At 73.3% G+C, this 54639-nt stretch carries 55 protein-coding genes (2 of these 55 running past the window's edge); 23 read left to right on the top strand and 32 right to left on the bottom strand.

What is annotated here, in order from left to right; translation table 11 throughout:
- On the bottom strand, nt 1-631 hold the 5' portion of the coding sequence (locus ACQKQD_RS08470; protein WP_427508074.1) for a gamma-glutamyl-gamma-aminobutyrate hydrolase family protein. Its footprint begins 155 nt before the window's first position; 631 of the gene's 786 nt are visible here — the first part of the coding sequence; its start codon is at nt 629-631; the stop codon falls past the left edge of the window.
- 83 nt (nt 632-714) lie between these two features.
- Nucleotides 715-1623, bottom strand: coding sequence for an alpha/beta fold hydrolase BchO (bchO, locus tag ACQKQD_RS08465; protein ID WP_427508073.1), 909 nt, complete (start codon nt 1621-1623; stop codon nt 715-717).
- 210 nt (nt 1624-1833) lie between these two features.
- On the opposite strand from bchO, the gene ACQKQD_RS08460 reads away from it, so the two are divergent.
- The gene (locus ACQKQD_RS08460; RefSeq protein WP_020095264.1) at nt 1834-1980 is read left to right on the top strand and encodes a hypothetical protein; all 147 of its coding nucleotides are present in this window, start codon (nt 1834-1836) and stop codon (nt 1978-1980) included.
- A gap of 31 nt (nt 1981-2011) precedes the next feature.
- Here ACQKQD_RS08460 and ACQKQD_RS08455 read toward each other — a convergent pair whose 3' ends face one another.
- From ACQKQD_RS08455 to bchF, 16 genes are all read right to left on the bottom strand, one after another.
- Complete coding sequence (locus ACQKQD_RS08455) at nt 2012-3700, bottom strand: magnesium chelatase subunit D (RefSeq protein ID WP_427508072.1); 1689 nt, start codon at nt 3698-3700, stop codon at nt 2012-2014.
- A gap of 318 nt (nt 3701-4018) precedes the next feature.
- Complete coding sequence (gene bchI, locus ACQKQD_RS08450) at nt 4019-5035, bottom strand: magnesium chelatase ATPase subunit I (RefSeq protein ID WP_427508071.1); 1017 nt, start codon at nt 5033-5035, stop codon at nt 4019-4021.
- A 184-nt stretch (nt 5036-5219) separates the two neighbouring features.
- Nucleotides 5220-6437 carry a 5-aminolevulinate synthase gene (gene hemA / locus ACQKQD_RS08445; protein WP_427508070.1) on the bottom strand — a complete coding sequence of 406 codons (1218 nt, stop codon included), beginning with the start codon at nt 6435-6437 and terminating at the stop codon, nt 5220-5222.
- 112 nt (nt 6438-6549) lie between these two features.
- Nucleotides 6550-7344, bottom strand: a complete 795-nt coding sequence (puhE, locus tag ACQKQD_RS08440) for a putative photosynthetic complex assembly protein PuhE (protein WP_056524002.1) — start codon at nt 7342-7344, stop codon at nt 6550-6552.
- A 1-nt stretch (nt 7345) separates the two neighbouring features.
- Nucleotides 7346-8434, bottom strand: a complete 1089-nt coding sequence (gene acsF, locus ACQKQD_RS08435) for a magnesium-protoporphyrin IX monomethyl ester (oxidative) cyclase (protein WP_091682489.1) — start codon at nt 8432-8434, stop codon at nt 7346-7348.
- The gene (locus ACQKQD_RS08430) at nt 8431-8727 is read right to left on the bottom strand and encodes a hypothetical protein (RefSeq protein ID WP_427508069.1); all 297 of its coding nucleotides are present in this window, start codon (nt 8725-8727) and stop codon (nt 8431-8433) included. Before ACQKQD_RS08430 ends, acsF begins: the two co-directional genes overlap by 4 nt.
- Complete coding sequence (gene puhC, locus ACQKQD_RS08425; RefSeq protein WP_091682490.1) at nt 8727-9221, bottom strand: photosynthetic complex assembly protein PuhC; 495 nt, start codon at nt 9219-9221, stop codon at nt 8727-8729. Before puhC ends, ACQKQD_RS08430 begins: the two co-directional genes overlap by 1 nt.
- 11 nt (nt 9222-9232) lie before the next feature.
- The gene (puhB, locus tag ACQKQD_RS08420; protein ID WP_100252033.1) at nt 9233-9883 is read right to left on the bottom strand and encodes a photosynthetic complex putative assembly protein PuhB; all 651 of its coding nucleotides are present in this window, start codon (nt 9881-9883) and stop codon (nt 9233-9235) included.
- Nucleotides 9880-10659, bottom strand: a complete 780-nt coding sequence (gene puhA, locus ACQKQD_RS08415) for a photosynthetic reaction center subunit H (protein ID WP_020095255.1) — start codon at nt 10657-10659, stop codon at nt 9880-9882. The genes puhB and puhA overlap by 4 nt, the downstream gene beginning before the upstream one ends.
- Nucleotides 10660-10677: 18 nt before the next feature.
- Nucleotides 10678-12105: a BCD family MFS transporter gene (locus tag ACQKQD_RS08410; protein WP_020095254.1), complete on the bottom strand. Its 1428-nt coding sequence runs from the start codon at nt 12103-12105 to the stop codon at nt 10678-10680.
- The gene (bchM, locus tag ACQKQD_RS08405; protein ID WP_427508068.1) at nt 12102-12851 is read right to left on the bottom strand and encodes a magnesium protoporphyrin IX methyltransferase; all 750 of its coding nucleotides are present in this window, start codon (nt 12849-12851) and stop codon (nt 12102-12104) included. Before bchM ends, ACQKQD_RS08410 begins: the two co-directional genes overlap by 4 nt.
- 16 nt (nt 12852-12867) lie before the next feature.
- A complete protein-coding gene (gene bchL, locus ACQKQD_RS08400; RefSeq protein WP_020095252.1) occupies nt 12868-13761 on the bottom strand; it encodes a ferredoxin:protochlorophyllide reductase (ATP-dependent) iron-sulfur ATP-binding protein in 894 nt (297 codons plus the stop codon).
- Nucleotides 13758-17462: a magnesium chelatase subunit H gene (locus tag ACQKQD_RS08395; RefSeq protein ID WP_427508067.1), complete on the bottom strand. Its 3705-nt coding sequence runs from the start codon at nt 17460-17462 to the stop codon at nt 13758-13760. The genes bchL and ACQKQD_RS08395 overlap by 4 nt, the downstream gene beginning before the upstream one ends.
- Nucleotides 17437-19029 carry a ferredoxin:protochlorophyllide reductase (ATP-dependent) subunit B gene (gene bchB / locus ACQKQD_RS08390; protein ID WP_100252030.1) on the bottom strand — a complete coding sequence of 531 codons (1593 nt, stop codon included), beginning with the start codon at nt 19027-19029 and terminating at the stop codon, nt 17437-17439. Before bchB ends, ACQKQD_RS08395 begins: the two co-directional genes overlap by 26 nt.
- Nucleotides 19030-19033: 4 nt before the next feature.
- Entirely contained in the window at nt 19034-20308 is a 1275-nt protein-coding gene (locus ACQKQD_RS08385) for a ferredoxin:protochlorophyllide reductase (ATP-dependent) subunit N (RefSeq protein ID WP_427508066.1), read from the bottom strand.
- Nucleotides 20305-20811 carry a 2-vinyl bacteriochlorophyllide hydratase gene (bchF, locus tag ACQKQD_RS08380; protein ID WP_020095248.1) on the bottom strand — a complete coding sequence of 169 codons (507 nt, stop codon included), beginning with the start codon at nt 20809-20811 and terminating at the stop codon, nt 20305-20307. Before bchF ends, ACQKQD_RS08385 begins: the two co-directional genes overlap by 4 nt.
- A gap of 317 nt (nt 20812-21128) precedes the next feature.
- On the opposite strand from bchF, the gene ACQKQD_RS08375 reads away from it, so the two are divergent.
- The 9 genes from ACQKQD_RS08375 (at nt 21129) to ACQKQD_RS08335 (ending at nt 30115) form a co-directional block, all read left to right on the top strand.
- A complete protein-coding gene (locus ACQKQD_RS08375) occupies nt 21129-22019 on the top strand; it encodes a cobalamin B12-binding domain-containing protein (protein WP_427508065.1) in 891 nt (296 codons plus the stop codon).
- Between the two features lie 29 nt (nt 22020-22048).
- A complete protein-coding gene (gene ppsR / locus ACQKQD_RS08370; RefSeq protein ID WP_020095246.1) occupies nt 22049-23494 on the top strand; it encodes a transcriptional regulator PpsR in 1446 nt (481 codons plus the stop codon).
- 361 nt (nt 23495-23855) lie between these two features.
- Nucleotides 23856-24740: a chlorophyll synthase ChlG gene (chlG, locus tag ACQKQD_RS08365; RefSeq protein ID WP_091682495.1), complete on the top strand. Its 885-nt coding sequence runs from the start codon at nt 23856-23858 to the stop codon at nt 24738-24740.
- Entirely contained in the window at nt 24740-26071 is a 1332-nt protein-coding gene (locus tag ACQKQD_RS08360) for a BCD family MFS transporter (protein ID WP_091682497.1), read from the top strand. The genes chlG and ACQKQD_RS08360 overlap by 1 nt, the downstream gene beginning before the upstream one ends.
- Nucleotides 26072-26075: 4 nt before the next feature.
- Nucleotides 26076-27302, top strand: coding sequence for a geranylgeranyl diphosphate reductase (locus ACQKQD_RS08355; protein ID WP_427508064.1), 1227 nt, complete (start codon nt 26076-26078; stop codon nt 27300-27302).
- Nucleotides 27299-27796, top strand: a complete 498-nt coding sequence (locus tag ACQKQD_RS08350; RefSeq protein WP_427508063.1) for a TspO/MBR family protein — start codon at nt 27299-27301, stop codon at nt 27794-27796. The genes ACQKQD_RS08355 and ACQKQD_RS08350 overlap by 4 nt, the downstream gene beginning before the upstream one ends.
- On the top strand, nt 27796-28179 hold the full coding sequence (locus ACQKQD_RS08345; protein ID WP_091980233.1) for a hypothetical protein: 384 nt from the start codon (nt 27796-27798) through the stop codon (nt 28177-28179). The genes ACQKQD_RS08350 and ACQKQD_RS08345 overlap by 1 nt, the downstream gene beginning before the upstream one ends.
- A 21-nt stretch (nt 28180-28200) precedes the next feature.
- The gene (locus tag ACQKQD_RS08340) at nt 28201-29817 is read left to right on the top strand and encodes a cytochrome c (protein WP_427508062.1); all 1617 of its coding nucleotides are present in this window, start codon (nt 28201-28203) and stop codon (nt 29815-29817) included.
- 124 nt (nt 29818-29941) lie between these two features.
- Nucleotides 29942-30115 (top strand): YqaE/Pmp3 family membrane protein, encoded by a 174-nt coding sequence (locus ACQKQD_RS08335; RefSeq protein ID WP_012318839.1) that lies wholly within the window; start codon nt 29942-29944, stop codon nt 30113-30115.
- Nucleotides 30116-30119: 4 nt separating this feature from the next.
- On the opposite strand, the gene ACQKQD_RS08330 is transcribed toward ACQKQD_RS08335, so the two are convergent.
- Nucleotides 30120-31637 carry a L,D-transpeptidase family protein gene (locus ACQKQD_RS08330; protein WP_427508061.1) on the bottom strand — a complete coding sequence of 506 codons (1518 nt, stop codon included), beginning with the start codon at nt 31635-31637 and terminating at the stop codon, nt 30120-30122.
- Nucleotides 31638-32078: 441 nt separating this feature from the next.
- Here ACQKQD_RS08330 and ACQKQD_RS08325 point away from each other — a divergent pair, with 441 nt between their 5' ends.
- Complete coding sequence (locus ACQKQD_RS08325; protein ID WP_020095238.1) at nt 32079-32330, top strand: DUF1640 domain-containing protein; 252 nt, start codon at nt 32079-32081, stop codon at nt 32328-32330.
- A 57-nt stretch (nt 32331-32387) separates the two neighbouring features.
- Here the strand turns inward: ACQKQD_RS08325 and ACQKQD_RS08320 are convergent, their stop codons facing one another.
- The 5 genes from ACQKQD_RS08320 to ACQKQD_RS08300 form a co-directional block, all read right to left on the bottom strand.
- On the bottom strand, nt 32388-33119 hold the full coding sequence (locus ACQKQD_RS08320) for a papain-like cysteine peptidase (protein WP_427508060.1): 732 nt from the start codon (nt 33117-33119) through the stop codon (nt 32388-32390).
- A complete protein-coding gene (locus ACQKQD_RS08315) occupies nt 33116-34078 on the bottom strand; it encodes an acetyl-CoA carboxylase carboxyltransferase subunit alpha (RefSeq protein ID WP_020095236.1) in 963 nt (320 codons plus the stop codon). Before ACQKQD_RS08315 ends, ACQKQD_RS08320 begins: the two co-directional genes overlap by 4 nt.
- A 137-nt stretch (nt 34079-34215) precedes the next feature.
- The gene (locus ACQKQD_RS08310) at nt 34216-35424 is read right to left on the bottom strand and encodes a DUF2252 family protein (RefSeq protein WP_091925984.1); all 1209 of its coding nucleotides are present in this window, start codon (nt 35422-35424) and stop codon (nt 34216-34218) included.
- A gap of 118 nt (nt 35425-35542) precedes the next feature.
- Nucleotides 35543-36916, bottom strand: coding sequence for a PleD family two-component system response regulator (locus ACQKQD_RS08305; protein ID WP_427508059.1), 1374 nt, complete (start codon nt 36914-36916; stop codon nt 35543-35545).
- A 170-nt stretch (nt 36917-37086) separates the two neighbouring features.
- Entirely contained in the window at nt 37087-37458 is a 372-nt protein-coding gene (locus ACQKQD_RS08300) for a response regulator (protein ID WP_007560977.1), read from the bottom strand.
- Between the two features lie 74 nt (nt 37459-37532).
- Between ACQKQD_RS08300 and ACQKQD_RS08295 the strand changes: the two genes are divergently transcribed.
- Nucleotides 37533-37835: a DUF3572 domain-containing protein gene (locus ACQKQD_RS08295; RefSeq protein WP_307188484.1), complete on the top strand. Its 303-nt coding sequence runs from the start codon at nt 37533-37535 to the stop codon at nt 37833-37835.
- 9 nt (nt 37836-37844) lie between these two features.
- Here ACQKQD_RS08295 and ACQKQD_RS08290 read toward each other — a convergent pair whose 3' ends face one another.
- Both ACQKQD_RS08290 and ACQKQD_RS08285 read right to left on the bottom strand, forming a co-directional pair.
- Complete coding sequence (locus tag ACQKQD_RS08290) at nt 37845-38744, bottom strand: cell envelope integrity EipB family protein (protein ID WP_020095232.1); 900 nt, start codon at nt 38742-38744, stop codon at nt 37845-37847.
- Between the two features lie 85 nt (nt 38745-38829).
- Nucleotides 38830-40734 (bottom strand): ABC transporter ATP-binding protein, encoded by a 1905-nt coding sequence (locus ACQKQD_RS08285; RefSeq protein ID WP_427508058.1) that lies wholly within the window; start codon nt 40732-40734, stop codon nt 38830-38832.
- 401 nt (nt 40735-41135) lie between these two features.
- Here ACQKQD_RS08285 and ACQKQD_RS08280 point away from each other — a divergent pair, with 401 nt between their 5' ends.
- From ACQKQD_RS08280 to ACQKQD_RS08270, 3 genes are all read left to right on the top strand, one after another.
- Complete coding sequence (locus ACQKQD_RS08280; protein WP_427508057.1) at nt 41136-41447, top strand: helix-hairpin-helix domain-containing protein; 312 nt, start codon at nt 41136-41138, stop codon at nt 41445-41447.
- Between the two features lie 95 nt (nt 41448-41542).
- Complete coding sequence (locus tag ACQKQD_RS08275; protein ID WP_056523954.1) at nt 41543-41785, top strand: type II toxin-antitoxin system VapB family antitoxin; 243 nt, start codon at nt 41543-41545, stop codon at nt 41783-41785.
- 11 nt (nt 41786-41796) lie between these two features.
- Nucleotides 41797-42192 (top strand): type II toxin-antitoxin system VapC family toxin, encoded by a 396-nt coding sequence (locus ACQKQD_RS08270; protein WP_020095228.1) that lies wholly within the window; start codon nt 41797-41799, stop codon nt 42190-42192.
- A gap of 63 nt (nt 42193-42255) precedes the next feature.
- Here ACQKQD_RS08270 and trpB read toward each other — a convergent pair whose 3' ends face one another.
- Complete coding sequence (gene trpB / locus ACQKQD_RS08265; RefSeq protein WP_020095227.1) at nt 42256-43497, bottom strand: tryptophan synthase subunit beta; 1242 nt, start codon at nt 43495-43497, stop codon at nt 42256-42258.
- A 142-nt stretch (nt 43498-43639) separates the two neighbouring features.
- Here trpB and msrA point away from each other — a divergent pair, with 142 nt between their 5' ends.
- Nucleotides 43640-44368 (top strand): peptide-methionine (S)-S-oxide reductase MsrA, encoded by a 729-nt coding sequence (msrA, locus tag ACQKQD_RS08260; RefSeq protein WP_427508056.1) that lies wholly within the window; start codon nt 43640-43642, stop codon nt 44366-44368.
- 146 nt (nt 44369-44514) lie between these two features.
- Here the strand turns inward: msrA and ACQKQD_RS08255 are convergent, their stop codons facing one another.
- Together ACQKQD_RS08255 and ACQKQD_RS08250 are read right to left on the bottom strand one after the other, a co-directional pair.
- Nucleotides 44515-45459 carry a prephenate/arogenate dehydrogenase family protein gene (locus ACQKQD_RS08255; protein ID WP_091682518.1) on the bottom strand — a complete coding sequence of 315 codons (945 nt, stop codon included), beginning with the start codon at nt 45457-45459 and terminating at the stop codon, nt 44515-44517.
- Complete coding sequence (locus tag ACQKQD_RS08250) at nt 45452-46567, bottom strand: pyridoxal phosphate-dependent aminotransferase (RefSeq protein ID WP_427508055.1); 1116 nt, start codon at nt 46565-46567, stop codon at nt 45452-45454. The genes ACQKQD_RS08255 and ACQKQD_RS08250 overlap by 8 nt, the downstream gene beginning before the upstream one ends.
- A 201-nt stretch (nt 46568-46768) precedes the next feature.
- On the opposite strand from ACQKQD_RS08250, the gene ACQKQD_RS08245 reads away from it, so the two are divergent.
- From ACQKQD_RS08245 to cysC, 7 genes are all read left to right on the top strand, one after another.
- Nucleotides 46769-47062: a hypothetical protein gene (locus tag ACQKQD_RS08245; protein WP_026605255.1), complete on the top strand. Its 294-nt coding sequence runs from the start codon at nt 46769-46771 to the stop codon at nt 47060-47062.
- A gap of 156 nt (nt 47063-47218) precedes the next feature.
- The gene (locus ACQKQD_RS08240; RefSeq protein WP_020095222.1) at nt 47219-47386 is read left to right on the top strand and encodes a hypothetical protein; all 168 of its coding nucleotides are present in this window, start codon (nt 47219-47221) and stop codon (nt 47384-47386) included.
- A 121-nt stretch (nt 47387-47507) separates the two neighbouring features.
- Nucleotides 47508-47687, top strand: a complete 180-nt coding sequence (locus ACQKQD_RS08235) for a hypothetical protein (protein WP_091682522.1) — start codon at nt 47508-47510, stop codon at nt 47685-47687.
- 162 nt (nt 47688-47849) lie between these two features.
- Nucleotides 47850-49055: a homoserine O-acetyltransferase MetX gene (metX, locus tag ACQKQD_RS08230; protein WP_132367561.1), complete on the top strand. Its 1206-nt coding sequence runs from the start codon at nt 47850-47852 to the stop codon at nt 49053-49055.
- A gap of 29 nt (nt 49056-49084) precedes the next feature.
- Complete coding sequence (gene metW / locus ACQKQD_RS08225) at nt 49085-49804, top strand: methionine biosynthesis protein MetW (protein ID WP_051123778.1); 720 nt, start codon at nt 49085-49087, stop codon at nt 49802-49804.
- Nucleotides 49805-50319: 515 nt separating this feature from the next.
- Nucleotides 50320-51414, top strand: a complete 1095-nt coding sequence (locus tag ACQKQD_RS08220) for a hypothetical protein (RefSeq protein ID WP_427508054.1) — start codon at nt 50320-50322, stop codon at nt 51412-51414.
- Between the two features lie 70 nt (nt 51415-51484).
- A complete protein-coding gene (gene cysC / locus ACQKQD_RS08215; RefSeq protein ID WP_427508100.1) occupies nt 51485-52144 on the top strand; it encodes an adenylyl-sulfate kinase in 660 nt (219 codons plus the stop codon).
- A 196-nt stretch (nt 52145-52340) separates the two neighbouring features.
- Here cysC and ACQKQD_RS08210 read toward each other — a convergent pair whose 3' ends face one another.
- The 3 genes in view from ACQKQD_RS08210 to ACQKQD_RS08200 are tightly spaced (at most 12 nt apart) and all read right to left on the bottom strand, a layout consistent with a single transcriptional unit that may run on beyond the window.
- Nucleotides 52341-53696, bottom strand: coding sequence for an ATP-binding protein (locus ACQKQD_RS08210; protein WP_427508053.1), 1356 nt, complete (start codon nt 53694-53696; stop codon nt 52341-52343).
- Nucleotides 53693-54361: a response regulator transcription factor gene (locus ACQKQD_RS08205; protein WP_427508052.1), complete on the bottom strand. Its 669-nt coding sequence runs from the start codon at nt 54359-54361 to the stop codon at nt 53693-53695. Before ACQKQD_RS08205 ends, ACQKQD_RS08210 begins: the two co-directional genes overlap by 4 nt.
- A 12-nt stretch (nt 54362-54373) precedes the next feature.
- On the bottom strand, nt 54374-54639 hold the 3' portion of the coding sequence (locus ACQKQD_RS08200) for a PepSY domain-containing protein (protein WP_427508051.1). The gene runs 52 nt beyond the window's last position; 266 of the gene's 318 nt are visible here — the last part of the coding sequence; the start codon falls outside the window, past its right edge; the stop codon is at nt 54374-54376.

Raw genomic sequence — 54639 nt, 5'->3', positions numbered from 1 at the left:
CCTCGACCGTGTCATCCTCGGCGAGGCCCTCGATCACGATCCGGCCGCCCGGCTCCAGGATGCCCTGGCCGTGCAGGGAGTTCACCCGGATCGTCTCGCGCTCCAGGAGGCGGGCGAAGGCGCCCCCGGGCGTCAGCCGGACCTCGTGACGGTCGGCGAAGATCAATTCCAGGTCCGGGTGGATCTCGCCGTTCGCGAGGCGCGGCATGCGGTGGTTGAGCCGGCCCGGCAGATCGCGGATCTCCGGGTGCAGGCTGCCCCCGAAGGCGACGTTCATCTCCTGGAAGCCGCGGCAGAGGCCGAACAGCGGCACGCCCCCCGCCACGCAGGCCTCGATCAGGGGCAGCGCCACGGCGTCGCGATCCTCGTCGTAGGGCTCGTGCGCCGCGCAGGGCTCGGTGTTGAAGCGCGCCGGATGGACGTTGGCGCGGCCCCCCGTGAGCAGGACGCCGTCCACGGTGTCGAGGAGGTCCCCGAGGTCGGTGACCGCCGGGACGGCGGCGAACATCAGCGGCAGGGCGCCGGCCACCGCGGCGACCGCCCGCATGTTGTTCTCGCCGACGATCTGCGCCGGGAAGCGGCTGTCGATCAGGCGCGCGTTGCCGATGACGCCGATCACGGGTCTCGCCATCGTTCCGGCCGCTCCTCGATCCTGCCCTGCCCGCCGCGGCAGGCTCTACGACCCACGCAAGGCCGGCGCCAGTCCCGTCCGGCTCACGGCGGCGACAGAACGCCCGCGTCCGAAGCCTCGGCGCGGAGCACCTCGGCCACGCGCTCCGGCGCCTCCTCGTGGGCGAGGTGGCCCAGCCCCCGGATCAGGCGGACGCGGGCGTCGGGCATGCGGTCGCGCAGGGCGAAGGCGGTGTCCGGCAGGATGGCCTTGTCGTCGCCGCCGACGATCAGCAGGGTCCGGGTGGCGAGGCCGGGCAGCGCCCGGTGCAGCCCGGCGAGATCCCAGTTCGCCATCATGCCCAGCGCCCCGCGGACATGGCCGGCCCGGGCGAAGAGCCGCCGGTAGAGGTCGACCCCCTCCGGGTCGAGGCGCGAGCCGGTCCCCTCGATCAGGCGCTTGGCCGCGGACCGGTCCGCCGTCCAGGCGAAGATCCGGGGGGTGAAGGGGTTGAGGAACAGGAGGCGCGCCATGCTGGGGAACAGCAGGTTCGCCGCCCCCGGCAGCGGCGCGAGAGCGCCGTTGAAGGCCGCCAGCAGCCGGGGCGCGATGGTGCCGTCGAGGCACATCCGCGCGAGGACGGCGGCGCCGGCCGAGTGGCCCGCCGCCAGGACCGGCGGCCGGCCGAGCGCCGCAACGAGGCCCGCCACGGCCCGGGCCATGCCGGGCAGCGACAGGTCGGCGTCGGGCAGCGGGTCCGTGAAGCCGTGGCCCGGCAGGTCCGGGGCGATCACGGAGAAGTCGCGCGCGAGGAGCGGCGCCAGCCCGCGCCACGAATGCGTGGCCGCCCCGGTCCCGTGCAGCAGCAGCAGCGTCGGGGCGTCCGGAGACCCGTATTCCTGGACGTGCCAGCGGAGGCCGGCCGCCTCCACGAAGCGGCTGGCCTCCCGATTGGGCCAGTCCCGGCCCTCCACGGCCCAGTCGGGCCGGTCCGCGTCGAAGCCGGTCAGCATGCGCGCGTATCCTGCACTGCGGCATGGCCGGACGATCCAGGGACGACGGCGGCGCTATCGTTCATGGCCGGAAGTATTTCGTAACACTGAACAATCCTATGCGGCGGCCGCATGCCACCGGTGAGCGGAGACCGATTGCTGCGCTGCAACAGCAACGGCATATCTCGGGCGAGCAAGAACAAGACGCGTCCACCAACTCCGGAGAAGGTCATGATCCTCTTCACCTCCTCGACCCAGAACATCGCCGCTCCGGTCTCCGGCGGCTGGAGCCTCAAGGCCATCGTCCGCGAGATGCTGAGCTCCTGGCTCGCCCACCACCAGCGCCTCGCCGACAGCGGCATCGGCGGCGACCTCTGACACCCTGTCGCGGGGGTGACGGGTGCGGCGCTCAGAGCGCCGCCCGCACCGCCGCGCTGAGCTGACCGGCCTCGGCCCGGGGTAGCTTCAGGTAGCGGGCGCCCATCGCGTCCGCCACAGAACGGGCCTCGTCGCCCCGCGTGCCGGTATCGACCACGAGGGCCGGCAGCCCGGCCGCACGCAGGGCTCGGGCCGCCTGCAGCGCCTCCGCGCCCGCCCGGGCCCGTCCCCCCTCCCCCGACCGCGCGACGTTGGCGCGCCCGTCGGTCAGCAGCACGATCGCCGGCCGGCTGCCGCCGCGGCGCACGCCCAGCGCCACCGCGACCGCGGCGTCGATCCCCGCCGCGAGCGGCGTCCCGCCTCCGCCCGGCAGTCCCGAGAGCCCGCGCTTGGCCCGGGTGAGCGACCGGGTCGGCGGCAGAACGAGATCCGCGCCGGTGCCGCGGAACGCCACCAGCGCCACCCGGTCCCGCCGGATATAGGCCTCCGCCAGCAGCAGCTCGACCGCGCCCTTGGCCTCCGCCAGCCGCTCCAGGGCGGCCGAGCCCGAGGCGTCCACGCAGAACACCGTGGTGGTCTCGGTCCGCTGCTTGAGGATCCGGATCCGCAGATCGTCCCGCCGCACCACGATGCGGCGCGCCTCCCCCTCTACTCTGCGGACGGCCTGCCAGGGCGCCGCCGCCCGCAGGGTGGCGAGCAGGTCGAGCCGTCCCCGCCGCGGGTCGCCCCGCCGGCTGCCCACGGGGCGGCCGGTGCGGGCCGAGGCCGCCTGCCCGACCCGGCCGGCCTTCGCGGCCGGGAGACGCTGCGCGCCCGCCAGAAGCTGGTCGAGGAGGTTCGGCGGGATCGCGGCGCGCACCGCCTCCAGCACGACGTCGTCGGGTGCCTCTGCGGCCGGACCCGACGCCTCCTCCGCGTCGTTCGGCTCGGGCGGCTCCGCCGGCGCCTCCGCGGTCTCGGGGGCGGGCTGCTCCGGTGCGGGCAGGCGCGTCGCCCGCGGCGCCAGGACGAGGCGCCCGGCCGCCACGATCGCCCCCGGGCCGATCGGCCCGTCTCCCGCGAGGGCGCGCGCCACGCGCGCCGCCAGGATCGGGCCGCGCAGCGACGCGATCCCGAAGGCCTCGGCCAGGGCGCAGAGGCTCCCGACCAGGTCGGGCTCCGGCGCGCCCGGGGCGGGTTCCGGCTCGGCCGCCGCGGTGTCCGCGAGGCCGAGCCCGCTCAGGTCCAGCCGGAAGGCGAGGCGATCGGCAAGCGCCTCGGCGACCGTCTCGTCCGCCACGCCCTCGTCGAGGAGGATCAGGCCGAACCGGGCGCCGCGGTCCGAGACCGTACCGGTGTCGAGGGCGGCGGCGAGCCGCGACGCGGTGCCCGGCGGCAGACGCTCGGCCATGGGGACGACGACGATCCCGCCATCGGCCTCCGCCAGCAGGCCGGCCCGCGCGACGGGGCGGCCCGCAGCCAGGGTCGCGGCGAGATCCAGGCCGCCGAGCAGGCCGTCGTCGCCGATGCCGGGCGGCAGGCGCCGCCAGGGCGTTCCCGGGAGCAGCGCCGCCCGCACGCTGTCGAGCCAGCGCTCGCGCACGGGCCCGGCGGGGGCCCGCAGCACCGCGCCGCCGAGCCCGTGCGGGTCCGCGGCGAGAAGCCGGGCGGCCAGGCGGGCATCGGCCCAGGCGCAGGTCGGTGTCCCTCCCTGCTCTGCGGGACGGCGATGTTCAGGCATCGGCTCGAGCGGGGCGCGACAGGGCCCCGCTTCCGAGCGGGTGCCGAGGGTCAGACACGTCCATCGGGCCGCGACGCGGGCGACAGAGCGCGACCGGCCCCCTCTCCCGGGCGGGAGAGGGTCGGGGTGCGGGATGCGGAGTTCCAGGACTGAGCAGACGCGCGCGACGCGTTCGGGCCGAGCCTCGTCCGGCCGGTCCCCGTCCTCCACCCTGTCCCGCGCCCGCACGGGAGAGGAGCCCCGCGCTCCGCTCCGCGCCGACTCGGCCGGAGCCGCGCGATGAACGCCCTCGCGGTCGGGGCGCGCGCAGCGGCGCCGTCACGCGAAGACCTCCGCCAGCGCCCGCTCCACCCGGGCGGTGGATCCGGATTCGTCGAGCGGGTTGCGCCGCAGCCGGTGGCGCAGGGCGGCCGGGGCGATGCGCCGGAGGTGATCGTCGGTGACCATCGCGGCGCCGTCGAGCGCCGCGAGCGCCCGGGCCGTGCGCATCAGGGTCAGTTCCCCGCGCAAGCCATCCGTCCCGAGGGCGAGGCAGAGCCGCGCGGCGCGCTCCAGGGCGGCATCCGGCACGGTGACCGATGGCAGGCGCTCCCGTGCCAGCAGGATTCTTTTTTGAATCTTTCGCTCTTCGCCTTCACGGGCAGCACAGAACCCCTCCGGGTCGCGCTCGTAGGCGTCGCGGGCGCGCACCACCGCGATGCGGATGGGGATGTCCCTCGGCGTCGCGACCTCGCAGGCCAGCCCGAACCGGTCGAGGAGCTGCGGCCGCAGCTCCCCCTCCTCCGGGTTGCCGGAGCCGACGAGGACGAACCGCGCCGGGTGGCGGAGCGACAGGCCCTCGCGCTCGACCGTGTTGACGCCGGAGGCCGCCACGTCGAGCAGGAGGTCCACGAGGTGGTCCTCGAGGAGGTTGACCTCGTCGATGTAGAGGAAGCCGCGGTTGGCCCGGGCCAGCAGCCCCGGCTCGAAGGCCTTCACGCCGGCGCCGAGCGCCCGCTCCAGGTCGAGGGTGCCGACCACCCGGTCCTCGGTGGCGCCCAGCGGCAGGTCCACCACCGGCACCGGTTTTTTCTCGGACTTTCTCCGCGCGCCCGGCAGGCTCGCGCAGTGCGGACAGGATTCTGCGGGACTTTCGGGATCGCAATTGTACGGGCAGCCGACCACCGCCCGCATCGGCGGCAGCAGGGCGGCCAGCGCCCGGATCGCCGTGGACTTGCCGGTGCCGCGGTCGCCGAAGACCAGCACGCCGCCGACCGCCGGGTCCACCGCCGCGATCAGCAGCGCCTGGCGCATCTCGTCCTGGCCGACGATGGCCGAGAAGGGGAAGGTGGGCACACGATGACTCGATGCTGCGGGGGCATCCAACCCAACCCCCTCATCCTGAGGTGCCGCAGCGCAGCGGAGGCCTCGAAGGAGGTCTCCAGAAGACGTGCGATGGCTGGAGGCCTCCTTCGAGGCCCGCTGACGCGGGCACCTCAGGATGAGGGCGAAGGTGGGAGAAGGGAACCCCCGCCCGCGCTTACTCCGCCGCCTTCTGCCGGAGCCCGATCCGGCCCCAGATCGTGGTGAGCGCCTCGACCAGATGGGCGATGTCGGCGTCGGTGTGCAGCGGCGACGGGGTGATCCGCAGGCGCTCGGTGCCGCGGGCGACCGTCGGGTAGTTGATCGGCTGCACGTAGATGCCGAACTCGTCGAGCAGGGTGTCGGAGATCCCCTTGCAGAGCACCGGATCGCAGACCATCACCGGCACGATGTGGCTGTCGTTCGGCATGGTCGGGATGTCGGCGGCCTCCAGCGCCTGCCGGACCTTCGCCACCCGCTCCTGATGCCGGGCCCGCTCGACGCCGCTCTCCTTGAGGTGGCGGATCGACGCCGCCGCGCCCGCCGCGACGGCCGGCGGCAGCGAGGTGGTGAAGATGAAGCCCGAGGCGAAGCTGCGCACGAAGTCGCAGAGCTTCTCGGAGGCCGTGATGTAGCCGCCGTGCACCGCGAAGGCCTTGCCGAGCGTGCCCTCGATCACGTCGAGCCGGTGGGCGACGCCGTCCCGCTCCGAGATGCCGCCGCCGCGGGCGCCGTAGAGGCCGACCGCGTGGACCTCGTCCAGGTAGGTGAGTGCCCCGTGGGCCTCGGCCACGTCGCAGATCTCGGCGATCGGCGCGATGTCGCCGTCCATCGAGTAGACCGACTCGAAGGCCACCAGCTTCGGCCGGGCGGGATCGACCAGCACGAGCTTGCGGTTCAGGTCCTCCGGGTCGTTGTGGCGGAAGATGTGGCGCTCGGCCCGCGAGAACCGGATCCCCTCGATCATCGAGGCGTGGTTCTCGGAATCGGAGAAGACCGCGCAGTTCGGCAGGCGCGACGCGAGGGTCCCCAGCGCCGCCCAGTTCGACACGTAGCCGGAGGTGAACAGCAGGGCCGCCTCCTTGCCGTGGAGGTCGGCGAGCTCGCGCTCCAGCAGCACGTGGTAGTGGTTGGTGCCCGAGATGTTCCGGGTGCCGCCGGCGCCCGCGCCGCAGCGGTCGATCGCCTCGTGCATCGCCCCGGTGACGGTCGGGTGCTGGCCCATGCCGAGATAGTCGTTGGAGCACCAGACCGTCACGGGCCGGGTGCCGGCCGCGTGGTGGTGGGTGGCGTGCGGGAAGTTGCCCGCGTGGCGCTCGAGGTCGGTGAAGACCCGGTAGCGGCCCTCGCGGTGGAGCCCGGCGATCTCAGCCCCGAAGAAGGTCTCGTAATCCATGTCGCCTCTCCCCGAACAAATCCTGCGGGTTGATCCCGCCTGTGACACCGGACTTCGCACAAGACCAGTTCCAGATTGGTGGACGTGCGTCGCCCGCTCGTGATCCCTCGGCCTACACGTGGTCCGGCGGCCCGGCCGCTTCCCCGGGCGCCCGGGCCGGCAGGCTCCAGCGCCACAGCTCCGCCGAGGGCAGCGGCAGCATCAGGAACCAGTGCTCCAGGGTGGCGAGCGCGGTCAGCGTCGCCAGGACCGTGAAGCCGATCAGCTCGTGCTCCAGCAGGTCGGCGCCGAGCGCCGCCCGCCCGAGCAGGGCCGCCGCGATGGTCCCGAGGCTCACCGAGACCGGGAACAGCAGGTTCATCGGCTTCCGGGACAGGTAGCAGGCGAGGTAGCCGAGATGGTCCGGCAGGAACTCGGCGTGGAGGTTGCGCACCCCCAGGAACAGGTTGAGCCGCGCCGACAGGTTCATCACCACCAGCGTGCCGTAGGTCCACAGGGCGAAGCGGTTGGGGCTGCCCCAGACCAGCGCCAGGATCGCGAGGCCGCCGACCACGATGGCGAATTCGTGCCACAGGCTGGTGGCGAGCGCGGCGAAGAACCGGTCGAGCCCGCGCACGCTCGGCGCGCAGGCGACGGGCCGCGGGCCCGACAGGAAGCCCATGTAGTAGCTCATCTCCTGCCATCCCCAGACGACGAGCGCCGCCGTGAAGGCCGTGTAGGCCCCCGTGGCGCTCGTGTCGGCGGCGCTGGACCGGATCGCCACCAGGGCGCCGGCGAGCAGCAGAGTCGCCCCGGCCATGCTCCACGGATGCGTCCGCCGCGGGGCGTGGTCGAGCAGCAGGATCAGCCCGGTGGAGAACCACCAGAGCAGGACCGCGTACAGGACCGGGGCGGCGTAGGTCCCCATGCTACCAGACCGGCTGGAGGCGGATGTCGGCCGGCAGGGCGTTGGCCTTGACGGGCAGGAGATAGAGCCGCGCGAAGGTCACGGCCGCGCGCGCGGCGTGGAATCCCTGCAGGGCCTTGCCGACGAGGCCGCCCCGCGCCTTGGCGTCGGCGATCGCCCGGGAGCAGGCGAGCAGCCGGTCGAGGCCCGCCTTGAACTTCGGGTTGTCGATATCGAGTTCCAGCGGGAAGGTCTGGCGGGAGATCTCCGAGGTGATCCGGAAGACCTTGAAGTCGTAGTCGCTGGGATCGACGCCGAGCGCCGCGTGGAAGGCCGGGCGGTGATGGTCGCGCACGTACATCGTGGCGAAGACGGCGAGCAGGAAGAACCGGATCCAGTAGCGGTTCACGCCGCTCGTCAGCTTCGGGTTGGCGCGCATCAGCAGCGCGAAGGCCTCGCCGTGGCGGAACTCGTCGTTGCACCACAGCTCGAACCACTTGAAGATCGGGTGGATGCGCCGCTCCGGGTGCCGCTCCAGCTCGCGGAAGATCGTGATGTAGCGGGCGTAGCCGATCTTCTCGGACAGGTAGGTGGCGTAGAAGATGAACTTCGGCCGGAAGAACGTGTACTTCTTGGACTTGGTGAGGAAGCCCAGGTCCACGCCGATACCGAAATCCTTGAGCGTGTCGTTGATGAAGCCGGCGTGGCGGGCTTCATCCCGGCTCATGAAGCCGAACAGCTCCTTGATGTCCTTGTTCTTCGCCCGTTTGCGCATCTCGGCGTAGAGGACGCAGCCGGAGAACTCCGCCGTGATGGACGACACGAGGAAGTCCAAAAACTCCTTCCGCAGCTCCGGCTCCATCTTCGACAGGTCGCAGTCGAATTCCTCGTTGCGGGTGAAGTGGCGCTTGTTCGGGTCGGAGCGCAGCTCGGCGATCAGGATGTCCCAGTCGCGCCGCACCGGCTCGACGTTCGTGCGGTCGAGCTCGTCGAAATCGGTCGTGTAGAAGCGCGGGCTGAGGAAGGTCGTCTCCTGTGCCGAGCGGGTCGATTCATTGATCGGCGTCTTCGGGACGGGCTGGCCGGAGGGCGGCGGGACGGGTGCGTTCACAGCTTCCTCCTCTCGGAAAAGCTGACCTCGTAGAGTTCGGTCAGCTCGAAATGCGCGATGAGCTTGGTCCAGGCCCGCTCCAGCGCGCCGGCCCGCGTCACGGTGGCGGTGCGCCGCACGGTGAGGCGCTCGCCGTAGGGCACCGAGGTCGGCGCGTCGTGGACCTGGACCTCGTCGCCGGGCTCGATCTCGAAGCCGGCATCGAGGGTGACGTGCGCGTGCAGACTCTCGGGCGTCTGCTCGATCTCCACCGTGCAGGGCACGGTGACGGTGCGGCTGCCGAACAGGCCCATCACCGCGTCTCCGCGGCGGGGGCGCCCGGCGCGGGCATCAGCCGCGCGAAGGCCCCGGCATTGGTCGGCCCGAAGGCCTCCAGGGGCACCCGGCGGCCGGTGGCCTCGTCGGCCAGCGCGAGGCGGCCGTCGTCGTAGCGGGTCAGGCTGAAGGGCTTCTCGGGGCCGAGGCCCTCCCGCTGGCGGGCCTGGGCGAGGCCCCGCAGGGTCCCGCGCAGGAACCCGTCCTCGCCGGGACGGATCCAGGCGACGATGTGCCGGTCGGCGACGTCCCGCAGGGCGATCGAGCCGTCGACCTGATCCTCGGCGCGGAACTCGAGGCGCTCCACCACCTTGGCGGGCGGCAGGGCGACGAGGCCGACCTTCTCGCTCCGGCCGATCAGGACCGCCAGCATGGTGAAGCCCATCAGCGCGCCGGCGCCGATCATCAGCAGCGCCGGTGCCGGTCCCGCGACCGCCATGGCCCGGCCGGCGCCCTCCGCCCGCTCGCCCATCGTGCCCCTCCCTATTCGGCCGCGACGAGGCAGCCGGGATTCTCGTCCGCTCGGCCGAGACGCGCCACCCGAACCGGCGGCGCGGTGCCGTCGGCATGGGCCTCGAGGGCGCGTGCCAGCAGCGCCGCCGCGGCGTCCGCGTCCGGCACCGAGCGCAGCATGGGCTCGGTCCGGGCGAGATGCCAGGGCCGGACATGCGGCCAGATGTGAAGGTAGGCGATCCGGAGGCCCGGCCGCAACCGCAGCGGCAGGTCGCCGCTGCCATCCGTGAAGGCCCGCAGGGCCGCCGTCTCGATCTGCGCGAAGGGCAGGTTGTGGGTCACCGGCAGGGCGATGCCGGCCTGCAGCACGACGCGGCGGTTGGTCACCGTGTAGAGCGTCGTCCGGTGGGTGAGCCAGGCGAGCAGCCAGAGCAGCGCGACGGCGCCGGCGCCGATCACCAGGGTCGGCGCCACCACCTTGATCGCCGCCGCGGGCGAGCCCGCCGTGAGGCCGAAGGCCACGGCGCAGACCGAGAACCACGCGATCACCAAGCGGGCGTGGAACACCCGGACCAGCAGGCCCGCGGTCGTCGGCGCACCCTGCCAGAGGATGCGCTCGCCCGCCGGCAGCGGGCCGGGCAGACCCCGCAGGGTGCCCTCGGGGAGGAAGTCGCCGCTCATATCAGGGGCTCCGCCCGGGCCGGCGTCGCGTAGAGCGTGCCGGCGCCGAAATACGAGATGATCCGCTCCTCCTCCAGGAAGGTCACGCTGTCGGGGTCGCGGGTGCTGGGAATGTCGGCGAACTGGCTCGCGAGCAGAGCCTCGGTCGTCACCGTCTTGGTGAAGCCGCCGGCCCGGCAGAATGTGGTCGGCATCAGCCGGCGCCCGCCCGTCGGGAGCTCGACCTCGTAGTAGCGGATCAGCGACTCGCCGCGGTCGACCCAGACGTCGCTGATCACGCCCGCGACCGCGTTGTCGGTGCCGAACACCGTCATGCCGATCGGGTTCGGGCCGTCCTCGTGGATGACGAAGTTCTTCGCCACCCGCAGGGGCACGATGCGGATCTCGTCGTCCCAGGTCCGGTCGTGCACGTCGTGCCGCAGCACCCAGGAGCCCGGGCCGACGCCGGCCTGGAGCGACGTCTCCGTGCGCTCGTAGGGGGCGCCCGGCCAGGGTTCGACCTTGCGAGCCGGGATCCCGGTCTCGATGTCGTCCCGGCCATGAACCGCCTGCGGCGCGTAGGTCGTCTCGCCGCCCGGCAGATGGAACGCCTTGGACCGGGGGATCAGGATCGGGTCGTCCGCCTTGCGGCGGCCGACCGTCTCGTTCTCCAGCGGGTAGCCCTCGCGCCGGTCCTCCCGGCGCAGCCAGAAGACCAGCCCCGCGAAGAAGAGGAAGAACGCGTAGAGTACGACCTGGGCGACGTCGACGTAACCCGTAAGTGCGCCGGTTGGCATGGCTGTCCTCCCCAAGTCTCAGGCTGTGCGGCCGGCGAGGCCGTCGGTGATGCTGTCTCGAACTCGTATCCGGGCGTCCTCACGCACCAGCGGTCCGAGCGCGAGCAGCGCCGCGAACAGCAGGGCGATCTCGATGTGGTAGACGATGAGGTAGCCGATGGCGGGCTCGTTCATGCCCTCGCCGAGCACCCCCGACTGGGCGATGGCGCCGCCGACGTCGCGCACGAGGCCGCTCGCCGCGATCGAGAGGCCGGCCGCGGTCGCCTGCACGGCGCCCCAGGCACCGAGGGCGAGCCCGGTATCCTCGGGGCCGGCGCGGTTCATCGAGGCGGTGAGCGTGCCGTGGGCGAACAGGCCGCCGCCGAGGCCGATCAGGCTCACGCCCGCGGCGAACAGGTCGGCCGAGGCGAGCGGGGCGGCGAAGACCACCGCCGAGAAGGCCAGGATCCCGATCCCGACGCCCACCGCGGAGACGCGGAACGGGTCGCCCCCGCGCCCGAGCCAGCGCGCCGCGACCAGCAGGCCGAGCCCGCCTCCGGCAGCCAGCAGCGCGGTCAGCGCCGTGGTGGCCGCCACCGAGAGGTGCAGGATCTGACCGCCGTAGGGTTCGAGCAGGATGTCCTGCATCGAGAAGCCCGCCGTGCCGAGGCCGATCGCCACGAGGCGTCGCCTGGCGGTGCCCTGCCCTGCATAGGCCTGCCAGGAGGACCGGAAGTCGCGCTGCGGTGCCGTCCGCGTCCGGTTCGGATCGCGGGGCTCCTGCTTCCAGAGGGCGAACCCGTTGAGGATGATCGTGACCAGCGCCGCGCCCTGGATCACCTGGATCAGCCGGACGGGTGAGAAATGGGCGAGGAACAGGCCGAACAGCACCGCGCTCGCCATCATGCCGAACAGGAGCGCCGCGCAGAGCAGCGCCACCACCTTCGGGCGCGCGTGCGCCGGGGCGAGGTCGGTGGCGAGCGCCAGCCCGACGGTCTGGGTCGTGTGCAGGCCCGCGCCGACCAGCAGGAAGGCGAGCGCCGCCGCGAGGTTGCCGACCCAGAGCGGCCCGGTCGTGTCGCCCGACAGGATCAGCAGGGCGAACGGCATGATCGCGAGGCCGCCGAACTGGAGCAGCGTGCCGAACCAGATGTAGGGGACGCGCCGCCAGCCCAGCACCGAGCGGTGGGTGTCCGAGCGGAAGCCGACCAGCGCCCGCAGGGGCGCGAAGACCAGCGGCAGCGCCAGCATCATCGCGACGATCCAGGCCGGAACGCCGAGCTCGACGATCATCACCCGGTTGAGGGTGCCGATCAGCAGCACCGCGGCCATGCCGACGGTGACCTGGAACAGGGCGAGGCGGAGCAGCCGCCCCAGCGGCAGCTCGGCAGTGGCGGCGTCCGCGAAGGGAAGCAGCGCCGGGCCGAGGCGCATCAGGGCCTCGGTGAGCTTGCGGGCGGGGGTCATGGTCGCGCCCCGGGTGTCATTGGCCGACCATCCGCGCGGCGAGGCAGGGTGCGCGTCAGCGCCACCGCGTTCGACAGGTAGAATCCGCTGTTGATCCGGTGCGACCGCGCCCAGGCGAAGCCGTCGAGGGCCCTCTCCGAGGCGATCCGCCGCCGCAGCCCGCCCTCGGTCACCGGCACGATGGCGGGCGAGCGATCGCCGCGCGGGAAGAACTTCCCGGCCGCGTGCATCACCGTCAGGAGCGCCGTGCGCGGCGCTACGGTGAACAGCACCGAGCCGTCCGTGCGCGCGCCCAGCACCGCCAGCGCCCGGGCGATGTCGGCGGCGCGGTAGTGGATCAGCGAATCCATCGCCACGACGTGGTCGAACCGGCCGAGCGCCGGATCGAGCATGTCGCCCACCCGGAAGTCGATGCGCCCCGCGCCCGCGATCGCCGGCAGCCGCTCCTGCGCCAGCCCGATCAGCGTCGGCGAGACGTCGATCGCCACCACCTCGGCGCCCCGCCGCGCAGCCTCGACGCTGAGCGCGCCGGTGCCGCAGCCGGCATCGAGCAGGCGTGAGCCCGTCATGTCGGCCGGGAGCCAGGAGAGCAGCGTCGCCCGCATGGCGTCGCGCCCGGCCCGCACGGTGGCGCGGATCCGGCTCACCGGGGCGTCCGAGGTCAGGCGGGACCACGCCTCGACCGCGGTGCGGTCGAAGTAGGTGGTCAGCTCGCCCCGGCGGGCGTCGTAGCTGGCGCTGGCCATCGGTCGAACTCCAGACTCAATCGAAACCGAGGAACTCGAACAGGTCGCGGTCCTTCATGGGGATCGCCTCGCAGGGCTCGCCCCCGGCCCAGAGCGTCTCGGCGAGCCGCATGTACTCGGCGGTCACGGCGTCGAGCTCGGGCGAGGAATCCATCTCGAACAGGGTCGACTTCTTGAGCCGCGAGCGCCGGACCACGTCGAGGTCGGGGAAGTGGGCGAGGCGCTTCAGGCCGACCGCGTCGTTGAACCGGTCGATCTCGTCGGTCTTGGCCGAGCGGTTGGCGATGACGCCGCCGAGCCGCACGCCGTAGTTCTTGGACTTGGCGTGGATCGCCGCGACGATCCGGTTCATCGCGAAGATCGAGTCGAAGTCGTTGGCGGTGACGATCAGTGCCCGGTCGGCGTGCTGGAGCGGCGAGGCGAAGCCGCCGCAGACCACGTCGCCGAGCACGTCGAACACGACGACGTCGGTGTCCTCCAGGAGGTGGTGCTCCTTGAGGAGCTTCACGGTCTGGCCGACCACGTAGCCGCCGCAGCCGGTGCCGGCGGGCGGGCCGCCGGCCTCGACGCACATCACGCCGTTGTAGCCCTCGACCACGAAATCCTCGACGCGCAGCTCCTCCGAGTGGAAGTTCACCGCCTCCAGGGCGTCGATCACCGTGGGGGCGAGGCGCTTGGTCAGCGTGAAGGTCGAGTCGTGCTTCGGGTCGCAGCCGATCTGCAGCACCCGCTTGCCGAGCTTCGAGAACGCCACCGACAGGTTCGACGAGGTGGTCGACTTGCCGATCCCGCCCTTGCCGTAGACCGCGAAGACCTTGGCGGTCTCGATCTTCAGGTCGGGGTCGAGGGCGACCTGAAGGCTCCCCTCCTCCTTCCGGGCGACGACGGGATTGCGGATCGCGATGTTCATGCGGCCACTCCTGCGGTGACGCCTTCCAGGCGGTCCTCCAGCTCCTCCTCGGCCCGGTCGAGGGCGTCGCGCATCTCTGCGTCGGGGGTCCAGAAGCCGCGGCGGTGCGCCTCGATCAGCCTTTGGGCGACCTTGGCGGAGGCGGTGGGGTTCAAGGCGGCCATGCGCTCGCGCATGTCCTTGTCGAGGACGTAGGTCTCGGTGATCCGCTCGTAGATCCAGGGCTGGACCGCGTTGGCGGTGGCCGACCAGCCGACCGTGTTGGTGAGATGCGTCTCGATCTGGCGGACGCCCTCGTAGCCGTGGCCGAGCAGGCCCTCGTACCATTTCGGGTTGAGCATCCGGGTGCGCGTCTCCAGCGCCACCTGCTCCTCCAGGGAGCGGACGCGCCCCTCCCCGCGGGTCTGGTCGCTGATGTAGATCGGCACCGACTCGCCCTTGGCCCGGGCCACCGCCCGGCCCATGCCGCCGAGCCCGTCGAAGTAGTGATCGACGGAGGTGACGCCGACCTCGACCGAGTCGAGATTCTGGTAGGCCATGTCGACGGAGGCCAGCACCGCCTGCATCAGGGCGCGCTGCGGCGCCGGGCGGCCGGTGCGGCCATACGCAAAACTCTTGCGGCGCGAGAAGGTCTCGCAGAGTTCCGCGTCGTCGTCCCAGTTCCCCGAATCGACGAGGTGGTTGACGTTGGCCCCGTAGGCGCCCTCGGCGTTGGAGAAGACCCGGAGCGCCGCCGTCTCCAGGTCGCAGCCCTGCTCGGCCTGGATGGCGAGGGCGTGCTTGCGGACGTAGTTCTGCTCCAGGGGCTCGTCGGCGGTGGCGGCGAGATAGGAGGCTTCCGCCAGGAGCTTCGTCTGCAGGGGCAGGAGATCGCGGAAGATGCCGGAGAGGGTGACCACCGCGTCGATGCGCGGGCGGCCGAGGGTCTCCAGCGGGATCAACTCGGCGCCGCTCAGGCGGCCGTAGCCGTCGAAGCAGGGTGCCGCGCCGATCAGCGCGAGCGCCTGGGCGATCGGGCCGCCCTCGCTCTTGAGGTTGTCGGTGCCCCACAGGACCAGCGCGACGCTCTCCGGGCAGGGCTTTCCGTCGGCGGCGAAGCGCTCGAGGATCCGGGCGACCTGCCGGGCGCCGTCCGCCACCGCGAAGGCCGAGGGCAGGCGGTAGGGGTCGAAGCCGTGGAGGTTGCGGCCGGTCGGCAGCACGGCCGGGTTGCGCAGGATGTCGCCGCCCGCCACCGGCGGCACGAAGCGGCCGTCGAGCGCCCGCAGCAGCGCCGGAACTTCATGGTCGCGGGACAGCAGCCGGTCGGTCTCGGCGAGGTTCTTGAGTGTCTCGCGGTTGGTCTCGTCGGCGGAGAGGCCGGAGGCCTTGAGCGCCGCCTCGATGCCCCGGCCGGCGACGAGCGCTTCGATGCCGGCCCGCTCCGGCTTCACGCCATGCGCCGACTCGGCGAGCGCCAGGAGCAGATCGACCCGCTCCTCTTCCGGCGTCCCTTGCCCGACCACGTGCAACCCGTGCGGGATCAGGGTCTGCTCCAGCTCCTGCAGCGCGGTCCAGAGGCCGGAGACCCGCGCCTCCAGATCGCCGCTCCAGGCCGGATCGGCCGCCACGAGGTCGACCGCCGCGCCCTGATCCTGGATCAGGCGGGCCAGGGTCTCGCGCTCGCCCGCCGCCTCGGGGCCGAGGCCGCGCCAGCGCTCGATCGAGCTCTTCAGGTCGATCAGCCCACGGTAGAGCCCGGCAGCCGCGAGGCTCGGGGTGAGGTAGCTCACCAGCGTCGCGGCCGACCGGCGCTTGGCGAGCGTCCCTTCCGAGGGGTTGTTGGCCGCGTAGAGGTAGACGTTGGGCAGCGCCCCGATCAGCCGCTCCGGCCAGCAGGCCTCGGACAGGCCGGTCTGCTTGCCGGGCATGAATTCGAGCGCCCCGTGGGTGCCGAAATGCAGCACGGCGTCGGCGGAAAAATCCTCGCGCAGGTAGCGGTAGAAGGCCGAGAACGCGTGGGTCGGCGCGAAGCCGCGCTCGAACAGCAGCCGCATCGGATCGCCCTCGTAGCCGAAGGCCGGCTGGACCCCGACGAAGACGTTGCCGAACTGCGCGCCGAGGACAAAGATCTCGGCGCCGTTGGTCTGGTGGCGGCCGGGCGCCGGGCCCCACTGGGCCTCGATCTCGGCGAGGTAGGGCTCGCGGCGCAGATGATCCTCGGCCGGGATGCGGGCGTGGACGTTGGCCTGGGTGCCGTAGCGTTTGGTATTGCCCTCCAAGATCGCCGCGCGCAGGGCATCGACGTCTTCCGGGATCTCGACCGTGTAGCCGTCCGCCGCTAAGCCCTTCAGGGTGTTGAGCAGCGAGGCGTAGACCGACAGGAACGCGGCCGTGCCGGTGGCGCCGGCATTGGGCGGGAAGTTGAACAGCACCACGGCGAGCTTCCGCTCGGCCCTCGCGGTCCGGCGGAGGGAGACCAGACGTGCGACCCGCTCGGCGAGGCGGGCCGCCCGCTCGGGATGGACCCGCATGTCCCGGGCGTTGTCGCTGCCGGAAGCGGAGGACCGTCCGCCGAACACCATCGGGGCGGTGGCGCCGTCGAGTTCGGGGATAGCGACCATCATGGTCGCCTCGACCGGCGACAGGCCGCGGTCGCCCGCCTCCCACTGCTCCAGGGTCTGGAATTCCAGCGCCTGGGCGGCGAGGTAGGGCACGTCGAGCCGGGCCAGCATCAGTTCGGCCGCGGCGGCGTCGTTGTAGGCGGGGCCGCCGACCAGGGAGAAGCCGGTGAGCGAGACCAGCGCGTCGATGCAGGCGCGACCGTCCTTCATAAAGAAGGAATTCACCGCTGGGCGGTTGTCGAGGCCGCTGGCGAAGGCCGGCACGACGTCGAGGCCCTGCGCCTCCAGGGCGGCGATCACCCCGTCGTAATGGGCGGTGTTGCCGGCGAGCACGTAGCTGCGCATCACCAAGAGGCCGACGCGGCCCTTCGCGCCCGCGAGGCGGGGCAGCTGTGACGGGTCGGCGCCGATCCGGCCGGGCAGGCGCGGGTGGTAGAGGCCGGTCTCGGGGTAGTCGAGGGGTGCGGGCGCCGCCGGGCCGTCACGCCAGGCGGCCCGCTCGCCAGCCGCGTAGCGGTGCACGAGGAAGCGCACCAGCGCGGCGACGTTCTCGTCCGAGCCCGCGAGCCAGTATTGCAGGGTGAGGAAATAGGCGCGCACGTCCTGGGCCGAGCCCGGGATGAAGCGCAGGATCTTCGGCAGCTTGCGCACCAGGGCCATCTGCCGTCCGGCATTGCCCTGCTGGCCCGGCTTGCCGCGCAGCTTCTTGAGGAAGTCGAGGGCGCTGCGCTTGGTGCCGCTCATGTCGAAGCGGCCGAGCTTCGTGGTCTTCACCACCTCGCCGGCCGAGAGGCAGCCGACCATCGCGTCGCAGGCGTCGCGCCGCGCCGCCAGCGCCGGCAGGATCGCCCGCACGTGCTCGTCCATGAACAGCATGGCCGAGAGCACGATGTCGGCCTGCGCGATGTCGGCCCGGCAGGCCTCCAGGGTCGCGGGGTCGTTGTCCCATTCGGCCGCCGCGTGGAAGCCCAGAACCAGCTCGGGCATCTCGGTCCGGAGGCGCAGGCGCGCCCGTTCCACCGCGCTCGCCAAGTGATTGTCGAGCGTGACGATGACGATGCGGATCGGCGGCCTATCGGCCGAAATGCGCTTTGGCATCGTAGAGGGTCTCGACGGTGATGAGCGGCAGATGCCGCTCCCGGGCGAAGGTCTCGGTGTTGGTGCGCGCCTTGCCCCGCACGAAGAACGGGATCTTCTTGAGTTCCTTCTCGGCCTCGGGCGACCACGCTGCGGCCCGGTCCAGAAGAATCGGAACGGGCGCCGGCGTCGGAGGGGTGTCGGCCGGCGCCCGTTCCGCGGCCTCGAACGCCCCGTCCGCCGGAGTCCCGTAGGACTTGCCGCCGAGATGCGAGGGGCCGACGCCGTCGTGGAATTCGGGATCCTCCCGGAACATGCCGAGGAGGTGCTCTTCGAGGCCCATCATCAGCGGATGGACCAGGGTGTCGAACAGGACGTTGGCGCCCTCGAACCCCATCTGCGGGGCGTAGCGGGCCGGGAAGTCCTGGACGTGCACCGGCGCGGAGATCACCGCGCAGGGGATGCCGAGCCGCTTCGCGACGTGGCGCTCCATCTGGGTGCCGAGCACCAGTTCTGGCGCGGCCGCGCGGATCGCCGCCTCGACGTCGAGGTAATCGTCGGTGATCAGCGCCTCGATACCGTGCTCGGCGGCCTCGGCGCGGACCTCGCGGGCGAATTCGCGGCCGTAGGTGCCCAGTCCCACGACGGTGAAGCCGAGTTCCTTGGCGGCGACCCGGGCGATGCCGATGGCGTGGGTCGCGTCGCCGAACACGAAGACGCGCTTGGCCGTGAGATACGTCGAATCGACCGAGCGGGAGTACCAGGGCAGCCGCGAGCCGGGGCCGTCGAGCACCGGTGCCGGGTCGATCCCGGCGAGGCTCGCAACCTCCTCGACGAACCGGCGGGTGCCGCCGACGCCGATCGGGACGGTCTGCGTGAACGGCTGCCCGAAACTCTTCTTCAGGTAGTCCGCGGCCGACCGGGCGGTCTCGGGGTAGAGCACGACGTTGAAATCGGCCTCCCGGAGCCGGCCGAGATCGGCGGGCGTGGCCCCCAGCGGGGCCACGACATTCACGGCGATGCCGAGCGAATCGAGCAGCCGGCGGATCTCGATCAGGTCGTCCCGGTGGCGGAAGCCCAGCGCCGTCGGTCCCAGGATGTTGCAGAGCGGACGCTGCCCGGGTTCGCGCGCCGGATGCGGGGCGGGCGGACCGGCGAGCGCCCGGACGAGGCGGTAGAAGGTCTCCGACGCGCCCCAGTTCTCCTTCTTCTGGTAGGCGGGCAATTCCAGTGGGATCACCGGGATCGGCAGGTCGAGGGCCTTGGCGAGGCCGCCCGGATCGTCCTGGATCAGCTCGGCGGTGCAGGAGGCGCCGACGATCATCGCCTGGGGCTGAAACCGCGCGTGGGCGGCCGAGACCGCCTGCTTGAACAGCTCGGCGGTGTCGCGGCCGAGATCCTGGGCGCGGAAGGTCGTGTAGGTGACGGGCGGGCGGGCGTCCCGCCGCTCGATCATCGTGAACAGCAGGTCGGCGTAGGTGTCGCCCTGCGGCGCGTGCAGCACGTAGTGCAGCCCGGACATCGCCGTGGCGACGCGCATCGCGCCGATGTGAGGCGGACCCTCGTAGGTCCAGAGCGTGAGCTGCATGGCTCTACACCTCCAGCAGGGCGCGGCGGCGGAGCGGGCGCACGAACAGCTCCGCGAGGTCGCCGGCCTGCTCGTAGCCCTGCACGGGCGTGAACAGCAGCTCGATCGACCACTTGGTCGACAGCCCCTCCGCCTCCAGGGGATTGGCGAGACCGAGGCCGCAGACCGTGAGATCCGGCCGTTCCGCCCGGCAGCGGTCCATCTGGTCGTCGAGGCTCTGGCCCTCCGTCACCCGCGTGCCTTTGGGCAGCAGCTCGATTTCGGCGGCGAGATGCCCCCGGTGCAGGTACGGCGTCCCGACCTCCACGAGGTCCGCGCCGAGCTCCCGGGCGAGGAAGCGGGCGAGCGGAACCTCCAGCTGCGAATCGGGGAAGAAGAACACGCGCTTGCCGCCGAGCCTCTCGCGGTGGGGGGCGAGCGCGGTCTCGGCGCGGGCGCGGCCCGCTTCCGTGGCCTGTTCGAAGGCGGCCTCGGAGACGCCAAACGCCTCGGCGGCTGCCCGAAGCCAGCCGGTGGTACCTTCGGCGCCCAGAGGGAACGGCGCGGGCAGCCGGCAGGCGCCACGCTCGTCGAGGGCCCGGGCCGTGTCGGTCAGGAAGGGCTGGGCCAGCAGATAGCGGGTGTTGCGCCCAACAGCCGGCATCGCGTTCGCCCGGCGGGCGGGCAGGAACCGGACATCCGCGATCCCCATCGCGGCGAAGAGCCGGAGAAACTGATCCTCCACCACGTCGGCCAGCGCCCCGACCACGAGGAGCGAAGGGACCGCCGTCTCGGCCTCGCGGGGCAGGTCGGGCACGAGGGCGGCGAGGCAGGCATCCTCCCCTTGCGTGAAGGTCGTCTCGATGCCGGAACCCGAGTAGTTCAGCACCCGTACGGGGGCGAGCCGTCCCGACAGGCGCTGGGCCGCCCGGGACAGGTCGAGCTTGATCACTTCCGACGGGCATGAGCCCACGAGGAACAGGAGCTTGATGTCCGGCCGGCGCTCGATCAGCCGGGTCACCACCCGGTCGAGCTCCTCGTTGGCGTCGGCGAGGCCGGCGAGGTCGCGCTCGTCGATGATCGCCGTGGCGAAGCGCGGCTCGGCGAAGATCATCACGCCGGCGGCGGACTGGATCAGGTGCGCGCAGGTGCGCGAGCCGACCACCAGGAAGAAGGCATCCTGGATCTTCCGGTGCAGCCAGACGATGCCGGTCAGCCCGCAGAACACGGCCCGCTGACCCTGCTCCTGGCGGAGCTCGATGCCGCCGCAGGGTGGCTGATGAAGCAAGGGAGCGTTCACGGCAGCGCCTCCGCGAGGCGCGGCGCGCGACTTCCGGCACTCTCCATGCGCGCGGCCCGGAGCTTCAGGAGGAACTGGGCCGCGTTGATCACGTAGGTCGCGTAGGCCGCCAGCGCGAGGAGCAGCAGCGCCTGACCCCTGAGCGCGCCCGTGGCGAGGGCCGCGAGGTAGGCGGTGTGGAGAGCCAGCACCAGCATGCTGACCACGTCCTCCCAGAAGAAGGCAGGCGCGAAGAGCCACCGCCCGAACACGACCTTCTCCCAGATCGAGCCGGTGACCATGATCGCGTAGAGGGCCAGGGTCTTCACGACGACCGAGATCTCGGCCGCGCGCAGGCCGTCGTCGGTGGCCAGGGCGCGCAGCACCAGGACGAGGCTCACCAGGAAGATCGCGAACTGGAGGGGCGCCAGCACTCCCTGGACCACGGTCCAGAGCGACGAATCGCGCCGGCGCCGTTCGGCGGGCGTGTAGAGCGGTCGTGCCGGCCGGTCCTCGGGACCCATGCATCCGCTCCCTGGTCGTCGGCGGCGCCTCAGGCTCCGTCGTTGACAGAGGCTAGGGCGGGGGTCCGGGAAGTGTCAAGTGCGCTTGACGCTTTCACGGCATGACAGTGGCAGGGATATTTTTTCTTCGAATAAGATCATTGCCAAGATCGTCAGGAAGCGTATCGTCGGCCGTGGCGGCAGAGATTGCTGCCGTTCGGCTTGTCAGACTCAGGAACTGACGGACACGAAGAATAGACGGGCGAGCAACGCCACACCGAGCGCGCGAGCGGATCCGCCGGCCCGTCCGGGACGGGGCCGTCTCAGGGAGGATGCCGATGGGAAACTGGAGGCATTTCGGTGGCCGTCTGGATCACGGTCCGTCCGCGGCCGGCTGCAGCCCCGTGAGCGACGGGCTCCCCGTGTTCCGCGACGCGGCCCTCGGCTGGCCCGACCTGCACCGGCCCGTGCCCGACGCGCTCGCCAAGGTCGTCGAGGCGGAGATCCTGCCCCGCCTGATGCTGGCCCACCGGCCCGCCGGCCGCGCCGTCCCGGCGGACCGGGCGCCGAGCGCGCGGGAGATCGCCGACTTCAGCGCCCTGCTCCTGGCCTCCGGCCCGGTCGACCTCGACGCCCGCGTGGACGCCCTGCGCGACGGCGGCCTGCCGCTCCCGCGCCTGCTCCTCGACCTGCTCGCCCCGGCCGCCCGGCACCTCGGCGCCCTCTGGGAGGAGGATGCCTGCGACTTCCTGGCGGTGACCGAGGCCCTCGGGCGGCTCCACACCGTGAGCCGCCGCCTCTGCGCCGAGCTGGAGAGCGAATCGGTCCCGGCCAACGGGCGTAGCGTCCTGCTGCTGCCCTGCCCGGGCGAGACCCACGTGTTCGGCCTGTCGCTGGTCGCGAGCTTCTTCCGGGAGGCCGGCTGGGACGTGACCACCGCGGTGCCCGGGCCGGGGGTCGACCCCCTGGACCTGCTCCGGTCCGACTGGTTCGACGTGGTCGGCCTGTCGCTCTCCTGCGACGTCCTGCTGCCGGTCCTGACGGCGACGGTGGCGGAGGTGCGCCGGGTCTCGCGCAACCGGGACGTCCGGGTGCTGGTCGGCGGCCCCTTCTTCGCGCGCCACGGCGGCGAGGCGGGGATCGTCGGGGCGGATGCCTGCGCGTCGGACGCGTGCCTCGCGCCCGCCGCGGCCGAAGCTTTGCTGGACAGACAGGCCTTGGCCTGCTGAAAGGGCCTCCAACCGACTATCACATTGCGGTGACCGTGACCCCTCAGCCCCGCCCCTCCCCGCAGTCGCCGCCCGCGGCCCTGCAGCAGGTGGCCGGCCTCCTCCAGGGCGAGGCGGTCGGGCGCATCGTCGCGGCGTCCGCGGACCTCTCCCTGGTGATCGACGCGGACGGCGTGATTCGGGACGCCACGGTCGGCGCCGACCTCGCGGCCGAGACCGTGGCGGGCTGGCTGGGCCGGCGCTGGATCGACACCGTCACGGTGGAGAGCCGCCCGAAGGTCGACGCCCTGCTGCGGGACGCCGGGGCCGACGGCATCACCCGCTGGCGCCAGGTGAACCACCCCTCGCCCGACGGCGCCGACCTGCCGATCCGCTACGCGTCGATCCGGCCCTCGGAGGGCGGCCCGATCCTCGTGCTCGGGCGCGACATGCGGGCGGTGGCCGCCCTGCAGCGCCGGCTGGTGGAGACCCAGCAGGCCCTGGAGCGGGACTACGACCGGCTCCGCGCCGCCGAGACCCGCTACCGGCTCCTGTTCCAGATCTCCGGCGAGCCGGTGCTGGTGGTCGATGCCGGCACGCGCCGGGTGGCCGAGGCCAACCCGGCCGCGGCGCGCCTCCTCGGGCGCCCGGCCAAGCGCATCGCCGGGCAGGACGCCGTCGAGCTGTTCGACCCCGCCAGCACCCGGGCCCTGGAGGCGCAGTTCGCCGCCCTGCGGGCGACCGGGCAGGCGGGCGAGATCCGGGCGGCGCTGCAGCACGGGCGCGGGGAGGTCACGGTCTCGGCCTCGCTGTTCCGGGGCGAGGGCGGCGCGAGCGCGCTGCTGCAGCTGGTCGCCGACCCGGCGACGGCGGCGCCCGGGCCCGACCAGGAGGCGCCCACCGCCGCGGTGATCGAGGCGATGCCGGAGGGCTTCGTGGTCACCGATTCGGCGCGGCGGATCCTCATGGCCAACGCCGCCTTCCTGGAGCTGGCGCAGCTCGCCACGGTGGGCCAGGCCCGCGGGCGCACCCTCGACCACTGGCTCGGCCGCGACGAGACCGAGGCGCAGGCGCTGTTCGCGACCCTCGTCGACCACGGCGCCGTGCGCCGCTTCGCCACCGTCGTCCGCGGCGCCTACGGCGGCATGGAGGACGTGGAGGTCGCCGCCGTGTCGGTGGCCGGCGCCCGCCCCTGCCTGGGCTTCGCCATCCGGTCGGGCCCGCGGCGGATCGCCGAAGGGCGCCCCGGGGTCGGGCGGGAGGTGCCCCGCTCGGTGGAGCAGATGACCGAGCTGGTCGGCCGGGTCTCGATGAAGACCCTGGTGCGCGAGACGACCGACCTGATCGAGAAGCTCTGCATCGAGGCGGCGCTGCGGATCACCCGGGACAACCGGGCCTCGGCGGCCGAGATGCTCGGCCTGAGCCGGCAGGGCCTCTACGCCAAGATGCGGCGCTACGGCGTCGGCGACCTGGACGGCCCGGTCGAGGACATCTGAGGATCCGGGCGCGGCCTCCGGGCGCGGCGGGACCCGTCCCATCCAATCCCATCCCATCCCATCCTTTCCCATCCCCCGAAGGTGCGCGCGGCGGGGCCCGCTGGACCCCCTCGGATCCCGGCACCGAAGGCCTCGAAGATCCTGGAATCGTCCTCGCGGACGGGGGGCGCCGGGAGCGCCCGGGGCGCCGCCGGAGCGCCGGAAAGCGCCCGCGCGGGCGGTCCCGCCGGCACGGTTTTTCGGTGTTCCGGATAATGTATTTCTGGTCCGCCGCTGTATTTATTCGACAAACGTCGCGCACATGCTGGCGCGCGGTGTAAATCTGGCTTGACACCCCGCCGGGCGCCGGTAGCCTCCCGTCATGACCGCTACGCCCGCCCCGAGCGCAGTCATCGAGCTGCTGAAGCCGCTCACGTGGTTCGCGCCGATGTGGGCCTTCGCCTGCGGGGTGATCTCCTCGGGCCAGCCGGCCAGCGGCCAGTGGCCGGTGATCGCCGCCGGCATCCTGCTGGCCGGCCCGCTGGTCTGCGCCACCAGCCAGGCCGCCAACGACTGGTTCGACCGCCACGTCGACGCGATCAACGAGCCGAACCGGCCGATCCCCTCCGGGCGGATCCCGGGCCGCTGGGGGCTCTACCTCGCGCTCGCCTGGACGGCGCTGTCGCTGGCGGTGGCCGCCGCGCTCGGGCCCTGGATCCTCGGGGCTGCGCTGTTCGGGCTGGTCCTGGCCTGGATCTACTCGGCGCCGCCGGTGCGGCTGAAGCGGAACGGCTGGTGGGGCAACGCCGCGGTGGCGCTCTGCTACGAGGGGCTGCCCTGGTTCACCGGCGCCGCCGTCATGGCCGCCGCCCTGCCCGACCGGCGGGTGCTCCTGGTGGCGCTGCTCTACGCGGCCGGGGCCCACGGCATCATGACCCTCAACGACTTCAAGTCCGTGGAGGGCGACCGCCGGATGGGGCTGCTGTCGCTGCCGGTGCAGATGGGCTCCGAGCGCGCCGCGCGCTTCGCCTGCCTGGTCATGGCCCTGCCGCAGGTGGCGGTGATCGCGCTCCTCGTCGGCTGGGAGCGCTACTGGCACGCCGGCCTCGTCGCCGCGCTGCTCGCCGGGCAGTTCGCCCTGATGGCCCGGTTCCTGGAGAATCCCCGGGAGCGGGCGATCTGGTACAACGGCACCGGCACCACCCTCTACGTCCTCGGCATGCTGGTCTCGGCCTTCGCGCTGCGCCCGCTGGTGGGAGGGGCGTGATGGCACCGGACCCCGGCACGGGCCTCGGCTGGCCCCAGATCGTCCGCCTCGGCCTCGTCCAGACCGCGCTGGGCAGCGTCGTCGTGCTGATGACCGCCACCCTCAACCGGGTCATGGTGGTGGAATTGGCGCTGCCCGCCCTCGTGCCGGGCCTGCTGGTCGCCCTGCACTACGCCGTGCAGGTCCTGCGCCCGCGCTGGGGCTACGGCTCCGACCGCAGCGGCCGGCGCACCCCCTGGATCGTCGGCGGCATGGCGGCCCTCTGCCTCGGCGGGTTCGGCGCCGCCTGCGGCACCGCGCTGGCGGCCGAGAGCCTCGCCCTGGGGCTGGCGCTCGCCGCCCTCTCGTTCCTGTGCGTCGGCATGGGCGTCGGCGCGGCCGGGACCTCCCTCCTCGTCCTGCTCTCGGGCGGCGTCGCGCCGGCCCGGCGGGGCGCGGCCGCCACCGTCGTCTGGGTGATGATGATCGTCGGCTTCGCCGTCACGGCGCCGCTCGCCGGGCACTTCCTCGACCCGTTCTCCGGCCCGCGCCTCGTGGCGGTGTCGGGCACGGTCTCGCTCGTCGCCTTCTGCGTGGCGGCGCTCGCGGTCGCCGGCGTCGAGCGCCGCCTGCCGGTCCGGGCGCCCGAGCCCGCGGAGGCGCGCCGCCCGTTCTTCACCGTGCTGGCCCACGTGCTGGCCGACCCCGTGAGCCGGACCTTCACGATCTTCGTCTTCGTGTCGATGCTGGCCTACAGCGCCCAGGAGCTGATCCTGGAGCCCTATGCCGGCCTCGTCTTCGCGATGAGCCCCGGCGCCACCACCAAGCTCGCCGGCCTCCAGCACGGCGGCGTGCTCGCCGGCATGCTGCTGGTGGCGGCGGTGACGCTCCTCGCCCGCGGCACCGTCCTCGCCTCCCTGCGGCTCTGGATCGGGATCGGCTGCGCCGGCTCGGCCGCCGCCCTCTTCGCCCTGGCGAGCGGCGCGGCGGCGGGATCGGACTTCCCCCTGCGCGCGACGGTCTTCGCCCTCGGGGTGGCCAACGGCGCCTACGCGGTCGCCGCCATCGGCTCGATGATGGCGCTCGCCGGCCGCGGCGACGCGCGGGAGCGCGGAACCCGCATGGGCGTCTGGGGCGCCGCGCAGGGCGTCGCCTTCGGGGCCGGCGGCTTCCTCGGGGCCGTGGCGGTCGACGCCGTCCGGCTGGTCACCGCCGAACCCGTCCAGGCCTACGCGGCGGTCTTCGCCGCGGAAGGGCTGCTGTTCCTCGTCGCGGTCGTCCTGGCGGCGCGGCTCGAACCCGCTCCGGCACCCGACACGGTGCCGCTCGATCCTGCCTTCAGCGCGAGGTGAGGCCATGGCCCGGTTGGATGATGGCGGCCCCGGCCGCGACAGCTACGACGTCGTCGTGGTCGGCGGCGGGCCGGCGGGCGCCACGGCGGCGACCGACCTCGCCCGGGCCGGCCACGCGGTGCTGCTCCTCGACAAGCCCGGCCGGATCAAGCCCTGCGGCGGCGCGATCCCGCCCCGGCTGATCCGGGACTTCGCGATCCCGGACGCGCTCCTGGTGGCGAAGATCCGGTCCGCCCGGATGGTGGCGCCGAGCGGCAAGGCCGTCGACATGCCGGTGGGCGAGGGCTTCGTCGGCATGGTCGACCGCGAGCACTTCGACCCGTGGCTGCGCGAGCGGGCCGCGGCGGCCGGCGCCGACCTGCGCGCGGCGGCCTACGACCGGATCACCCGGCCCGACGACGGGCTGCCGCTGGTCCACTTCACCACCGGCGCGGGGGCCGGCCTCGCCCGCCACGCCGTCCGGGCCCGCCTCGTCCTCGGCGCCGACGGCGCCTGCTCGCCGGTCGGCCGCGCGGAGGTGCCGGGCCACGCCAGGATGCGGCAGGTCTTCGCCTATCACGAGATCCTGCGGGTCCCGGAGGCCGGCGCCCCCGGGGCCGGGTCGGTCGACGCCACCCGCTGCGACGTCTACTACCAGGGCCGCCACTCGCCGGACTTCTACAGCTGGATCTTCCCCCACGGGGACACGCTGAGCATCGGCACCGGCAGCGCGCGGAAGGGGTTCTCGCTGCGCTCCTCGATCCGGGCCCTGCGCGCCGCCACCGGCCTCGACCACGCCGAGACCGTCCGCCGCGAGGGGGCGCCGCTGCCGCTGAAGCCCCTGAAGCGCTGGGACAACGGCCGGGACGTGCTGCTCGCGGGCGACGCCGCGGGCGTCGTCGCGCCGGCCTCCGGCGAGGGGATCTACTACGCGATGCTCGGCGGCCGGCTGTCGGCCGAGGCCGCCGCCGCCTTCCTGCGGACCGGGGACGCGCGCGCCCTCGCGGGCGCGCGGAAGCAGTTCATGAAGCTGCACGGGCGCGTGTTCTGGATCCTCGGGATGATGCAGTGGGTCTGGTACCGCAGCGACGGCCTGCGCGAGCGCTTCGTCTCGATCTGCCGGGACAAGGACGTCCAGCAGCTCACCTGGGACAGCTACATGAACAAGGAGCTGGTCCGCGCGAAGCCGGCCGCCCACGCGCGGATCTTCTTCAAGGACCTCGCGCACCTGTTCCGCTGGGTCTCGCCGTGAGCCTCGCCGCCGCCGATCTGGGGCCGCCCGTTGTGGCGGCGGTCGCGGCCGTGCTGGTGGCGGTGGCCGGCGGCGTCGCGACCACGACGGACACGTGGTACCTGCGCCTGCGGGTCCCGGCCTGGAAGCCGCCGGACTGGGCCTTCGGCCCGGTCTGGGCGGTGATCTTCGCGCTCACCACCACGGCCGGCGTGCTGGCCTGGAACGGCGACGCCGACCCCGTCGCCCGGGGCGTCCTGCTGGCCGCCTACGCGGTGAACGGGGTGCTCAACATCGCCTGGAGCGTGCTGTTCTTCCGGTTCCGCCGGCCCGACTGGGCGCTGGCCGAGGTCGCGGTCCTGTGGCTGTCCATCGCCGTGCTGGTGCTGGTGACCGGCCGGGTCTCGGGCGCGGCGGGGCTCATGAACCTGCCCTACCTCGCCTGGGTCAGCGTCGCCGCCTGCCTGAACCTGCGGATCGTCCGCCTCAACGGGCCGTTCGCGGAGCCCGCCTGATGGGGGCGCTCCTCGACCCGGTCCTCGACCCGGTCCTCGGCCCCGCCTTCGCGTCGGGCCGGATCGTCGACGGGATCCTGCTGCTCGTCGCCCTGGAGGCGCTCGCCCTCGCGTGGCTCGCCCGCCGGGGCGGCCCGCCGCTGCCGTCCCTGCTGGCCAACCTCGCCTCCGGCGCCGCGCTGATGCTGGCCCTGCGGGCGGCGCTCGTGGGGGCCGGCTGGGTCGCGGTCGCCGGGTGGATGCTCGCCGGGCTCGTCGCCCATCTCGCCGACCTCGGCCTGCGGGTCCGGGCGGCCACGGCACAACGCCGCAGCGCGGCGCCGGCCGGAACAACGCCCGCGACGGCCGCGTTCACGCGCGTCACAAGTTTCAAACAGCTCTAAAATCGGGATGGGAGACGCGGCATGCAGCGCACGAGAGCCCTCTCCTCCGGCCGCGCGGCCCCGACGCGGCTGGCCCCGATGCGGGCCGCCCCCTTCCTCGCGGGCCTGCTCCTGGCCGCGACGGCGCTGGCGCAGGACGGCTCGGCCGACCAGATCGAGCGCGGCAAGTACCTTGTGACGATGGGCGACTGCGCGGCCTGCCACACGGCGCCGGGCGGCAAGTACCTCGCCGGCAACTACGCGCTGAACATGCCCTTCGGCGTGATCATGACCCCCAACCTCACCCCCGACAAGGAGACGGGCCTCGGCAACTGGAGCTATGCCGACTTCGACCAGGCGTTCCGGCACGGCTACAGCAAGAACGTCGGCTACCTGTACCCGGCCTTCCCGTTCGCGTGGTTCACCAAGGTCACCGACGAGGACACCAAGGCGATCTGGGCCTATCTCCAGTCGGTCCCGGCCGTGAACGAGAAGCGGAAGGAGAGCCAGATCCCGTTCCCGTTCAGCGTCCGCACGGCGCTGGTGACGTGGCGGACGGCCTTCTTCACCGAGGAGCGCTTCAAGCCCGACCCGAAGGCCAGCGCCGAGGTGAACCGCGGCGGCTACCTCGTGGAGGGGCTCGGCCACTGCGCCATGTGCCACAACGAGAACAAGCTCGTCGGCAACTCGAGCTTCGCGGGCCGGTTCGGCGGCGGCGTGATCGACGGCTGGTACGCCCCCAACATCACCCCGGACGGCCACCAGGGCATCGGCGCCTGGACCGACGAGCAGGTGGTGACCTACCTCAAGACCGGCACCGCCCCGGGCGACCGGCCGGGCGTCGCCGCCGGGCCGATGCGCCAGACCATCATGGAATCCCTCTCCAAGGTGAAGGAGGAGGACCTGAAGGCCATGGTGGCGTACCTGCGCACCGTGCCGGCCAAGCAGACCTACAAGCCGAAGGACCTCACGGCCTTCGACACGCCCGACGCGCCCGGCGCCTCCACCTACCTGACCTACTGCTCCTCCTGCCACCAGCCCGACGGCAAGGGCATCGAGGGCGCGGTCCCGGCGCTCGCCGGCAACACCTCGGTCCAGTCCGAGGGCCCCGAGACGGTGCTGCGGGTGATCTACGGCGGGCTCGGCGCCCAGAGCGGGCTCGCCCCGATGGTGGCGATCGGCCAGCAGATGACCGACGTCGAGGTGAGGAACGTCACCGACTACATCCGCAATTCCTGGGGCAACAAGGCGCCGGTCGTGACCGGCGAGAAGGCCTCGGAGGCGCGCGCCGCCACCAAGACCATGCTGGCCGGCACGGCGCCCTGCGCGGAGATCGAGCAGGACAAGCTCAAGGCCGCCTTCGACAAGATCGGGCTGCAGGCGAGCCTGAAGGGCCTGAAGCAGCAGGACTTCGTCCCGACCCTCGCCCGGCTGGTGCAGCAGGTGAAGGCGGAGCCGACCGGGGTCACCGACGACGACATCGTCAACGGCCTGACCACGGCCTTCTGCAAGGTCGGCCGCGACGACCCGCAATACGGCAACCCGAGCTGGCCCGCGGTGATCGGCACCTTCGCGAACGTCGCCTACAGCCAGGTGAAGCACCCGGAGAAGCAGGCCGCCAACGTCCCCTCCGCCACCACGCCGCCGGCGAAGAACTGAGGCGCCGCCCCCGCGGCCCGGCCTGCCGGGGTCTTCGGGGCCGGTTCAGGGTCAGATCGGGCGGAACGGATAAAACCGTGTTTCGTTGGAGCCGGGACGTGCCGACCTCACGCCCGGAGTCCCCGTGTCCAGCCTCGTCCGCATCCTGCTCGCGATCTTCTTCCCGCCGATCGCCGTGCTCGTCACCACGGGCTTCGGCCTTCAGTTCCTGCTGAACATCCTGCTGTGGATCCTGGGCTGGCTGCCCGGCACGGTCCACGCCCTGTGGCTGATGAACCGCGACCGGCCGCTGGTCTGAGCCGTCAGGGCTTCCGGCCCTCGGGCTCGCCCTTCCGGAGGGCGGGCTTCTCCGCCTTCGCGTCGGCCTTCGACTCACCCTTGCCCTCGACCTTCGCGGTCTTCACCGCGTGGGCCCTGGCGGCCTTCGGCGCGACCGTCTCGGCGGCGTGGGCGACCTTCGCCGGCTCCGGCGCCGCCGCGGGCACGACCGCGGCGGCGACCGCCGGGGCCGCGGGCGCCGCCGGGGCCGGCTTGTCCTTGGCGAAGAGCTGGCCGAACAGCTTCTGGTAGCTGCTCGCATCGCCGTCCGCGTCCGCCACCGCGATGCGGGCGGGCTTGTCGGGCAGGGCCGCCGTGGTCTCGACCTGCGCGCCGGGATCGGCGCGGTTCGCCATCAGTGTCGTGGGCGTGGCGGGCGCCGCCGGCTCGCGCCCGTGCCCCTTGCCGCCGGCCTTCGCGGCGCGGGTCGCGGCCGCCGGCTCGGCGCCGGCCAGCATCGTGGGCTGGCCCTTCGGCGCGAGCTCGATCTCCTGCGGGCCGGCCGCCAGGGTCTCGGGCCGGCTCACGTCGCCGAGATTGTGACGGCCGTACTCCTTGGCGTCGTAGGGCAGGACCGTCTCGGTGCCGCCGAGGCTCGCGAAGGCGCTGGCGTTCTGCGGGCGGAAGACCGGGTTCTGGCCGCCGTCCTGGTACACGACCCGCACCGCCGGCGTGCCCTTGGCGACGAGGTCGGCGACCGCGTGCGTGTCGCGCGCGCTCTTCTCGGCGACCAGCGGGTCGACCCGCGGCTTGCACGAGCCGGCGGCCGCGTCGGCCCCGCCGAACACGTACTTGGTCCCGCACTGGCCGATCTTCGGCTCCTCGTGCAGGGCCTCGAAATAGTCGGACCCCTCCTTGAGGTTCTGCCAGAAGGCGATGTTCGGGTCGTTGCGGAACTTGGCCATGTTCTCGGCCGTCATCCGGAACGGGTAGGACTGGAACTGGAAGCTGCGCTGGCCGCCGATGAACGCGTCGCGGGCGACGGCGTAGATCTCCGCGATGGTGGCGTCGGTCATGGCGAAGCAGCCCGCCGACGAGCAGGTGCCGTGCACCATCAGGTACTTGCCGGTGCGCCCGTTGGCCCGGTCGACGGCGTTCGGGAAGCCCGTGTCGAACGAGAGGTAGTACGACGAGTTCGGGTTCATCAGGCCCGGGGTGATCGTGTAGAAGCCCTCGGGCGCCTGCCGGTCGCCCTCGCGGGTCTTCGGCCCGAGCTGGCCGGACCAGCGGCAGATCGGGTAGGTCTTCAGGAGGGCGTAGCGGCCGTCGCTCCCCCGCTTCCAGATCTCCATCTCCGCCTCCTTCTTGAAGGTGCGGATCAGGATCGGGTCGGAGGGCTGCATCCCCTTGGACTGCATCAACGCGACGGTCTGGGGGGCGATCGGCGCGAGGCTGCGCGCGCTCGGGCCGTTGATCCCGGAACCGTCCTGGCAGGCGGCGAGCGACAGGGCCAGCAGGGACGCCGCCGCCAGCAGTCGCGCGGTCGCGAGACGCGCCGTCATGGGGAACCTCGATCGTCTTACGCGCGCCCGCGGGCCTTGCTGGCCGCGTCGGGTGCCACTCCCCAACCCAATAGGCTCGTTAAGCTTGCGCCTTCCTTACCGCAAGGACCCGGCTGCAACACTGGATTGTTCTCGGGTGTGGAGAGCCGGCGAATGCGCCCTATCCACAGGCCGCCGCGGCGGGGTCGCGGGACGGCGCCGTTCGAGCCGCAGGGCCGCGCGGCGATCCATGCTGTGCTCGTGCGCGGTCCCGCCCGCGGTCCGGCCTGCCGGCCCGGTGCGCGGACCCGTGGACTCCCTGGCGGAGCGGACGCGTGCGACCGCGCCGGGCGCCCAACTTTGAGCTGCTTGCCTCGGCGGGATGAAGGCGCCACGTTCGCGGAGGCTGCCATCCGGATTCGGCCGATCGACCCGGACGGCTCGAACACGCGAACGTCGCCCATGACGGCCCTCTCGCTCGACACGCACGCCCTCGTCCGTCGCCTGCGGGCGACCGGACTGTCCGAGGATCAGGCCGAGGCGATCACCGCGGCGATCCGCGAGAGTCGGGATTCCGATCTGACGAACCTCGTCACCAAGACCGATCTGGCCGAAGCGAAGTTCGACATCATGAAATGGGTGATCGGCTCGATCGGCTTCCAGACGATCGTCATCGTCGGCGCGATCGTTGCCCTGTCGCGCGCCGCGCATTGACGGCCGCCCCGGGAGCCGACCGGCCGCCGCCCCGCAACGTCGCCCCCGGGCGCCCGCTCAGGCGAACAGAGCCGGCCGCCGCGCCGCCTCGGCGCGGATGATCGCCACCAGCGCCGCGTCGTCGGCCGGGTCGGCGAGCCGCAGGCCGACCGGCTCCGAGGGCGTCTGCACGGTGAGCCAGCGCAGGGTGGGCCGGAGGTCGAGCGCCTCGACCACCGCCATGCGCGGGTGCCCGGTCTCGAGCTGCACGAAGGTCAGGTGGTTGCGGCTGGCGCGCTGCCCGAGCAGGTCGTCGATCGCCTCGACCACGTCGCGGGGCGTGTGCAGATGGGTCATCATCCAGAGGCGGTTGTCGGTGCCCGGCGTGTCGAGGGCCCGGCGCAGCCGGCGCACGCCCTCGGTGAGGAAGGCGTAGTCCGCCTCGCTCGTCGCCGGGTCGTGGTGGTTGAACACGCACTCGAGGCCGTGCCGCTCCCGGTAGAGGCGGTGGCGCCCCCGCCAGATGCCGGGGCCGCGCCGCTCGGCCTCCGGGATGCTCTCCAGCTGGCCCCGGTCGACGAGCGCCGCGAAGTCGTCGGCGAGGCAGTCCCGGGCCATGCCGGGCATGGAGAAGATCCAGTCGAGGGGCCCCGACCACTGGCGCAGGTCGAGCGTCTTGAGGACGTGCGCCATCTGGCAATTGCAGCCCAGGGAAACGTGGTTGTGCCGGCCCGGCTCCCGCGCGTCGCGCCGGCCGAGCAGCCGGCCGAGCGCGCCGAACAGGCCCCCCGTCGCCCCGGGCTCGCTCACAGGGTCCGGCCGATCGCCAGGAACTTCTCGGCGCGCCGGTCGCGGACCTCGACGGGCGAGAGGCCGTCGAACTGCGCGAGGGCGTCGGCGATGGCGTCGCCCGCGGCCCGGATCGCCGCCTCGCGGTCGCGGTGCGCCCCGCCGGTGGCCTCCGGGATGATCGCGTCGATGACGCCGAGCCGCAGCAGGTCCTGGGCGGTGATCTTCATGGCGGTCGCGGCGTCCGACGCGCGGCCCTGGTCGCGCCACAGGATCGAGGCGGCGCCCTCCGGCGAGATCACCCCGTAGATCGCGTGCTCCAGCATCAGCACCCGGTTGGCGGTGGCGAGCGCGATCGCGCCGCCCGAGCCGCCCTCCCCGATCACTACGGCGACGTTGGGCACGCCGAGCGCGAGGCAGGCCTCGGTCGAGCGGGCGATGGCCTCGGCCTGGCCGCGCTCCTCCGCCTCGATGCCCGGATAGGCGCCGGCGGTGTCCACGAAGGCGAGGACCGGCAGACCGAACCGGTCGGCGGTCTCCATGAGCCGGACCGCCTTGCGGTAGCCCTCGGGCCGGGCCATCCCGAAATTGTGGCGCAGCCGCGCCTCGGTCGTGGCGCCCTTCTCCTGGCCGAGCACCAGGACCGGCCGGCCGCGGAACCGGCCGAACCCGCCCAGGATCGCCTCGTCCTCGCCGAAGCTGCGGTCGCCGGCCAGCGGGGTGAACTCGGTGATGAGCCCGTCGCGGTAGTCCACGAAGTGCGGCCGCTGCGGGTGGCGGGCCACCTGGGTCTTCTGCCAGGGGGTCAGATTCGCGTAGATCTCGGCGAGCGCCTGGCCGGCCTTGGCCTCGAGCCGGCCGACCTCCTCGGCGATGGAGACCGCGCCGTCGCGCGCGCTCACGGCGCGCAGCTCCTCGAGCTTGGCCTCCAGCTCGGCCACCGGCTTCTCGAAGTCGAGGTAGGTGCGCGTCACCGCCATCGTATCACAGGTCTTCCCGGGGTCCGCCGCGCGAGAGGCGGCGGGCGGGAGGTGTTGGCGATGGCGGGGATGGTGTCAACCGGCGGCGTGGCGGAAGCGCCCCGGGTCCGGGCCGGTCCGGGCCGCGTCAGGCCGCGTCAGGCCGCGTCCAGCGCCTCCCGGGCGATCCGGCGGCAATGCTCCAGGTAGCCGCGCTGGTGCGCGCCCATCAGGTCGGTGACCACCGACCAGAGCCAGCCGGGGGCGTCGGGGCCCGGGCCCGGCGCCCGCACGGCGTCGATCCAGGCCCGGCGGTCGGCCGCGCCCATCTGGCGGCCGTGGGCCCGGCCCAGGATGGCGGCGAGGTGCCGGGAGACGCGGACCGCCTCGCCGCGGGAGAACTGCTCGGCGTCGATCTTGAGATCCTGCGGCAGCAGCTCGCGGACCGTGACGGGCGTGCCGCCGATGTGGCCGGCGACCATCCGGTCGCCGAGGTTGGGCGACAGCGCCCGCGCCCCCGCGACGACCCGCGCGGCGTGGTCGGGCGGCACCGCGATCCCGGCGGCGGCCGGCGCGAGGTGCGGCACCGCCTCCTTGACGTCGAGGAGGGCAAGGTTCGGGCGGTCGCCGCCCAGCACCTCCACCAGGGCGGCGTAGCGCAGGCGCCCGAGGGAGCTGCAGCCCTTGATCCAGTAGGCGGCGTCGAGCAACCGGATCTCGGCGTCGTCGGCCGCGCTGCCGAGCGCCAGGACGAGGCGGCGGATCTCCGGGTCGCGGATCAGCGCCGTCAGCGCGTCCTGCTCGTCGGCGTCGAGGTCGAAGAACCGGCTGCCCCGCGGGAGCCGGGCGGCCTTGCCCTTCAGGCGCTCGCGCGAGAGGTGGCGCCAGCGCCGGCCGAGCGCCCGCCGCTTCGTCGTGACGACGATCTCGGACGGGTCGACGCCCCGCTCGGCCCCCTCGGGATCGGCGATCCCGTCGGCGTAGCCGTCCGCCATGGCGTCCATCATCCGGGCGGTGACGATGCCCGGCAGGGTCGCGTTGAGCGCCGCGGTGACCAGGGAGAGCGCGAGCCGGACGAGATCGAAGGCCGGGTTCGCCACCACGGTCTGGTCGAGGTCGCGGATCTGGATGTCGATCCCGCCGTCCGGGCCGGCGAGCGCGCCGAGATTGCCGAGATGCGCGTCGCCGCAGATCCAGACGGGCGGCCCCTCGGGCAGGGTGCCGGCCGGCATCCCGGCGAGCAGCTCGTAGAACCGCGCCGTGCTGCCGCGGACGTAGGCGTGCGGCGAGGACGCGATCTTGCACAGGCGGCGGTGGTTCAGCACGCTCGCGTCGCGGCCGGATCGTGCCGGTACCTGCATGTCCATGGGTTCGGTCCCGCGCGCCGCTCCGCCGGCCTCGACGGGCCGGCCGAATCCGATAACACGGCGAGGCCGGACTTTTCATCCGCGCGCGCGGGCGCGCGTATTGACGCGGGGACGCCTGTCAGGCCGCCTGCGACTCGACCCGGTTCCGGCCCGCCGCCTTGGCCCGGTAGAGGGCGAGGTCGGCCCGGCGGAGCATGTCGGCGGGGCCGAGATCCTCGCCGCGGCGCACGGCGACGCCGATCGAGACCGTCACCGGCACGGTCCGGGTCGCCCCCTGCACGGTGAACGGCACCGCCTCGACGCGCTCGCGGATGCGCTCGGCGATGCCCTGCGCCTCGACGAGGCCCGCCTCCGGCAGGATCACCACCACCTCCTCGCCGCCGTAGCGCGCCACGATGTCGATCGGCCGCGTGTGCTGGCGGACCCGCTCGGCGAAGCCGCGCAGCACCTCGTCGCCGGCCTCGTGGCCGAAGCTGTCGTTGATCCCCTTGAAGTGGTCGATGTCGAGGATCAGCGCGGCGAGGCTCGCCCGGCGGGCGGCCTCGTCGCCGAACAGGGTGCCGAGGTGGCTGTCGAGGTAGCGCCGGTTGTGCAGGCCGGTGAGCGCGTCGGTCACGGCCATCTGCAGGGAGGCCTGCATCGCCCTCCGGAGCGCGTCGGTGAAGCGCTTGCGCTTCACCTGGGTGCGGACCCGGGCCATCAGCTCGTTGCGGTCGACCGGCCGCATCAGGAAGTCGTGCACGCCGAAATCGAGGCCGCGGACCACCCGGGCGCGGTCGTACTCCTCGGCGAGCATGATCAGCGGCATCGCCCGGGTCCGGTCGAGGGACCGGAGCTGGCTGCACAGGCGCAGGCCGTCGAAGCCGGTGAGGTCGAGGCTCACGAGGGCGAGGTCGAAGGACTCCTCGGCGGCGAGGCGCAGGGCCTCCTGCGGGTCGGGCTCGACCGTGACCACGTGGTGCTGGCGCAGGGCCCCGGCGAGGCGCTCGGCCGAGCCGGGCCGGTCCTCGATCAGCAGGATCCGGGCGTCGAGGCCGGTCTCGGCGGTGGCGAGCGCCAGGGGATCGCCGATCCCGAACTCCCGGGAGGCGAGCGCGCGCTGGCGCAGCTCGTCCGTCACGGCCTTGAGCCGCACGAGGCTGCGCACCCGGGTGAACAGGGCGGTGTCGTCCACCGGCTTGGTCAGGAAGTCGTCGGCCCCGGCGTCGAGGCCGCGCAGGCGGTCCGCGGGCTGGTCGAGGGCCGTGACCATCACCACCGGGATGTGGGCCGTGAGCGGGTTGTTCTTGAGGTGCCGGCAGACCTCGAACCCGTCCATGCCGGGCATCATCACGTCGAGCAGGACGAGGTCGCAGAGGCCCTTCTCGCAGATCGCGATCGCGTCCCGGCCGTTCATGGCCGCGAGCGTGTCGAAATATTCCAGGCCGAGCTTCGTCTCCAGAAGCCTGACGTTCGGGAACAGATCGTCGACGATCAGGACACGGGCCGACATGGTTCCTCGTGCGGGCGCGGGTGAGCGGCCCGGACCGGGCGCCGTGTGCCGTGGGGGCGCGCCGCCGGTCGGCCGCCGGGGCCGGGGCGGACACGACGGGACGGACGGTTGAACCGGTCACCCGGCCCGGCGCGGCCGGGGGTCCGGTTCAACGGCACGCCTCGCCGGAGTCAACGCGGTTCAAGATAGGCCCGAACCGTTGCCAAAAACTTCGCGACCGAGATCGGCTTCGACAGGTAGGCCTCGCAGCCGCCCTCGCGGATCCGCTCCTCGTCGCCCTTCATGGCGAAAGCCGTGATGGCGATCACCGGGATGCTCTTGAGGTCGTCGTCCTCCTTGAGCCACTTCGTCACCTCGAGGCCGGAGACCTCGGGGAGCTGGATGTCCATGAGGATCAGGTCGGGGTGATGGGCGCGCGCCAGCTCGATCGCCTCGATGCCGTGGGCGGTCTTGAGCGTCGCGTAGCCGTTCGCCTCCAGGAGATCGTTGAACAGCTTCATGTTCAACTCGTTGTCCTCGACGATCAGCACCGTCTTCTTCATGATCCGTTGTCCCGGTGCGCGCCGATCATGATTAGCGGGCCGTGAAGCCCCTCCGTCACCTTTGTAGCGTTCACATGTTGATGAATGGCAAACCTCTTCAAGGGCATGAGTCGGCCGAACGGCTCGCCCTGGACGTTCTGTTGTGGATCGCTGGGGACGACGACCGTCTCCTGCCCTTCCTGGCGGCGAGCGGCCTGAGCCCCGACACGCTCCGCGCGAGCGCCCGGGAGCCGGCCTTCCTGGTCGGCGTCCTCGACCACGTGATGGGCGACGAGAACGTGCTGGTCGCCTGCGCGAACGGCCTCGGGATCAAGCCGGAGCGGATCGCCGCGGCCTGGCAGGCGCTCTCGCCGCGGCCGGACGACGCATGGGCGTGAGGCGGGGCCTCAGGGCGTGCAGCCCTTGCCCGCCTCCCTGTCGGCCCGCCCCGCCTTGGCGTCGATGTCGAGGGCGGTCATGTCGCCCAGGATGGCGAAGTCGCCGTAATCGAGCTTGAGCGCGCCGCTGACGCCGTTCTCGTAGAGGTCGAAGCCGAGGGTGTAGATCGGCGTCCGCTCCCCGGCGCCCTCGGTGTAGTAGCTGAGGCGGACCGGCCAGCGCGGCATGGTGGCCAGCGACCCGTCGCGCAGGGGCTTGTCGCGGGTCGAGCCGGAGGCCGGGGCCGGGCCGGTCGCGGCGTGGCCGATCACCGCGAAGGTGTCGTAGACCTTCCGGCCGTCGTCCGAGCCGTCGAAGACCTTGACCGCGAGGGTCGACTGGCCGGCCCGCGCCGCCTCGATCAGGCGGCGCATGTGCTCGCTCGGGAACAGGACCGGCCCCTCCACGGTGAACGGCTTGGGGCCGCCCTTCAGCTTCACCGTCAGGGCGTCGCCCTGCTCGGAGGCGGTCCCGTCCACGGGGGCGGCGGGCTTGTTGTTGGTGAGCGTCGTCGTCTTGAACCGGAACTCGCGCCCCTGCCCGCCCTCGAAGGTGGTGCTGCGCATGTCGGACAGGCGCGCGCCGGTCTCGCCGGAGGACAGCTCCGTCACTTGCCGGGTCTGCATCGTGTAGCCGCGGCAGGCGTCGCCCCGGAAGTCGATGACGATGCGCCCGCGGGCGCTCTCCACCGAGCGGGTGCCGCCGCCCTCGGCCAGCGACAGGTCGTAGACCGCGCGGTGGTTGGCGAGCACGATCTCGGGCGCCGGCGGCTTGGCCTCCGGTTCGGGCGCGGCGGGCGGGGCCGCGCGGGTGGGCCCGGCGCAGACGAGAAGACCGGCCGTCAGCAGTGGGAAGAGGCGCAGGCGCATGGACAACCCCGGTTCGGTCCGCCGCAGATAGCAGGCTCAGGGAATCGGGCAATGCTTGGGCCGCCCCGGCGACGCGCCGGCCGGCCTACCGGTAGCCCTCGGCCTGGAGGGCGAACAGCTCGGCGTAGCGGCCGCCCCGCGCCATGAGGGCGGCGTGGCTGCCCTCCTCCAGGACCCGGCCGCCCTCCAGGACGAGGATGCGGTCGGCCATGCGCACGGTGGAGAAGCGGTGCGAGATCAGCACCGTCGTCCGCCCGGCCGACAGTTCCCGGAACCGGGCGAAGACGTCGTGCTCGGCCCGGGCGTCGAGGGCGGCGGTCGGCTCGTCCAGGATCAGGATCTCGGCCTCGCGCATGTAGGCCCGGGACAGCGCGACCTTCTGCCACTCGCCCCCGGAGAGGTCGAGGCCGCCGGCGAAGCGCTTGCCCAGCGGCTGGGCGTAGCCCGCGGGCAGGCGCTCGATCACCGGGGCCGCGAGCCCGCGGGCCGCCGCGGCCGCGATGCGGTCCGCGTCGTCGTCGGCCGCGATCCGGCCGACCGCGACGTTCTCCCCGGCGGTGAGGTCGAAGCGGACGAAGTCCTGGAAGATCGCCCCGATCCGCGCCCGCAGGTCGTCGAGGTCGTAGGCGGCCAGCGGCACGCCGTCGAGGAGCACGCGGCCCTCGTGCGGGTCGTACAGCCGGGTCATCAGCTTGACGATCGTGGTCTTGCCGGCGCCGTTGCCGCCGACCAGCGCCACCGTCTCCCCGGCCCGGACGGCGAAGGAGAGGTCGCGCAGCGCCCAGACCTGCGTGCCCGGGTAGCGGTAGCCGACCCCCTCGAAGACCAGCCCCGCGCGGATCGGGCTCGGCACCGGCGCGGGCCGGGCGGGCGAGCGGATCTGCGGCCGGATCGCGAAGAAGGCGTAGAAATCCTCGAGATACTGCGCCTGGCCGGTGATCTGGGTCAGCCCGAGGAGCAGCCCCTCCAGGCCGCCGCGCAGCCGCTGGAACGCGCCGGCCAGGAAGGCGAGGTCGCCCACCGAGAAGGCGCCCGCCACCGTCCGCCAGACGATCACCGCGTAGGCGGCGTAGTAGGCGAGCGTCCCGAGGCTCGCGAAGGCGAAGCCCCAGCCGGCCCGGGCGACCGCGAGGCCGCGGTTCTCGGCGAGCAGCCGCCCCGCCACCGCGGCGTAGAGCCCGGTGAGGTAGCCCGCGAGGCCGAAGAGCTTGATCTCCTTGGCGGTCTCGACGCTGGCGCCGAGGTAGCGCAGGTAGTCGATCCGCCGCCGCTCGGGGCTGCGGATCCAGGCGAGGCGGTAGCCGGCCTTGGTGAAGTGCCACTCGTTGAGCACCGCCGGGACCAGGGCGGCGGCGATCAGCACGACGAGCCAGGGCGTGAAGGCCGCAACCCCGACCGCCAGGGTCGCGAGGGTCAGGAGGCCCTGGAGCTGGCCGAACACCGTGCCGATGAGGCCGGTGCGGCCGCTGACCTGCCGGCGGGCCCGCTCCAGCCGGTCCTGCTGGGCGCTGTCCTCGAACTGCGCGAGGTCGAGCTCGGCGGCGTGCGCCATCAGCCGCAGGGAGGCCGCGTTGGCGTAGAGGTCGCCGATCAGGGTCTCGACGAGGCTCGAGAGCCGGCCGGTCAGGTCCGAGAGCAGGGCGAGGCCGAACTCGGCGGCGACGAGGCCGGCGAGCCGCGCCCGGCCGGGATCGGCGAGCCACGAAGCGAGCCCCGCCTCCGGCGCCGGGCGGGCGTGCTCGGCCACGATCCCGTCGAGGATCAGCTTGGCGAGGTAGAGGGTCAGGACCGGCAGGCAGGCCGCCACGAGGCGCAGCGACAGGCTCGCCGCCAGCAGGCGCGGGCTCGCGGCGGCGATCTCCCGGAACAGGGTCGGCAGGTAGCGCAGGGCGCCGACGCGCGCGCCCAGGCGCTCGCCCAGGTGCTTGCCGAGTCGCTCACCCAGCCGCCGACGCAGTCCCGCCCCCGGCCGCGGTGCGGGCCCGCTCATACCCTGGGGATGACCCGCCGGGTTTCGGGCGTGGATTGGACGACGTGCAAGGATATCATTAACTGTAGATGCATATAGTTTTAATCCTCGTCGAGTGGTGCGTGCTCAGCGGTCCTGCAATCCTCAGAGTTTCGGTTCTTCTCATCATTGCCGGCATCCTCGCGGCGGTGGTGCAGGCCCTGCTGCCGAGCCCCGCGCCCGGACCGGCGACTCCGCCCGCGTCCGCTCCGGAAACACCGGCGGCCCCCCAGCCCTCGGCCACGGTCCGGCGCGTCGAGCCGCCTCCTGCGGCTCCGTTGGCTCCCGCGGCGCCGCCCGCCCCGGCCGCTCCGCCCACCCCGCCCACGGCGGCGGTCGAGCCTGCCCCCGCCCCGTCCGGCGGCGCTCCGGCGCCGGCGCGGATGCCCTCCGACGCGACGGCCTTCCCCGCCGAGCCGCTCCCGCGGGAGGCGCAGCCCGATCCGTCGGCGCAGGAGGCGGCCGGTCAGGCCGAGGTCGACCGGGCGGAGGACAGCGCCGGTCCCCGGGCCCTGGCCATCCTCGATCTCAACACCGCCTCGGTGGCGGATCTCAATCACCTGCGCGGCGGCGGCGCCATCGGCCGGGCGATCGTCGCCAAGCGGCCCTACACGTCGGTTGAGCAGCTGCTGTCGAAGCGCGTCCTCAGCCGGCCGGTCTACGAGAAGATCAAGGATCAGGTGACCGTGCGGTGAGCGGCCGCGGCCCGGCGACCCGCTCCGGCCCGCTCCGTCTTGCGGCGTCCGAGGATATAAATTAGCGCTGTGCGGGATATCCCAGGGGTCCGCGCATGCCGCTCTACGTCAAGGATCCGCAGGTCGACGCCCTCGCGGCCCAGCTCATGGCGTTGCTGGGCACGAGCAAGACCGACGCGGTGCGCCGCGCGCTTCAGAACGAGATCGCCCGCCAGACGAACCGGCCCGATCTCGTCGCGCGGACGGCCGACTTCGTCCGTGCCCTGCACGAGCGTGCCGGTCCGGACCGGAAGCCCGCCGACGCGGCGTTCATCGACGGTCTGTACGAGCGCACCTGAGGCGGGACCCGATGTTCGTGGATGCGTCGGCCCTCACGGCGATCCTCACCGACGAGACGGATGCGGCCGCCCTGGCGGCCCGGCTTCAGCGGGCGCTGCGCCGCGTGACGTCGCCCCTGGCGGTCTGGGAAACCGGCGTGGCCTTGGCGCGCCACCTCGATCTCCCGGTCCCGGCCGCCCGCGAGGCGGTGCACGCCTATCTCGACCTCGCCGGCATCGAGATCGTGGCCGTCCCGCCGGAGGCCGAAGCGGGCGCGCTGGACGCCTACGACCGCTTCGGCAAGGGCCGGCACCCGGCCGGCCTGAACTTCGGCGACTGCTTCGCCTACGCCTGTGCCCGCGCCCACGGCATCCCGCTGCTCCACAAGGGCAACGACTTCCCGCTCACGGACATCGAGACCGCCTGAGGCCGACGGTCCGCGCGCGGGACAGGCGGGGCGCGGCGGGCGGAGGACCGCCGCCGCGCGCCCTCAGATCTTCGTGCCGAAGATCTCGGCCACCTGCGGGATGTCCTTGTCGCCGCGGCCCGACATGTTGAGCACCATGAGGTGCTCGGCCGGGCGCTGCGGCGCGAGCTCCAGGATCTTGGACAGGGCGTGGGCCGGCTCCAGGGCCGGGATGATCCCCTCCAGCATCGAGCAGAGCTTGAACGCCTCCAGCGTCTCGGAATCGGTCGCCGACAGGTACGTGACCCGGCCCATCTCGTGCAGCCACGCGTGCTCGGGGCCGATGCCCGGATAGTCGAGGCCCGCCGAGATCGAGTGCGCGTCGGCGATCTGGCCGTCCCCGTCCATCAGCAGGTAGGTGCGGTTGCCGTGCAGCACGCCCGGCTTGCCGCCGGTGAGCGAGGCCGCGTGCAGGCCCGACTGGACGCCGTGGCCCGCGGCCTCGACGCCGAAGATCTCGACCTCGCGGTCGTCCAGGAACGGGTGGAACAGCCCCATGGCGTTCGAGCCGCCGCCGATGCAGGCGACGAGGGAATCCGGGATCCGGCCCTCCTGGGCGATCATCTGCTCGCGGGTCTCGCGGCCGATCACCGACTGGAAGTCGCGGACCATGGCCGGGTACGGGTGCGGGCCCGCCACCGTGCCGATGCAGTAGAACGTGTCGGCGACGTTGGTGACCCAGTCGCGCAGCGCCTCGTTCATGGCGTCCTTGAGGGTCTTGGTGCCGGATTCCACCGGGATCACCTCGGCGCCGAGCATCTTCATGCGGAAGACGTTGGGCGCCTGCCGGGCGACGTCGACCGCGCCCATGTAGACGACGCACTTGAGGCCGAAGCGCGCGCAGAGCGTGGCGGTGGCGACGCCGTGCTGGCCGGCGCCGGTCTCGGCGATGATCCGCGGCTTGCCCATGCGGCGGGCCAGCAGGATCTGGCCCAGCACGTTGTTCACCTTGTGGGAGCCGGTATGGTTCAGCTCCTCGCGCTTGAAATAGACCTTGGCGCCCTGCCCCGCCGGCGCCTTGGCGCGCAGGTGCTCGGTGAGGCGCTCGGCGTAGTAGAGCGGGCTCGGCCGGCCGATATAGTGGGTGCCGTAGCTCTCCATCTCGGCCTGGAAGGTCGGGTCCTGCTTGGCCGCGTCGTAGGCCGCCTCCAGCTCGAGGATCAGCGGCATCAGCGTCTCGGCGACGAAGCGGCCGCCGAAGATGCCGAAGCGGCCGCGCTCGTCGGGGCCGGTGCGGAAGGAGTTGGGCTCGGGGGCGATGGTCACGGGACGGATCCTGCGCGCGCGTGTCGATCTGTTGCCGGGTGCCTAGACCCATGTCGCCGTCACCGCAATGCGGCCAGCCGCGCGCGTAACCGGATCGGGCGCCGGCGCGAACGGGCTGTCAGCATCCGGCAGGAGGTTGACCATGGCCCTTCGCGACACGTTCCGCACCCTCTCCCGCCCGGTCCTCGGGGCGGGGCTCGGGCTCGGGCTCGCGGGCGCCGTCCTGCTCCCCCGGCTCCCGGCCTTCGCCGAGGAGGCGCCCCGGCGCCTGCCGGAGGCCGTGACCCGCTCCGCCGAGCCGCCGGGGCCGCGCGTGGCCGTCTTCGCCGGCGGCTGCTTCTGGGGCGTGCAGGGGGTGTTCCAGCACGTGCGCGGGGTGAGCGGCGCGGTGTCGGGCTACGCCGGCGGCACCCGCGCGGAGGCCGATTACCGCACCGTGAGCGGCGGCGGGACCGGCCACGCCGAGGCCGTGTCGGTCACCTACGACCCGTCGGTCATCCGCTACGACGAGCTGCTGCGGATCTTCTTCTCGGTGGCCCTCGACCCGACCCAGGTGGATCGCCAGGGACCCGATGCCGGGCGCCAGTACCGCTCGGCCCTGTTCCCGCAGGACGCCGACCAGGCGCGGGTGGCCGGGGCCTACATCGCCCAGCTCGACGCGGCCCAGGTCTACGCGCGGCCGGTCGCCACCCGGATCGAGCCGGGCGCCGCGTTCTACCCGGCGGAAGGCTACCACCAGGACTTCATGGCCCTGCACCCCGGCCACCCGTACATCGCCGCCAACGACGCGCCGAAGCTCGAGGCCCTGAAGCAGCTGTTCCCGGAGCGGACGGCCGCGCAGCCGGTGCTGGTCAACCGCCCGCCGGCTTGAGCGCTCCCCGTCATCGCGAGCGCAGCGAAGCGACCCAGGGCAGCGCGACATCCCCCACAGCGTAGAGCCCCCTCGATTGCTTCGCTGCGCTCGCAAAGACGGCGCTGAGGGACCTAGTCCGTGTGAGGGTCGGTCCGCCGCCTTCCCTATTCCTCCGGCGGGCGCGGCCGGCCGAAATCCGGGGCCGCGGTCTCCTGGCCCTGCGCCACGATGCTGCGCCGGATCGCCCGGGTGCGGGTGAACATCGCGTGGAGCGCGTCGCCGTCGCCCCAGCGCACCGCCTTGGCGAGCGCCGACAGGTCCTCGTTGAACCGGCCGAGCATCTCCAGCACCGCCTCGCGGTTGTTGAGGAAGATGTCCCGCCACATAGTCGGGTCCGACGCCGCGATGCGGGTGAAGTCGCGGAACCCGCTCGCCGAGAACTTGATCACCTCGGACTGCGTCGCCGCCTCGAGGTCGGCCGCGGTGCCGACGATGTTGTAGGCGATCAGGTGCGGCAGGTGGCTGGTGATGGCGAGCACGTGGTCGTGGTGCTCGGCGCTCATCGTCTCGACGTCGGCGCCCATCCCCGCCCACAGGGCGCGGACGGTCTCGATCGCCGCCGGATCGGTGCCCTCGGGCGGGGTCAGGATGCACCAGCGGCCCTGGAACAGGGTCGCGAAGCCCGCGTCCGGCCCCGAGAACTCGGTCCCGGCGATCGGGTGCCCGGGGACCAGCGCGACGCCCTCGGGCAGGTGCGGCCGGACCGCCGCCACCACGGCGCCCTTCACCGAGCCGACATCCGACACGATCGCGCCGGGCTTGAGATGCGGCGCCATCTCGGCCGCCGCCGCCCCGATCGCGCCCACCGGCACGCACAGGATGACGAGGTCGGTGCCGGCGGCGCCCTCCGCCGGGTCGCCCGTGACGACGTCGGCGATGCCGAGCTCGCGCACCCGGGCGCGCACGGCCGCGTCGCGGTCCACCGCCACGATGGTCCGGGCGAGGCCGTAGCGGCGCGCCGCCCGGGCGATCGAGGAGCCGATCAGCCCGAGGCCGACGATGGCGAGGCGGCCGACGGCGGGCGCCTCGGCCTTGAGCGGCTCAGCCATGCCGGCCCCGCACGAAGTCGCCGAGCGCGGCCAGGAACGCCGTGTTGGCCTCGGCGCCCGCCACCGTCACCCGCAGGGCGTTGGGCAGGCCGTAGGCGGTGACCCGCCGGGTGATCAGGCCGCGCTCGGTCAGGAACGCGTCCGCGTCCTCGGCCGAGCGGCCGGGCGCGTCGGGGAAGTGGATCAGCAGGAAGTTCGCGACGCTCGGCGTGACCTCCAGGCCGAGCGCGCGGGCGCCCTCGGTGAGCTTCGGCAGCCACTCGGCATTGTGGGCGGCGGCGGCGGCCATGTGCGCCTCGTCGGCGATGGCGGCCGAGCCCGCGGCGATCGCCGGGCCCGAGACGTTGAACGGGCCGCGGATCCGGTTGACCGCGTCCGCCACGTGCGCCGGCGCGACCATCCAGCCGATCCGCACGGCGGCCAGCCCGTGGATCTTCGAGAAGGTGCGGGTCATCACGACGTTCTCGGCCTCGAGGGCCAGCTCGAGCCCGGCCGAGTAGTCGTTCGCCCGGACGTACTCGGCGTAGGCGCCGTCGATCACCAGCAGCACGTGCGGCGGCAGGCCGGCGTGGAGGCGGCGGATCTCGTCGAACGGCAGGTAGGTGCCGGTCGGGTTGTTGGGGTTCGTGACGTAGACGATCCGGGTCCGGTCGGTGACCCGGGCCAGGATCGCGTCGACGTCGACGGTGAGGTCGCGCTCGGGCGCGACCACGGGCTCGCCGCCCGAGGCCAGGATGGCGATCCGGTAGACCAGGAATCCGTGCTCCGAGTAGATCCCCTCGGTGCCCGGCCCGCCATACGCGTAGGCCAGCAGCGACAGGAGCTCGTCCGAGCCCGCGCCGCAGACGATCCGCTCGGGATCGAGCCCGTAGCGCCGGGCGATGGCGGTGCGCAGCACCGTGGCGCGCCCGTCCGGGTAGGTCTCGAGCTTGGCGGTCGCCGCGTGGAGGGCGGCCAGCGCCGCCGGGCTCGGGCCGAGGGGCGTCTCGTTGGAGGACAGCTTGTAGACCTTGCCGCCCCCGGGCCGCCCGCTCTTGCCGGGCACGTAGGTGTCGATCGCCAGGACGCCGGGACGCGGTTCCGGACGGGCGGGTCGGGGGGCGGACATTGCGGTGCGACTCGGGATGCGCGGGGTTCGGTCGGTTCCGCGCCCGTCTACAGCATTTCCTCGGCCGGTGAACCCGGGGCCGACTCCGGAGGTGGCGGCCCGACCAGACTCGACCCGGCCGGGGCGACTTGTCCGGCCCCACGGAGTCGTGCCTGTATGCCGGCGCTCCGCCGACAGGCGCCCACCACGAAGGATCCCCGCATGCCCCTCGAACGCTACCTGGACGGCGGCGCCCACATCCTCCCCGCCGACGACTCGCTGATCCGCTTCGCCATGACGAACGGCCAGCGGGTGATCGCGGTCGAGGTCCCGGTTCCCGTGCTGCGCCAGCAGTTCGGCGGCGCCGACCTCGCCCCCCTGGAGCTGTTCGCCCGCAATCAGCCGGTGATCGAGGCCGCGGCGAGCCAGGCCTACGACCGGACCGAGACCCCCAACGACCTCCTCGATCTGGGCCCGGAGGATTTCGACACCCGGCCGGCCTCGGCCAGGACCTGATCGGCGGACTTCAACCAGCGCGATCCATCCGGGGCGCCGCGGCAAATCGGCGACGCGCAAATGCCGCGGGGCACTCGCCACGTTTCGGCCTGTTGAACCGGGAGAACAGGGGCGCGTCGGGCGTGCCCCGACCCGCAACCCCTGGATGGATCGACGATGCCCGGTGACCTGATCCCCTGCAGCCTCTTCCTGATCGGGATCCTCGTTTCGGTCGCCGCGGATTGCCGCCTGCGGCGCGCCGAGGCTGCGCCCTGGGCCAACGGCTGCATCACGGCCGCCGGCGCCGCCCTGGTCTTCGCGGCCTGCGCGGCCGCCATGCGCTGAAGCGCCGGCTGAGGCGCCGGCGAGGAACCGTCAGACACCGGACGGACTTTCCCAGCGGCAACCGGGGGCGCGCCGAGACGCGCGGCGCCCCCGGTCGCGCGGCTGTCCGGGCGAGGTTCCCATGGTTTCGATGCAGGCCCTGATCGGCTGCGGTCTCGTGCTCACCGGCATGCTGATCGAGAGCGCGGCGAGCCGGCACTGGCGGGCGGGCGTCCGTGCGGACCGTCTGGATGCCCGGGCCGCCCTCGCGCTCGGCCTGCCCGCCCTGGGGCTCGCCGTGATGGCCGCCCCGATCGCGTGAGCGACCCGGCCGGGCCTGACCGTCCGGCCCGCCCGCGTTGACGCTCGGCCCCCCGCGCATTACCTCGGCGGGGCTGGCCGCGTCGGGCGAGTGCGGCGCGTCAGGCGATCCCGTGCTCTCTCGGTTCGGATCCGAACCGATACACGGTCGTCAAGACCCGCCATGGACACCCAAACGGACACGGCCCTGAGGCCGGACCCGATCGACGAGCCGGCGCGGCGCGCGTCCGAGCGCTCGCAGGCGCTCGACCCGCGGAGCCCGGTGGCGCGCTTCGACGCCGACACGCCCCTGCTCACCGACGCGGGCGTCGAGCTCGCGCCCTTCCAGATCGCCTACCAGACCGCCGGCACGCTCAACGCCGCGCGCTCGAACGCGGTCCTGATCTGCCACGCGCTGACCGGCGACCAGTACTTCGCCCACACCCACCCGGTGACCGGCAAGCCCGGCTGGTGGGAGACGCTGGTCGGCCCCGGCAAGCCGATCGACACGGACCGCTACTTCGTCGTCTGCTCGAACGTCATCGGCTCGTGCATGGGCTCCACCGGCCCGGCCTCGATCGACCCGGCGACGGGGCGGCCCTACGGGCTGAACTTCCCGCTGGTGACGATCCGCGACATGGTCCGGGCCCAGGCAATGCTGCTGGAGCATCTCGGCATCCGGGACCTGTTCCTGTGCATCGGCGGCTCGATGGGCGGGATGCAGGTGCTGCAATGGGCGGCGCTCTATCCCGAGCGCGTCTTCGCCGCGATGCCGATCGCCACCGGCGCCCGCCACTCGGCGCAGAACATCGCCTTCCACGAGGTCGGCCGGCAGGCGATCATGGCCGACCCCGCCTGGGCGGACGGGCGCTACCTCGAGGCGGGCACCCGGCCCGCCAAGGGGCTCGGCGTCGCCCGGATGGGCGCGCACATCACCTACCTGTCCGAGCCGGCGCTGCACCGGAAGTTCGGCCGGCGCTTCCAGGGCGGCACGGCGCCGACCTTCTCGTTCAACGCCGATTTCCAGATCGAGAGCTACCTGCGCCACCAGGGCCTGAGCTTCGTCGAGCGGTTCGACGCCAACGCTTACCTCTACCTGACCCGGGCGATGGACTATTTCGACCTCGCCGAGGACCACGGCGGCGTGCTCGCCAACGCCTTCCGGGGCACCAAGACCCGCTTCTGCGTGATCTCGTTCACCTCGGACTGGCTGTTCCCGACCCGCGACTCCCGGGCGATCGTCCACGCGCTCAACGCCGCTGCGGCGCCGGTGGCCTTCGTGGAGGTCGAGAGCGACAAGGGCCACGACGCCTTCCTGCTCGACGAGCCGGCGATGTTCTCCGCGGCCCGCGGCTTCATCGACGCCGCCGCCCGGGCGCGCGGGCTGTGACGCGGATGGCGAGCGGCGGGCCCGGCAAGATGACCTTCGGCAAGCTGCCCCTGGGCAAGATCTCCTTGGGCAAGGTCCGCCACGGCGCCCCCTGGGAGGGCGCGGACGCCCTGCCCCACGCGGCCGAGGGCGGCGGCGCCCGCGTCGACCACCTCGTCGTGCTCGGCCTCGTCCCGGCCGGCGCCCGGGTGCTCGACATCGGCTGCGGCGACGGCTCGCTGCTGGCGCTGCTGCGCGACCGCCGCGCCATCGACGGGCGCGGGATCGAGCTGTCCCGCGAGGGCGTGAACGCCTGCCTCGCCCGGGGCCTGTCGGTGATCCAGGGCGACGCCGACACCGACCTCGCCAACTACCCGGACGGGGCCTTCGACGTCGTGGTCCTGTCCCAGACCATCCAGGCGACCCGCAATCCCCGGGTGGTGCTGGAGCACCTGCTGCGCATCGGCCGGCAGGTGATCATCTCGTTCCCGAATTTCGGGCACTGGCGGGTGCGTTCCGAGCTTGCCTTCCGCGGGCGGATGCCGGTCACCGAGATCATGCCGGACGCGTGGTGGGAGACGCCCAACATCCACCACTGCACGATCCGCGACTTTGTCGGCCTGTGCCGCCTGATCGGCGCGCGGATCGAGCACGCCACGGCGCTGGACGCCCGCGGCCGGCCGATGCGGTTCTCCATGCCCTGGTGGGTCTGGAACCTGTTCGGCGCGCAGGGCGTGTTCCTGCTCCGGCGCGAGGATGCCGGGCCCTAGAACCGCTCCCGAGCAAGGCGAGGCGGTGGCGCGTCGAGCCCGTGCCGGACGAGGCACACCCCCGTCGCGCCGTGATGGCTCGCTCGACCTCGAAGCGTCTTGTCCCTCACCCCAACCCTCTGCCGCACGGGAGAGGGGGCGTGGCGCGGATGTCTCGACCGGGGTCGTCGTCCTTCCCAACCGTTGCAACACGATCGGAAGCGGCCCCAGCATCGCGCCGCTGTTGTCCGGCGCTCAAGGGTCGCCGCGCGGCGCTGTCTCTCCCGGGCGCACCCGCGGCGCCCCGGCCCGGCGATTCCGCAATCCGTCTGAAATAGAGCAGAAACGGAGCTTGGCTATTTCTGGTCGCGTTCCCGTGATCGGACCGTGATTACGGATTCGTCCGGCGTTCATCCCGAGACGTGCGCGTCCACGAGGGGTCGTGGACTGTGCCCGGCTGCGCGGAAGACTTGCCGCAACCGCGAATTCCAGCAGGGTCGACAGGACACGTGCGCCGCGCGATCGTTCACATCGGGATGCCCCGAACCGGCTCCACCGCGTTCCAGGAGGTGCTGGCCCGCCTGCGCCCCCGCCTCGCCGCGGCCGGGATCTGCTACCCGAACCTCGCCCCGCCGGGCGCCCCCGGCAGCGACGACGTCAACCACTACCGGCTCGGCCAGGCGCTGGACCGGCGCCGCGGCGCCGCGGAGCGCCGCGAGGCCCTCGCGCGGCTCGACGCGATCCTGGCCGCCACGCCGGCCGACACGGTCCTGCTCTCCTACGAGGACTTCTCCGTCCAGCGCCCGTTCTGGCGCGTTCCCGAGATCCTGTCCGACCTGTTCGCGCGCCGCGGCTTCGCCCTGGAGGCGGCGCTCGTGGTCAAGCCGCAGGCCGAGCAGCTGGCCTCGGCCTACGCCCTGCGGGCGCAGGTCGTCGCCGAGGGCCGCACGTTCCGCGGCTTCCTGCGCTCCGAGGGCGGGTCCCGGCGCTACGACTACGCGGACCGGCTCGAGCCCTGGCGCCGCGCCGCCGCGGGGCGCGTCACCGCCCTGCCGTACCGCGACCGGCGGTCCGACGCGCCGCTGCTGGCGCGGCTGGTCGACGGGCTCGGGCTGGGCGAGCGCCTCGCGCCGCTCCTCGGCCCGGCCGACCTCGCCTACCGCACCAACCGGAGTTCCGGGCCGGTCGCGGTCGAGGCGTCGCGCCGCCTGTACCGGCTCGGCGTGCACCGGCAGGTGACCGGGCATCGCCGGCTGCTCGGCCACGTCCTCGACGACTGGGCCTGGGCGCGGGGGCTCGACGCGGAGCGGTTCCGCGGCGACGCGCCGGAGGGGCTGGCCCGCGTCGCGGCGCGCTACGCGGCCGGGAACGCGCGCTTCGCCGCCGCCTGCTGGGGGCAGAGCTGGGACGCGGTGATCGCGGCCGCGCCCGCCGCGCCGCCGAACGAGCTCGCCGCCGGTCCGATCGCGCCCGAGACGGAGGCCGCGGTCGAGGCGCTGGTGCGGGCGGCGGCGGCGCGGGCCGCCTTCCGGTCCCCGCCCGCGTGGCGGCGGCGGACGGCCCACATCCTGGAGGAGTGCCGGGAGCGCCTCGGCGAGGCCGTCGGCTACCCGGTCTGGCGCGTGCCCTAGGGCCCGCGCGCTCGTGTCGATGTCCGAGAACCGGCGGCCGCCCCCGCGGCTGCTGCCCCAGGCGGTGGATATGTGCGTCGTGCAGAAGATCCCGCAGACGGTTCCGGCCGGCCTCCCTCCGGGCCCCGTGACCTGGCACCCCCTCCAGGCGCGGGAGGCGCGCTGGGCGCGCCTCGGCCAGGTGCCGGTGATCGCGTGGCTGACCGGCCTGTCGGGGGCGGGGAAGTCGACGCTGGCGGCGGAGGCCGACCGGACCCTGGTCGCGGGCGGCCGGCACAGCGCGGTCCTCGACGGCGACAACCTGCGCCACGGGCTCAACGCCGACCTCGCCTTCTCGCCGGAGGACCGCGCCGAGAACGTCCGGCGCACCGCCGAGGTGGCGCGGCTGATGGCCGAGGCGGGGACGGTGGTGATCGTCTCGCTGATCTCGCCCTACCGGGCCGACCGGGCGCTGGCGCGCCGGATCGCCGGCGACATCCCGTTCCTGGAGGTGTTCGTCGACACGCCACTGGGCCTGTGCGAGGCCCGGGACCCGAAGGGACTCTACCGGCTGGCCCGCGCCGGCCGCATCCCGGGCTTCACCGGCATCTCGGCGCCCTACGAGGCGCCGGAGCGACCGGACCTGACGATCGCCACCGAGGGCCGCGGCACCGCGGCCTGCGCCCGCGCCCTGAGCGCGCGGCTGATGCGGCTGAGCCGGGCGGGCGCGGGTGCGAGGCCGGGGCGGTGAGCGTGTGGTTCCCGACGCGCACACCGGGTCCTCCCAGCCATCCCCTCATCCTGAGGTGACCGCGAAGCGGGGCTCGAAGGAGGGTTCCAGCCGGCCGCGCGATCCCTGGAGCCCGCCTTCGAGGCCTGCGCTTCGCTCCGGCACCTCAGCCGGCACCTCAGGATGAGGGCGCGAATTGGGAGGCGCCTGGCTCGCCCTACCCGCCCGGCCAGCGCAGCTCCGCCCGCAGGCCGCCCAGCGCCGAGCGGCCGAAATCGAGCCGGGCTCCGGCGGCCTCGGCGACGTCGCGGGCGATGGCGATGCCGAAGCCGGTGCCCGGCCGGCTCTCGTCCCAGCGCTGGCCGCGCCCGATCCCCGCGATGGCCGCGGCGCTCATGCCGGGGCCGTCATCCTCGACGGCGAGGCCCGGCTGGCCGGCGTCCGTCCCGGCTTCCGTCCCGGTGATCCGGACCCGCCGGTGCGCCCACTTCCGGGCATTGTCGAGGAGGTTGCCCAGCACCTCCATCAGCTCGCCCTCCTCGCCCGGATAGGAGAGGGTCCCGGGCACCGCCACGGCCCAGTCGAGGGACCCGCCCTCCGGCAGCCGCCGCAGGGTCGCGACGAGGCGTTCCGCCACCGGGGCGACCGGGCAGGACCGCCGCCGCAGGTCGCCCGCGGCCGCGACCCGCGCCCGGGCCAGCGCCCGCTCCACCTGCCCGCCCATGGCCCGCGCCTGCTCGGCGATCTCGGCCGCCAGCGCCGGGTCGGCCGGCCCGGTCCGGCGCGCCAGCGCGTCCAGCACCGCCAGCGGCGTCTTGAGGCCGTGGGCCATGTCGGCGGCGGCGTCGCGGGCGCGGATCAGGGCGCGCTCCTGCGCGTCGAGCAGCCGGTTGAGGTCGGTGACCAGCGGCCGGACCTCGTCGGGGAACTGCTCCGGAAGCCGCGCCCGCCGCCCGGCATGGACCGCCAGGAGCTCCGCCTGCAGCACCCGGAACGGGCCGAGCGCCCGGTGCACGAACAGGCCCATCGCCAGGGTCAGGACGACGAACAGGGCGACGAGCGCCGGGACGAGCAGGCGCAGGAACGTGGTCCGGCTCGCCGCGAGGCCGCGCCGGTCCTCCGCCACCGCGACCCGCAGCGCGGTCTCGGCGCCCGGCGCGCCGATCTGCAGCGGCCGCACCACCGCGATGAGCCGGCCGCCGTCGGGCCCGGTCGTGTCGCGGGTGGCGGGGGCCTGCGCGGCCGCCCCGGCCGGTCCCAGGTCGAGGCTCCTGTCCCAGAGGGAGCGCGAGCGCAGCGCGCGCGATCCCGCCTCGACCTGCCAGTACAGGCCGCCGTAGGGCGTGGCGAAGCGCGGGTCCGGCAGGTCCCGGGACAGGGTCGGCGTCCCGTCCGGCGCGAGGCCCACCCGGCCGGCGATGAGCTTGGCGGTCCGGTCCAGATCGGCGACGGTGCGGGCGTCGAGCACCCGGTCGAGGATCACCGTGAGGCCGATCCCGGCGAGCACCAGCGCCAGCGCGATCAGCGCGGCCGCCGCGAGGCCGAGCCGCAGGCGGAGGGAGTCGCGCCTCACGGCCCGTCCGGTCCGGTGATCAGGTAGCCCTGGCCGCGGCGTGTCTCGATCACCCCCGGCCCGATCTTGCGGCGCAGGCGCGTCAGGAGCGCCTCCAGGGCGTTGGCCTCGCGCTCGGTCCCGACGCCGTGGAGGTGGTCGAGCAGCTCGCCCGCCGGCACGACCTGCCCCGGCCGGTGCAGCAGGAAGGCCAGCAGCCGGTATTCCAGGGCGGTCAGCTCCGTGGGCCTGCCGTCGACGCTGACCGCGCGGGTGCGGGTGTCGAGCTCGACCGTGCCGGCGCGCAGCACCGGCGCGGCGTGGCCGGCGGTGCGCCGCAGGATCGCCCGCAGCCGCGCGACCAGCTCCTCCATCCGGAACGGCTTGGCGAGGTAGTCGTCGGCGCCGGCGTCGATGCCCTCGACGCGCTCGCGCCAGCCGTCGCGGGCGGTGAGGATCAGGACCGGCAGGGCGACGTCGGCCGCGCGCAGGCGGCGCAGCACGCCGAGCCCGTCGAGGCGCGGCAGGCCGAGATCCAGCACCATGGCGTCGTACGTCTCGGTCTCGGCGCGGAACCACGCCGCCTCGCCGTCCGCCACCACGTCGGCGACGTAGCCGGCCCTCTCCAGCCCCTGCCGGACGTCCGCCGCGATGCGCGGCTCGTCCTCGACGATCAGGACGCGCACGGGCCGGCCTCCTCAATCATCGTCGTCCTCGTCCAGGATCTTCAGCGTGCCGGCATCGACCTTCACGGTCCGGCGCTTCCCGTCGGGCCCGAGGATGCGCAGCTTGTACAGCCAGTGCCCGTCGTCGCGCTTGAGGTCGACCGACACGACGTCCCCCGGCACCGCCGACCGGGCCGCCGCCAGCACCGCGTCGAGGGGGCGGATCTCGCCGCTCTCCAGCGCCCGGCGGGCCCGGTCGGCATCCTCGGAGGCGTGCAGGGGCCCGCCCGCGAGGGTGG

It is taken from the genome of Methylobacterium sp. NPDC080182 (assembly GCF_050281105.1).
Lineage (GTDB): Bacteria > Pseudomonadota > Alphaproteobacteria > Rhizobiales > Beijerinckiaceae > Methylobacterium.
The sequence above is the reverse complement of the archived record's forward strand: the minus strand, read 5'-3'. Positions and strand labels throughout refer to the sequence as shown.

Excerpts from the sequence above, each read along its gene's own strand:
- ACQKQD_RS08310 (WP_091925984.1), bottom strand. The coding sequence starts at position 35,424 with ATGGACATGCAGGTACCGGCACGATCCGGCCGCGACGCGAGCGTGCTG.
- hemA (WP_427508070.1), bottom strand. The coding sequence starts at position 6,437 with ATGGATTACGAGACCTTCTTCGGGGCTGAGATCGCCGGGCTCCACCGC.
- ACQKQD_RS08300 (WP_007560977.1), bottom strand. The coding sequence starts at position 37,458 with ATGAAGAAGACGGTGCTGATCGTCGAGGACAACGAGTTGAACATGAAG.
- metX (WP_132367561.1), top strand. The coding sequence starts at position 47,850 with ATGGACACCCAAACGGACACGGCCCTGAGGCCGGACCCGATCGACGAG.
- msrA (WP_427508056.1), top strand. The coding sequence starts at position 43,640 with ATGGCCCTTCGCGACACGTTCCGCACCCTCTCCCGCCCGGTCCTCGGG.
- ACQKQD_RS08275 (WP_056523954.1), top strand. The coding sequence starts at position 41,543 with ATGCCGCTCTACGTCAAGGATCCGCAGGTCGACGCCCTCGCGGCCCAG.
- ACQKQD_RS08430 (WP_427508069.1), bottom strand. The coding sequence starts at position 8,727 with ATGGGCCTGTTCGGCAGCCGCACCGTCACCGTGCCCTGCACGGTGGAG.
- ACQKQD_RS08235 (WP_091682522.1), top strand. The coding sequence starts at position 47,508 with ATGGTTTCGATGCAGGCCCTGATCGGCTGCGGTCTCGTGCTCACCGGC.
- ACQKQD_RS08360 (WP_091682497.1), top strand. The coding sequence starts at position 24,740 with ATGGCACCGGACCCCGGCACGGGCCTCGGCTGGCCCCAGATCGTCCGC.
- ACQKQD_RS08295 (WP_307188484.1), top strand. The coding sequence starts at position 37,533 with ATGTTGATGAATGGCAAACCTCTTCAAGGGCATGAGTCGGCCGAACGG.
- ACQKQD_RS08330 (WP_427508061.1), bottom strand. The coding sequence starts at position 31,637 with ATGACGGCGCGTCTCGCGACCGCGCGACTGCTGGCGGCGGCGTCCCTG.
- ACQKQD_RS08305 (WP_427508059.1), bottom strand. The coding sequence starts at position 36,916 with ATGTCGGCCCGTGTCCTGATCGTCGACGATCTGTTCCCGAACGTCAGG.
- bchO (WP_427508073.1), bottom strand. The coding sequence starts at position 1,623 with ATGCTGACCGGCTTCGACGCGGACCGGCCCGACTGGGCCGTGGAGGGC.
- bchM (WP_427508068.1), bottom strand. The coding sequence starts at position 12,851 with ATGGCCAGCGCCAGCTACGACGCCCGCCGGGGCGAGCTGACCACCTAC.
- ACQKQD_RS08395 (WP_427508067.1), bottom strand. The coding sequence starts at position 17,462 with ATGCCAAAGCGCATTTCGGCCGATAGGCCGCCGATCCGCATCGTCATC.
- chlG (WP_091682495.1), top strand. The coding sequence starts at position 23,856 with ATGACCGCTACGCCCGCCCCGAGCGCAGTCATCGAGCTGCTGAAGCCG.
- ACQKQD_RS08460 (WP_020095264.1), top strand. The coding sequence starts at position 1,834 with ATGATCCTCTTCACCTCCTCGACCCAGAACATCGCCGCTCCGGTCTCC.
- ACQKQD_RS08255 (WP_091682518.1), bottom strand. The coding sequence starts at position 45,459 with ATGGCTGAGCCGCTCAAGGCCGAGGCGCCCGCCGTCGGCCGCCTCGCC.
- puhB (WP_100252033.1), bottom strand. The coding sequence starts at position 9,883 with ATGAGCGGCGACTTCCTCCCCGAGGGCACCCTGCGGGGTCTGCCCGGC.
- puhA (WP_020095255.1), bottom strand. The coding sequence starts at position 10,659 with ATGCCAACCGGCGCACTTACGGGTTACGTCGACGTCGCCCAGGTCGTA.
- bchL (WP_020095252.1), bottom strand. The coding sequence starts at position 13,761 with ATGAACATCGCGATCCGCAATCCCGTCGTCGCCCGGAAGGAGGAGGGG.
- puhC (WP_091682490.1), bottom strand. The coding sequence starts at position 9,221 with ATGGGCGAGCGGGCGGAGGGCGCCGGCCGGGCCATGGCGGTCGCGGGA.
- bchF (WP_020095248.1), bottom strand. The coding sequence starts at position 20,811 with ATGGGTCCCGAGGACCGGCCGGCACGACCGCTCTACACGCCCGCCGAA.
- ACQKQD_RS08220 (WP_427508054.1), top strand. The coding sequence starts at position 50,320 with ATGCCCCGAACCGGCTCCACCGCGTTCCAGGAGGTGCTGGCCCGCCTG.
- ACQKQD_RS08245 (WP_026605255.1), top strand. The coding sequence starts at position 46,769 with ATGCCCCTCGAACGCTACCTGGACGGCGGCGCCCACATCCTCCCCGCC.
- ACQKQD_RS08290 (WP_020095232.1), bottom strand. The coding sequence starts at position 38,744 with ATGCGCCTGCGCCTCTTCCCACTGCTGACGGCCGGTCTTCTCGTCTGC.
- ACQKQD_RS08240 (WP_020095222.1), top strand. The coding sequence starts at position 47,219 with ATGCCCGGTGACCTGATCCCCTGCAGCCTCTTCCTGATCGGGATCCTC.
- ACQKQD_RS08410 (WP_020095254.1), bottom strand. The coding sequence starts at position 12,105 with ATGACCCCCGCCCGCAAGCTCACCGAGGCCCTGATGCGCCTCGGCCCG.
- puhE (WP_056524002.1), bottom strand. The coding sequence starts at position 7,344 with ATGGGGACCTACGCCGCCCCGGTCCTGTACGCGGTCCTGCTCTGGTGG.
- ACQKQD_RS08340 (WP_427508062.1), top strand. The coding sequence starts at position 28,201 with ATGCAGCGCACGAGAGCCCTCTCCTCCGGCCGCGCGGCCCCGACGCGG.
- ACQKQD_RS08355 (WP_427508064.1), top strand. The coding sequence starts at position 26,076 with ATGGCCCGGTTGGATGATGGCGGCCCCGGCCGCGACAGCTACGACGTC.
- ACQKQD_RS08250 (WP_427508055.1), bottom strand. The coding sequence starts at position 46,567 with ATGTCCGCCCCCCGACCCGCCCGTCCGGAACCGCGTCCCGGCGTCCTG.
- ACQKQD_RS08325 (WP_020095238.1), top strand. The coding sequence starts at position 32,079 with ATGACGGCCCTCTCGCTCGACACGCACGCCCTCGTCCGTCGCCTGCGG.
- bchB (WP_100252030.1), bottom strand. The coding sequence starts at position 19,029 with ATGCAGCTCACGCTCTGGACCTACGAGGGTCCGCCTCACATCGGCGCG.
- ACQKQD_RS08375 (WP_427508065.1), top strand. The coding sequence starts at position 21,129 with ATGGGAAACTGGAGGCATTTCGGTGGCCGTCTGGATCACGGTCCGTCC.
- ACQKQD_RS08270 (WP_020095228.1), top strand. The coding sequence starts at position 41,797 with ATGTTCGTGGATGCGTCGGCCCTCACGGCGATCCTCACCGACGAGACG.
- metW (WP_051123778.1), top strand. The coding sequence starts at position 49,085 with ATGACCTTCGGCAAGCTGCCCCTGGGCAAGATCTCCTTGGGCAAGGTC.
- ACQKQD_RS08280 (WP_427508057.1), top strand. The coding sequence starts at position 41,136 with ATGCCCTCCGACGCGACGGCCTTCCCCGCCGAGCCGCTCCCGCGGGAG.
- ACQKQD_RS08455 (WP_427508072.1), bottom strand. The coding sequence starts at position 3,700 with ATGCCTGAACATCGCCGTCCCGCAGAGCAGGGAGGGACACCGACCTGC.
- ACQKQD_RS08315 (WP_020095236.1), bottom strand. The coding sequence starts at position 34,078 with ATGGCGGTGACGCGCACCTACCTCGACTTCGAGAAGCCGGTGGCCGAG.
- cysC (WP_427508100.1), top strand. The coding sequence starts at position 51,485 with ATGTGCGTCGTGCAGAAGATCCCGCAGACGGTTCCGGCCGGCCTCCCT.
- ACQKQD_RS08345 (WP_091980233.1), top strand. The coding sequence starts at position 27,796 with ATGGGGGCGCTCCTCGACCCGGTCCTCGACCCGGTCCTCGGCCCCGCC.
- ACQKQD_RS08285 (WP_427508058.1), bottom strand. The coding sequence starts at position 40,734 with ATGAGCGGGCCCGCACCGCGGCCGGGGGCGGGACTGCGTCGGCGGCTG.